This window comes from Pseudomonas sp. SIMBA_041, assembly GCF_046535095.1.
GTDB lineage: Bacteria > Pseudomonadota > Gammaproteobacteria > Pseudomonadales > Pseudomonadaceae > Aquipseudomonas > Aquipseudomonas mucoides.
Genome location: NZ_JAWRXJ010000019.1, coordinates 1 through 42385 on the forward strand (window position 1 = coordinate 1; position 42385 = coordinate 42385).

The 42385-nt window shown below is 58.2% G+C and carries 46 protein-coding genes and 1 pseudogene; 23 read left to right on the forward strand and 24 right to left on the reverse strand.

What is annotated here, in order from left to right:
• Window positions 1-221: 221 nt before the first annotated feature.
• The 4 genes from infA to trxB form a co-directional block, all read right to left on the reverse strand.
• Window positions 222-440, reverse strand: a complete 219-nt coding sequence (gene infA, locus SB725_RS29500) for a translation initiation factor IF-1 (protein WP_002553999.1) — start codon at window positions 438-440, stop codon at window positions 222-224.
• A gap of 100 nt (window positions 441-540) precedes the next feature.
• The gene (locus SB725_RS29505; protein WP_027925128.1) at window positions 541-1248 is read right to left on the reverse strand and encodes an arginyltransferase; all 708 of its coding nucleotides are present in this window, start codon (window positions 1246-1248) and stop codon (window positions 541-543) included.
• Between the two features lie 57 nt (window positions 1249-1305).
• Window positions 1306-1986: a leucyl/phenylalanyl-tRNA--protein transferase gene (gene aat, locus SB725_RS29510; protein WP_027925129.1), complete on the reverse strand. Its 681-nt coding sequence runs from the start codon at window positions 1984-1986 to the stop codon at window positions 1306-1308.
• A 64-nt stretch (window positions 1987-2050) separates the two neighbouring features.
• Window positions 2051-3010 (reverse strand): thioredoxin-disulfide reductase, encoded by a 960-nt coding sequence (trxB, locus tag SB725_RS29515; protein ID WP_027925130.1) that lies wholly within the window; start codon window positions 3008-3010, stop codon window positions 2051-2053.
• Between the two features lie 308 nt (window positions 3011-3318).
• On the opposite strand from trxB, the gene SB725_RS29520 reads away from it, so the two are divergent.
• The 6 genes from SB725_RS29520 (at window position 3319) to cysG (ending at window position 10865) form a co-directional block, all read left to right on the forward strand.
• The gene (locus SB725_RS29520) at window positions 3319-5724 is read left to right on the forward strand and encodes a DNA translocase FtsK (RefSeq protein WP_027925131.1); all 2406 of its coding nucleotides are present in this window, start codon (window positions 3319-3321) and stop codon (window positions 5722-5724) included.
• A gap of 68 nt (window positions 5725-5792) precedes the next feature.
• Window positions 5793-6416 (forward strand): outer membrane lipoprotein chaperone LolA, encoded by a 624-nt coding sequence (gene lolA, locus SB725_RS29525; RefSeq protein WP_027925132.1) that lies wholly within the window; start codon window positions 5793-5795, stop codon window positions 6414-6416.
• A gap of 60 nt (window positions 6417-6476) precedes the next feature.
• Complete coding sequence (locus SB725_RS29530) at window positions 6477-7799, forward strand: replication-associated recombination protein A (protein WP_027925133.1); 1323 nt, start codon at window positions 6477-6479, stop codon at window positions 7797-7799.
• Complete coding sequence (crcB, locus tag SB725_RS29535; protein ID WP_410922965.1) at window positions 7799-8173, forward strand: fluoride efflux transporter CrcB; 375 nt, start codon at window positions 7799-7801, stop codon at window positions 8171-8173. The genes SB725_RS29530 and crcB overlap by 1 nt, the downstream gene beginning before the upstream one ends.
• Window positions 8174-8189: 16 nt before the next feature.
• Window positions 8190-9470 (forward strand): serine--tRNA ligase, encoded by a 1281-nt coding sequence (gene serS, locus SB725_RS29540; protein WP_059182587.1) that lies wholly within the window; start codon window positions 8190-8192, stop codon window positions 9468-9470.
• On the forward strand, window positions 9471-10865 hold the full coding sequence (gene cysG / locus SB725_RS29545; RefSeq protein ID WP_410922966.1) for a siroheme synthase CysG: 1395 nt from the start codon (window positions 9471-9473) through the stop codon (window positions 10863-10865). It begins immediately after the preceding gene.
• 106 nt (window positions 10866-10971) lie between these two features.
• On the opposite strand, the gene SB725_RS29550 is transcribed toward cysG, so the two are convergent.
• From SB725_RS29550 to SB725_RS29590, 9 genes are all read right to left on the reverse strand, one after another.
• The gene (locus SB725_RS29550; RefSeq protein ID WP_410922967.1) at window positions 10972-11973 is read right to left on the reverse strand and encodes a glutathione S-transferase family protein; all 1002 of its coding nucleotides are present in this window, start codon (window positions 11971-11973) and stop codon (window positions 10972-10974) included.
• Between the two features lie 92 nt (window positions 11974-12065).
• The gene (locus tag SB725_RS29555; protein ID WP_410922968.1) at window positions 12066-13067 is read right to left on the reverse strand and encodes a glycosyl transferase family protein; all 1002 of its coding nucleotides are present in this window, start codon (window positions 13065-13067) and stop codon (window positions 12066-12068) included.
• Window positions 13064-13399 carry a TusE/DsrC/DsvC family sulfur relay protein gene (locus SB725_RS29560; RefSeq protein WP_027925139.1) on the reverse strand — a complete coding sequence of 112 codons (336 nt, stop codon included), beginning with the start codon at window positions 13397-13399 and terminating at the stop codon, window positions 13064-13066. The genes SB725_RS29555 and SB725_RS29560 overlap by 4 nt, the downstream gene beginning before the upstream one ends.
• Window positions 13396-13689, reverse strand: coding sequence for a sulfurtransferase complex subunit TusB (gene tusB, locus SB725_RS29565; protein WP_027925140.1), 294 nt, complete (start codon window positions 13687-13689; stop codon window positions 13396-13398). The genes SB725_RS29560 and tusB overlap by 4 nt, the downstream gene beginning before the upstream one ends.
• Window positions 13689-14051, reverse strand: coding sequence for a sulfurtransferase complex subunit TusC (gene tusC / locus SB725_RS29570; RefSeq protein ID WP_059182591.1), 363 nt, complete (start codon window positions 14049-14051; stop codon window positions 13689-13691). The genes tusB and tusC overlap by 1 nt, the downstream gene beginning before the upstream one ends.
• Window position 14052: 1 nt before the next feature.
• Window positions 14053-14445, reverse strand: coding sequence for a sulfurtransferase complex subunit TusD (gene tusD / locus SB725_RS29575; protein ID WP_027925142.1), 393 nt, complete (start codon window positions 14443-14445; stop codon window positions 14053-14055).
• Between the two features lie 197 nt (window positions 14446-14642).
• Window positions 14643-15347, reverse strand: a complete 705-nt coding sequence (locus tag SB725_RS29580) for a YoaK family protein (protein WP_059182592.1) — start codon at window positions 15345-15347, stop codon at window positions 14643-14645.
• A gap of 25 nt (window positions 15348-15372) precedes the next feature.
• On the reverse strand, window positions 15373-15702 hold the full coding sequence (locus tag SB725_RS29585; RefSeq protein WP_027925144.1) for a DUF6388 family protein: 330 nt from the start codon (window positions 15700-15702) through the stop codon (window positions 15373-15375).
• 20 nt (window positions 15703-15722) lie between these two features.
• Window positions 15723-15971 carry a hypothetical protein gene (locus SB725_RS29590; RefSeq protein ID WP_027925145.1) on the reverse strand — a complete coding sequence of 83 codons (249 nt, stop codon included), beginning with the start codon at window positions 15969-15971 and terminating at the stop codon, window positions 15723-15725.
• A 141-nt stretch (window positions 15972-16112) separates the two neighbouring features.
• On the opposite strand from SB725_RS29590, the gene SB725_RS29595 reads away from it, so the two are divergent.
• On the forward strand, window positions 16113-16463 hold the full coding sequence (locus tag SB725_RS29595; RefSeq protein ID WP_027925146.1) for a hypothetical protein: 351 nt from the start codon (window positions 16113-16115) through the stop codon (window positions 16461-16463).
• Window positions 16464-16507: 44 nt separating this feature from the next.
• On the opposite strand, the gene SB725_RS29600 is transcribed toward SB725_RS29595, so the two are convergent.
• On the reverse strand, window positions 16508-16933 hold the full coding sequence (locus SB725_RS29600) for a GNAT family N-acetyltransferase (protein ID WP_194940345.1): 426 nt from the start codon (window positions 16931-16933) through the stop codon (window positions 16508-16510).
• A 126-nt stretch (window positions 16934-17059) separates the two neighbouring features.
• Here SB725_RS29600 and SB725_RS29605 point away from each other — a divergent pair, with 126 nt between their 5' ends.
• Window positions 17060-17497 carry a hemerythrin domain-containing protein gene (locus tag SB725_RS29605; protein WP_410922969.1) on the forward strand — a complete coding sequence of 146 codons (438 nt, stop codon included), beginning with the start codon at window positions 17060-17062 and terminating at the stop codon, window positions 17495-17497.
• A 143-nt stretch (window positions 17498-17640) separates the two neighbouring features.
• Entirely contained in the window at window positions 17641-18228 is a 588-nt protein-coding gene (locus SB725_RS29610) for an NUDIX domain-containing protein (protein ID WP_027925149.1), read from the forward strand.
• A 176-nt stretch (window positions 18229-18404) separates the two neighbouring features.
• Here SB725_RS29610 and SB725_RS29615 read toward each other — a convergent pair whose 3' ends face one another.
• Window positions 18405-18920: a methylated-DNA--[protein]-cysteine S-methyltransferase gene (locus SB725_RS29615; protein WP_059182595.1), complete on the reverse strand. Its 516-nt coding sequence runs from the start codon at window positions 18918-18920 to the stop codon at window positions 18405-18407.
• 149 nt (window positions 18921-19069) lie between these two features.
• Here SB725_RS29615 and ggt point away from each other — a divergent pair, with 149 nt between their 5' ends.
• Both ggt and SB725_RS29625 read left to right on the forward strand, forming a co-directional pair.
• A complete protein-coding gene (gene ggt, locus SB725_RS29620; RefSeq protein ID WP_027925151.1) occupies window positions 19070-20797 on the forward strand; it encodes a gamma-glutamyltransferase in 1728 nt (575 codons plus the stop codon).
• Window positions 20798-20865: 68 nt separating this feature from the next.
• Window positions 20866-21399 carry a cysteine hydrolase family protein gene (locus SB725_RS29625; RefSeq protein WP_027925152.1) on the forward strand — a complete coding sequence of 178 codons (534 nt, stop codon included), beginning with the start codon at window positions 20866-20868 and terminating at the stop codon, window positions 21397-21399.
• A 39-nt stretch (window positions 21400-21438) separates the two neighbouring features.
• On the opposite strand, the gene SB725_RS29630 is transcribed toward SB725_RS29625, so the two are convergent.
• Complete coding sequence (locus tag SB725_RS29630) at window positions 21439-22080, reverse strand: TetR/AcrR family transcriptional regulator (protein WP_059182596.1); 642 nt, start codon at window positions 22078-22080, stop codon at window positions 21439-21441.
• A gap of 265 nt (window positions 22081-22345) precedes the next feature.
• On the opposite strand from SB725_RS29630, the gene SB725_RS29635 reads away from it, so the two are divergent.
• Complete coding sequence (locus tag SB725_RS29635) at window positions 22346-22528, forward strand: hypothetical protein (RefSeq protein WP_027925154.1); 183 nt, start codon at window positions 22346-22348, stop codon at window positions 22526-22528.
• A gap of 42 nt (window positions 22529-22570) precedes the next feature.
• Here SB725_RS29635 and SB725_RS29640 read toward each other — a convergent pair whose 3' ends face one another.
• On the reverse strand, window positions 22571-23473 hold the full coding sequence (locus SB725_RS29640; RefSeq protein ID WP_027925155.1) for a LysR family transcriptional regulator: 903 nt from the start codon (window positions 23471-23473) through the stop codon (window positions 22571-22573).
• Window positions 23474-23620: 147 nt separating this feature from the next.
• Here SB725_RS29640 and SB725_RS29645 point away from each other — a divergent pair, with 147 nt between their 5' ends.
• Both SB725_RS29645 and SB725_RS29650 read left to right on the forward strand, forming a co-directional pair.
• Entirely contained in the window at window positions 23621-25120 is a 1500-nt protein-coding gene (locus SB725_RS29645; RefSeq protein WP_027925156.1) for a purine-cytosine permease family protein, read from the forward strand.
• Window positions 25117-25956: a nitrilase family protein gene (locus SB725_RS29650; RefSeq protein WP_410922971.1), complete on the forward strand. Its 840-nt coding sequence runs from the start codon at window positions 25117-25119 to the stop codon at window positions 25954-25956. The genes SB725_RS29645 and SB725_RS29650 overlap by 4 nt, the downstream gene beginning before the upstream one ends.
• Window positions 25957-26267: 311 nt before the next feature.
• On the opposite strand, the gene SB725_RS29655 is transcribed toward SB725_RS29650, so the two are convergent.
• Entirely contained in the window at window positions 26268-26978 is a 711-nt protein-coding gene (locus SB725_RS29655) for a CerR family C-terminal domain-containing protein (protein WP_410922972.1), read from the reverse strand.
• A gap of 187 nt (window positions 26979-27165) precedes the next feature.
• On the opposite strand from SB725_RS29655, the gene SB725_RS29660 reads away from it, so the two are divergent.
• Both SB725_RS29660 and SB725_RS29665 read left to right on the forward strand, forming a co-directional pair.
• A complete protein-coding gene (locus SB725_RS29660) occupies window positions 27166-27930 on the forward strand; it encodes a pentapeptide repeat-containing protein (protein WP_059182601.1) in 765 nt (254 codons plus the stop codon).
• 99 nt (window positions 27931-28029) lie between these two features.
• Window positions 28030-28725 (forward strand): pentapeptide repeat-containing protein, encoded by a 696-nt coding sequence (locus SB725_RS29665; protein WP_410922973.1) that lies wholly within the window; start codon window positions 28030-28032, stop codon window positions 28723-28725.
• A gap of 682 nt (window positions 28726-29407) precedes the next feature.
• Here SB725_RS29665 and SB725_RS29670 read toward each other — a convergent pair.
• Window positions 29408-29768: pseudogene (locus SB725_RS29670) on the reverse strand (DUF6124 family protein).
• 636 nt (window positions 29769-30404) lie between these two features.
• Here SB725_RS29670 and SB725_RS29675 point away from each other — a divergent pair.
• Window positions 30405-31235: a type 1 glutamine amidotransferase domain-containing protein gene (locus SB725_RS29675; protein WP_059182603.1), complete on the forward strand. Its 831-nt coding sequence runs from the start codon at window positions 30405-30407 to the stop codon at window positions 31233-31235.
• A gap of 123 nt (window positions 31236-31358) precedes the next feature.
• Here the strand turns inward: SB725_RS29675 and SB725_RS29680 are convergent, their stop codons facing one another.
• From SB725_RS29680 to SB725_RS29690, 3 genes are all read right to left on the reverse strand, one after another.
• Window positions 31359-32390, reverse strand: coding sequence for an NAD(P)-dependent alcohol dehydrogenase (locus SB725_RS29680; protein WP_059182604.1), 1032 nt, complete (start codon window positions 32388-32390; stop codon window positions 31359-31361).
• A gap of 148 nt (window positions 32391-32538) precedes the next feature.
• Window positions 32539-32961, reverse strand: coding sequence for an organic hydroperoxide resistance protein (locus SB725_RS29685; protein ID WP_081743994.1), 423 nt, complete (start codon window positions 32959-32961; stop codon window positions 32539-32541).
• Between the two features lie 34 nt (window positions 32962-32995).
• Window positions 32996-33946: an enoyl-CoA hydratase/isomerase family protein gene (locus SB725_RS29690; protein ID WP_027925162.1), complete on the reverse strand. Its 951-nt coding sequence runs from the start codon at window positions 33944-33946 to the stop codon at window positions 32996-32998.
• A 510-nt stretch (window positions 33947-34456) separates the two neighbouring features.
• Here SB725_RS29690 and SB725_RS29695 point away from each other — a divergent pair.
• The 3 genes from SB725_RS29695 (at window position 34457) to SB725_RS29705 (ending at window position 37617) form a co-directional block, all read left to right on the forward strand.
• A complete protein-coding gene (locus tag SB725_RS29695; protein WP_027925163.1) occupies window positions 34457-35365 on the forward strand; it encodes a LysR family transcriptional regulator in 909 nt (302 codons plus the stop codon).
• A gap of 106 nt (window positions 35366-35471) precedes the next feature.
• Window positions 35472-36494, forward strand: a complete 1023-nt coding sequence (locus SB725_RS29700; RefSeq protein ID WP_194940340.1) for an LLM class oxidoreductase — start codon at window positions 35472-35474, stop codon at window positions 36492-36494.
• A gap of 28 nt (window positions 36495-36522) precedes the next feature.
• A complete protein-coding gene (locus SB725_RS29705) occupies window positions 36523-37617 on the forward strand; it encodes an alkene reductase (RefSeq protein WP_027925165.1) in 1095 nt (364 codons plus the stop codon).
• Between the two features lie 145 nt (window positions 37618-37762).
• Here the strand turns inward: SB725_RS29705 and SB725_RS29710 are convergent, their stop codons facing one another.
• The gene (locus SB725_RS29710) at window positions 37763-38497 is read right to left on the reverse strand and encodes a FadR/GntR family transcriptional regulator (RefSeq protein ID WP_027925166.1); all 735 of its coding nucleotides are present in this window, start codon (window positions 38495-38497) and stop codon (window positions 37763-37765) included.
• Window positions 38498-38758: 261 nt separating this feature from the next.
• On the opposite strand from SB725_RS29710, the gene SB725_RS29715 reads away from it, so the two are divergent.
• The 3 genes from SB725_RS29715 (at window position 38759) to SB725_RS29725 (ending at window position 41703) form a co-directional block, all read left to right on the forward strand.
• On the forward strand, window positions 38759-39865 hold the full coding sequence (locus SB725_RS29715) for a mandelate racemase/muconate lactonizing enzyme family protein (RefSeq protein WP_410922974.1): 1107 nt from the start codon (window positions 38759-38761) through the stop codon (window positions 39863-39865).
• Between the two features lie 117 nt (window positions 39866-39982).
• A complete protein-coding gene (locus SB725_RS29720; protein ID WP_410922975.1) occupies window positions 39983-40924 on the forward strand; it encodes an AEC family transporter in 942 nt (313 codons plus the stop codon).
• Between the two features lie 284 nt (window positions 40925-41208).
• The gene (locus tag SB725_RS29725; RefSeq protein WP_081743995.1) at window positions 41209-41703 is read left to right on the forward strand and encodes a cupin domain-containing protein; all 495 of its coding nucleotides are present in this window, start codon (window positions 41209-41211) and stop codon (window positions 41701-41703) included.
• A 421-nt stretch (window positions 41704-42124) separates the two neighbouring features.
• Here SB725_RS29725 and SB725_RS29730 read toward each other — a convergent pair.
• Window positions 42125-42385, reverse strand: a 261-nt coding sequence (locus SB725_RS29730; protein WP_410922976.1) for a DUF6124 family protein, incomplete at its 5' end; no start/stop codon positions are given.

The following is a 42385-nucleotide window of genomic DNA, read 5'->3' on the forward strand; positions in this document are numbered from 1 at the left end:
CCAGAACGCCCTGAAGTTAACGGCGCAATGGGTTAGCAGCAGAAGTACCAAGGCGACAGGTACCTTGACACGTACCGCGTTTGTCAAAAGTGACTCGCTGTAAGAGTGAAACCGCCAGCCGCCGTGACCGCAGCAACGGATATACACACAACCCCCAAACCCCACCAAATCGCAGACAAACAAAAACGCCCGGCAGAGCCGGGCGTTTTGTATTGACTTGATTAGCGAGCGCGGTAAGTGATGCGCCCTTTGCTCAAGTCATAGGGCGTCAGCTCGACGCGCACTTTGTCACCGGTAAGAATACGAATGTAGTTCTTGCGCATCTTGCCGGAGATATGCGCGGTTACGACGTGCCCATTTTCCAACTCCACACGAAACATGGTGTTGGGCAGGGTGTCGACGACAGTGCCTTCCATTTCGAAGCTGTCTTCTTTCGACATGCAGTAAAGCCCTCGGTGTCCAATGAATGGCCCGGTGCAACTGCGCCAGGCAAAAGCGGCGTGCATTGTGCCCGAAAAATGGGGTTTAAGCCAAGGGGTTCTAGTTCAGGATGACCCAGCGTTGATTAATCAGCAGTTCGATAGGCCGATATTGGGTCTTGTAGCTCATCTTTTTGCAGTTTTTGATCCAGTAGCCGAGATAGACGGCCTCCAGTCCAAGGCGCCGGGTCTCGCCGATCTGCCACAGGATCGCAAAACGCCCCAGGCTGCGACGTTCTTCGGACGGTTCGTAAAAGGTGTAAACCGCCGACAGACCGTTCGGCAGTAAGTCGGTGACGGCCACCGCCAGCAGCCGCCCTGCGAGACGAAATTCGTAGAAACGCGAGAACGGCAGATCCCTCACAAGGAACGTGGAGAATTGATCACGACTCGGCGGGTACATGTCGCCATCCGCGTGGCGCTGTTCGATGTAGCGCTGGTAGAGGTCGAAATACTCTTCGCTGAACTGCGCCCTGGCGGGGCGAACCTGCAGGTCGGCATTGCGTTTGAAAATGCGCTTCTGTTGGCGATTGGGGGTGAATTGCGCCACAGGGATGCGCGCCGGGACGCACGCGTTGCAGTTCTGGCAATGAGGCCGGTAGAGGTGGTCGCCGCTGCGCCGAAAACCCATTTCAGACAAATCTGCATAGACATGCACATCCATGGGCTGGCTAGGGTCGAGAAACAGGGTCGTGGCCTGTTCATCTGGCAGATAGCTGCAAGAGTGGGGCTGAGTGGCATAGAACTTCAAACGCGCCAACTCGGTCATGATCAACCCTCGGGAAAAAGCTTTGAATTAAGTGTAAGCCACCGGCGCGAAAGTCGCTCAGCAAACCCATGTGGCGCGGTTGGGTTGATCCAGGTGCTGCGCCAGGTAACCGGCGAATTCGCGGCGTGGGATCGCTCGTGCGCCAAGGCTATGCAGATGATCGGTCGGCATCTGGCAGTCAATCAGCACAAAACCCGAGTCTTTCAGATGTCGCACCAGTGTGGCAAAGCCAAATTTGGAGGCGTTGTCGGCGCGGCTGAACATGGACTCGCCGAAGAACAACTGCCCCATCGCCAGGCCGTACAGCCCGCCAACCAGCTCGCCCTGATCCCAGACTTCCACCGAATGCGCATGGCCGCGCCTGTGCAGTTCAATGTAGGCGTCCTGCATGGCCTGGGTGATCCAGGTGCCGTCGGCGTAATCACGCGGCGCGGCGCAGGCACGGATGACGGCGGCGAAATCCTGATCGAAGGTCACTTGATAGCGCTGTTGGCGCAGCAATTTACCCAGGCTGCGGGAAACATGCAGTTCGTCGGGAAACAACACGGTGCGCGGATCCGGCGACCACCAGAGAATCGGCTGGCCTTCGGAGAACCACGGAAAGCAGCCATGGCGATAGGCCTGAATCAGACGATCGGCAGACAGATCGCCCCCGGCAGCCAAGAGCCCGTTGGGGTCGCGCATGGCTTTTTCCAGCGGGGGGAAGGTCAGGGTATTGCGTTGTAACCAAGTCAGCATGGCATCCGGGCTTGCAGAAGGGGAGGGCGGTGGCGGGCTGGTGGGCCCGCCGTAAAGTGTGCCGTTAAACGGTGGGAATGTCGTCGAGGTATTTTTCGGCGTCCAGTGCGGCCATGCAACCGGCCCCGGCGGACGTGACGGCCTGGCGGTAAACGTGATCGGCGACATCGCCGGCGGCAAACACGCCGGGGATTGCGGTGGCGGTGGCGTCGCCTTCGTTGCCGCTTTTGACCCGCAGATAGCCGTCGCGCATCGGCAGTTGATCGATAAACAGATCGGTATTGGGTTTATGGCCGATGGCGATGAACACGCCGGCCAGCGCCAACTCACGGGTTTCGCCGGTCTGGCTGTCGCGCAGGCGGGCGCCGGTCACGCCGCTGGCATCGCCCAGCACTTCATCCAGATTCTGATTCCAGTGCAGGCGAATATTGCCGTTGGCGGCTTTCTCGAACAGTTTGTCCTGGAGGATTTTCTCCGAGCGCAGCTTATCGCGACGGTGAATCAGATGGACTTCCTTGGCGATGTTCGACAGATACAGGGCCTCTTCAACGGCGGTATTGCCGCCACCGATCACCGCCACCACCTGATTGCGGTAGAAAAAGCCGTCGCAGGTCGCGCAGGCGGAAACCCCTCGGCCGGCGAACGTCTCTTCCGAGGGCAGGCCCAGGTATTGCGCCGAAGCGCCGGTGGCGATGATCAGGGCGTCGCAGGTGTAGGTGCCGCCGTCGCCAATCAGTTCAAACGGGCGCTGTTGCAACTTGGCGGTGTGGATGTGGTCGTAAACGATCTCTGTGTCAAAGCGTTCGGCGTGTTTTTGCATGCGCTCCATCAGCACCGGGCCGGTGAGCCCTTCGACGTCGCCGGGCCAGTTGTCGACTTCGACAGTGGTGGTGAGCTGGCCACCTGCCTGTATGCCGGTAATGACAACGGGTTTGAGGTTGGCGCGGGCGGCATAAACGGCTGCGCTGTAACCGGCAGGGCCGGAACCCAGAATGATCAGGCGTGAATGCTTCGCTTCGCTCATAAAAACACCTCATAAGCCTTTGTCACGAAAGAGAATGCATGCTCAAATTGGCCGCATATACCGGCACTTTTTGGCTATGCTGTACCCAGTGCCTCACGCATGTTATCGGGCGAACAAACCCGTACAATGCCTGCGTGCAAAGGGGGTTGTAACAAAATAAGCAGTGCTCACCATGTTTATAAAAGACGGGGTGCAGTGTTAAAAGTAGTCCCGGTTGAGCCTGTTCACTTTTTTACCTGCCTGGATTGGGCAGTTTTTTATAGTCATTCAACAGATGGACGCGCCTCGGGCGCAGGAAAAGAAGCGTTTTGAAGAAATCCACCGCAGCACCCAAAACAGTCGTTCCGCTCTGGCGCCAGCATTTGCACTACCGGCTCAAGGAAGGTGCATTGATCGCCATTGGCGCCTTGTGCCTGTTCCTGATGATGGCCTTGCTGACTTACGGCAAGGACGATCCGGGATGGAGTCACAACAGCAAGATTGATGACGTGCAGAACTTCGGCGGTCCCGCCGGTTCCTACAGCGCTGACATCCTGTTCATGGTGCTGGGTTACTTCGCCTATATCTTCCCGTTGCTGCTCGCGGTCAAGGTCTATCAGATCTTCCGTCAGCGCCACGAGCCGTGGCAGTGGAGCGGCTGGCTGTTCTCCTGGCGCCTGATCGGCCTGGTGTTTCTGGTGCTGTCTGGCGCCGCCCTGGCGCACATCCATTTCCACGCCGCCACCGGCCTTCCGGCGGGTGCTGGCGGCGCTTTAGGCGAAAGCCTTGGCGACCTGGCGAAGAACGCGCTGAACATCCAGGGCAGCACGCTGCTGTTCATCGCGCTGTTCCTGTTTGGCCTGACGGTGTTCACCGACCTGTCATGGTTCAAGGTGATGGACGTCACCGGCAAGATCACCCTCGACCTGTTCGAACTGTTCCAGGGCGCGGCCAATCGCTGGTGGGCAGCCCGTACCGAACGCAAGCAACTGGTGGCGCAACTGCGTGAAGTCGATGATCGCGTGCATGACGTGGTCGCACCGACCGTCACCGACAAGCGCGAGCAGGCCAAGGTCAAGGAACGCCTGATCGAACGCGAACAGGCCCTGAGCAAGCACATGTCCGAGCGCGAGAAGCAGGTACCGCCGGTCATTGCGCCAGCGCCGCCGAAACCCGCTGCACCGAGCAAGCGTGTGGAGAAAGAGAAGCAGGCACCGTTGTTCGTCGACAGCGCCGTGGAAGGCACCTTGCCGCCGATCTCGATCCTCGACCCTGCGGAAAAGAAACAACTCAATTACTCGCCCGAATCCCTGGCTGCGGTTGGCCATTTGCTGGAAATCAAGCTCAAGGAATTCGGCGTCGAAGTCTCGGTGGATTCGATCCACCCGGGCCCGGTGATTACCCGTTACGAAATTCAACCGGCGGCAGGCGTGAAAGTCAGCCGTATCGCCAACCTGGCGAAAGACCTGGCACGTTCCCTGGCCGTGACCAGTGTGCGTGTGGTTGAAGTGATTCCCGGCAAGACTACCGTCGGTATCGAGATCCCCAACGAGGACCGCCAGATCGTGCGGTTCTCCGAAGTGCTGTCGACTCCTGAGTACGACAACTTCAAGTCGCCGGTCACCCTGGCCCTCGGTCACGACATCGGCGGCAAGCCGGTCATCACTGACCTGGCGAAAATGCCGCACTTGCTGGTGGCCGGTACGACCGGTTCCGGTAAGTCGGTGGGCGTGAACGCGATGATCCTGTCGATCCTGTTCAAGTCCGGCCCGGAAGACGCCAAACTGATCATGATCGACCCGAAAATGCTTGAGTTGTCGATCTACGAAGGCATCCCGCACTTGCTGTGTCCGGTCGTGACCGACATGAAGGACGCGGCCAACGCCCTGCGCTGGAGCGTGGCGGAAATGGAGCGGCGCTATAAACTAATGGCGAAGATGGGCGTACGGAACCTGTCCGGCTTCAACGCCAAGGTCAAGGAAGCCCAGGACGCCGGCACGCCGCTGACCGACCCGTTGTACAAGCGCGAAAGCATTCACGACGAAGCGCCGCTGCTGACCAAGCTGCCGACCATCGTCGTGGTCGTCGACGAATTTGCCGACATGATGATGATCGTCGGCAAGAAGGTTGAAGAACTGATCGCCCGTATCGCCCAGAAGGCCCGTGCTGCCGGTATTCACTTGATCCTGGCGACCCAGCGTCCGTCGGTGGACGTGATCACCGGTCTGATCAAGGCCAACATCCCGACGCGTATGGCGTTCCAGGTGTCGAGCAAGATCGACTCCCGGACCATCATCGACCAGGGCGGTGCCGAACAATTGCTGGGTCACGGTGACATGCTCTACATGCCACCGGGCACCAGTCTGCCGATTCGTGTGCACGGCGCGTTCGTGTCCGATGACGAGGTTCACCGCGTGGTGGAAGCCTGGAAACTGCGCGGCGCACCGGAATACAACGACGAAATTCTCGCCGGTGTCGAAGAAGCCGGCAGCGGCTTTGAGAATGGCGGCGGTGGTGGCGACGATGATGCTGAAACCGATGCGCTCTACGACGAAGCGGTGCAGTTCGTCCTGGAAAGCCGTCGCGCGTCCATCTCGGCCGTTCAGCGCAAACTGAAAATCGGCTACAACCGCGCCGCACGCATGATCGAAGCCATGGAAATGGCCGGGGTCGTGACGTCCATGAATACCAACGGTTCGCGTGAAGTCCTGGCGCCTGGCCCGGTACGCGACTGATTTGCTTTGAAGCAGGGTGGCGCAGTGACGCGCCACTCGCACCCCCCACGAATATCAAGAGGACTCCCATGCGTCTTATCCGCATGTTGTTGCTGCCGGTTCTAGCTTTGACCACGCTCTCGGCCCACGCCGATGACAAGGACGTGGCGCGCCTGACCCAATTGCTGGAAAAATCCCAGACATTGACCGCACGTTTCTCCCAGCTGACGCTTGATGGCAGCGGCACCCAGTTGCAGGAAACCGCTGGTGATATGTCGTTGCAGCGCCCGGGCCTGTTCTACTGGCACACCAATGCGCCGGCTGAACAAACCATGGTGTCCGACGGCAAGAAGGTCACCCTGTGGGACCCGGATCTGGAGCAGGTCACTATCAAGACCCTCGACATGCGTCTGACCCAGACCCCGGCGCTGCTGCTGTCTGGTGATGTGTCCAAGATCAGCCAGAGCTTCGACATCAGCGCCAAGGAAGCCGGCGGCGTGATCGACTTCACCCTGAAGCCGAAAACCAAAGACACCTTGTTCGACAGCCTGCGTCTGTCGTTCCGTAACGGTCTGGTCAACGACATGCAACTGATCGACAGCGTCGGTCAGCGCACCAATATCCTGTTCACCGGTGTGAAGGCCAACGAGCCGATCCCGGCGTCCAAGTTCAAGTTCGACATCCCTAAAGGGGCGGACGTGATCCAGGAATAAACCGCAATACCTGTAGGAGTGAGCCTGCAGTGTTCAAGTAGTGAGGTTTCGCAAGTCGTGATGGACCTGTTTCGCAGCGCCCCGATTGCTCAGCCCTTGGCCGCCCGCCTGCGTGCGGCCAATCTGGACGAGTACGTCGGTCAGGAACACCTGCTCGCTCGCGGCAAGCCTTTGCGTGAAGCGCTGGAGCAGGGCGCCCTGCATTCGATGATTTTCTGGGGCCCGCCGGGCGTGGGCAAAACCACCCTGGCGCGGTTGCTGGCGGAAGTCTCGGATGCGCACTTCGAAACGGTCTCGGCGGTGCTGGCCGGCGTGAAGGAAATCCGTCAGGCGGTGGAAATCGCCAAGCAACAGGCCGGGCAGTACGGCAAACGTACGATCTTGTTTGTCGATGAAGTTCACCGCTTCAACAAGTCCCAGCAGGACGCGTTCCTGCCGTACGTTGAAGACGGCACGCTGATTTTTATCGGCGCGACCACCGAAAACCCCTCGTTCGAACTCAACAACGCCTTGCTCTCGCGGGCCCGCGTCTATGTGCTCAAGAGCCTCGACGAAGCGGCACTGCGCAAACTGGTGCATCGCGCGCTGACCGAAGAGCGTGGGTTGGGCAAGCGCCAGCTGACACTCAGCGATGAAGGCTTCCAGATGCTGTTGTCCGCCGCCGATGGCGATGGCCGGCGGCTGCTCAATCTGCTGGAAAACGCCTCGGACCTGGCCGAAGACAACAGCGAGATCGGCGTCGATCTCCTGCAAAGTCTGCTCGGCGATACCCGTCGGCGTTTCGACAAGGGCGGCGAAGCGTTCTACGACCAGATTTCCGCGCTGCATAAATCGGTGCGCGGCTCCAATCCGGACGGCGCGTTGTATTGGTTCGCGCGGATGATCGACGGCGGTTGCGATCCGCTGTACCTGGCCCGGCGCGTGGTGCGCATGGCCAGCGAAGACATCGGCAATGCCGACCCGCGCGCCCTGAGCCTGTGCCTGGCGGCGTGGGAAGTGCAGGAGCGCCTCGGCAGCCCCGAAGGTGAATTGGCGGTGGCCCAGGCCATTACCTATCTGGCCTGCGCGCCGAAAAGCAACGCGGTGTACATGGGCTTCAAGGCCGCGATGCGCAGCGCCACCGAGCACGGTTCGCTGGAAGTGCCGCTGCACCTGCGCAATGCCCCGACCAAATTGATGAAGCAACTCGGCTACGGCGACGAATACCGTTACGCCCACGATGAGCCGGATGCCTACGCCGCGGGCGAAGACTACTTCCCGGAAGAACTCGAACCGCAGCCGTTCTACCAGCCAGTGCCGCGTGGCCTGGAATTGAAGATCGGTGAGAAACTCAATCACCTCGCCCAACTTGACCGTCTAAGCCCTCGGCAGCGGAGAAAATAGTGATTCCATTGGTCATCGCGGTGTCCATCGGCGGTGTCGCCGGCACACTGTTACGTTTTGCTACCGGAAACTGGATCAACGCTAATTGGCCGCGGCACTTCTATACCGCGACGCTGGCCGTTAATATCGTGGGCTGTTTGCTGATCGGTGCTCTATACGGTCTTTTTTTGATTCGTCCGGAGGTGCCGCTTGAGGTGCGTGCCGGGTTGATCGTCGGCTTCCTCGGAGGGCTGACGACTTATTCATCCTTTTCACTGGATACGGTGCGCCTGCTGGAAAGCGGGCAAGTGCCGCTGGCCTTGGGCTATGCGACGCTCAGCGTATTCGGCGGGCTGCTTGCCACCTGGGCCGGCCTGTCCTTGACCAAACTTTGATAAACGAGAAACCGACATGCTCGATTCCAAACTGTTACGTAGCAACCTTCAGGACGTAGCGGACCGCCTGGCATCCCGTGGCTACACGCTGGATGTTGCGCGCATCGAAGCGCTGGAAGAACAGCGCAAGACCGTCCAGACCCGCACCGAAGCACTGCAGGCTGAGCGTAATGCCCGTTCCAAATCCATCGGTCAGGCCAAGCAGCGCGGCGAAGACATCGCGCCACTGATGGCTGACGTCGAGCGCATGGCCAGCGAATTGAGCGCCGGTAAAGTCGAGCTGGACGCGATCCAGACCGATCTGGATTCGATCCTGCTGGGCATCCCCAACCTGCCGCACGAATCGGTGCCGATTGGCGAAGACGAAGACGGCAATGTCGAAGTCCGTCGCTGGGGCACCCCGACCGCGTTCGATTTCCCGGTTCAGGACCACGTGGCCCTGGGCGAGAAATTCGGCTGGCTGGACTTCGAAACCGCCGCCAAGCTGTCCGGCGCGCGTTTCGCCCTGCTGCGCGGCCCGATTGCCCGTCTGCACCGTGCGCTGGCGCAATTCATGATCAACCTGCACGTTACCGAGCACGGCTACGAAGAGGCCTACACGCCTTATCTGGTCCAGGCGCCGGCGCTGCAAGGCACCGGTCAACTGCCGAAGTTCGAAGAAGACCTGTTCAAGATCGCCCGCGAAGGCGAAGCCGATCTGTACCTGATCCCGACTGCCGAAGTGTCGCTGACCAACATCGTCGCTGGCGAAATCGTTGATTCGAAACTGCTGCCGATCAAGTTCGTGGCCCACACCCCGTGCTTCCGCAGCGAAGCCGGTGCGTCGGGTCGTGACACCCGCGGCATGATCCGTCAGCACCAGTTCGACAAAGTTGAAATGGTCCAGATCGTTGAGCCGTCGACCTCGATGGAAGCGCTGGAAAGCCTGACCGCCAACGCCGAGAAAGTCCTGCAACTGCTGGAGCTGCCTTACCGCACCCTGGCGCTGTGCACCGGCGACATGGGCTTCAGCGCGGTCAAGACGTACGACCTGGAAGTGTGGATTCCGAGCCAGGACAAGTACCGCGAGATTTCGTCGTGCTCCAACTGCGGCGATTTCCAGGCCCGTCGCATGCAAGCGCGTTTCCGCAACCCGGAAACCGGCAAGCCTGAACTGGTTCACACCCTGAACGGTTCCGGCCTGGCGGTCGGTCGTACCCTGGTGGCGGTGCTGGAGAACTATCAGCAGGCCGACGGTTCGATCCGCGTGCCTGACGTGCTGAAGCCGTACATGGGTGGCCTTGAGGTCATCGGCTAAATGAACTATCTGCCGCTGTTTCACAACCTGCGCGGCAGTCGTGTGTTGGTTGTCGGTGGGGGGGAGATTGCCTTGCGCAAATCCCGCCTGCTGGCCGATGCCGGTGCGCTGCTGCGGGTGGTTGCACCTGAAATCGAACCGCAACTGCGCGAACTGGTGGCCGGCAGCGGCGGCGAGTGCCTGTTACGGGGTTATGTCGAAACGGATCTGGACGGTTGCGGGCTGATCATTGCCGCCACCGACGACGAGCCATTGAACGCGCAAGTGTCCGCCGATGCCCATCGGCGGTGTGTGCCGGTCAACGTCGTTGACGCACCGGCCCTGTGCAGCGTGATCTTTCCGGCGATTGTCGATCGTTCCCCGCTGATTATTGCGGTGTCCAGCGGCGGCGATGCGCCGGTGCTGGCCCGGTTGATTCGCGCCAAGATTGAAACCTGGATTCCTTCTACCTACGGTCAACTGGCCGGTTTGGCGGCGCGTTTCCGCCATCAGGTCAAAGGTCTGTTTCCGGATGTGCAGCAGCGTCGCGGGTTCTGGGAAGACGTCTTCCAAGGCCCGATTGCTGACCGGCAACTGGCCGGGCAGGGCGCCGAAGCCGAACGTCTGTTGCAGGCGAAAATCGACGGCGAAGCGGATGTCACCACCGGTGAGGTGTACCTGGTCGGGGCGGGGCCGGGTGATCCCGATCTGCTGACGTTCCGTGCCTTGCGGCTGATGCAGCAAGCTGACGTGGTGTTATATGACCGCTTGGTGGCCCCGGCGATTCTGGAATTGTGCCGTCGTGATGCCGAGCGCGTTTACGTCGGCAAGCGCCGCGCCGATCACGCCGTGCCGCAGGATCAGATCAACCAGCAACTGGTCGATCTGGCCAAGGCTGGCAAGCGCGTGGTGCGGTTGAAGGGCGGTGATCCGTTTATCTTCGGTCGCGGCGGTGAAGAGATCGAAGAGCTGGCGGCCCATGGCATCCCGTTCCAGGTGGTGCCGGGTATCACGGCGGCCAGCGGTTGCGCGGCGTACGCCGGGATTCCGCTGACCCATCGCGATTACGCCCAGTCCGTACGGTTTGTCACCGGGCATTTGAAGGACGGTTCCACCGATCTGCCGTGGGCCGACCTCGTCGCGCCGGCGCAGACGCTGGTGTTCTACATGGGCCTGGTGGGCTTGCCGGTTATCTGCGAGCAGTTGATCAGGCACGGTCGCGGTGCGGATACCCCGGCGGCGTTGATTCAGCAGGGCACTACGGTCAATCAGCGGGTGTTTACCGGCACGTTGGCGGACCTGCCACGGTTGGTCGCGGAGCATGAAGTGCATGCGCCGACGTTGGTGATTGTTGGGGAAGTGGTGCAACTGCGCGAGAAACTGGCGTGGTTCGAAGGGGCTCAGGCGCAAGTCTAGAGACCGAGTCGCCTCCATCGCGGGCAAGCCCGGCTCCTACAGTGATTTGTGTCGTTGTAGGAACCGAGCTTGCTCGCGATGGGTCCTTCTAATCCTGCACAAAACCTCAGGCCTTGCGCCAAACCCCTTTCCCGCTCAACCGCGCCCGATCATGCGCCACGGTAAAGTCCTGTGCCGGCCCTTTCGGCACAATCCCGGTCGGGTTGATGGTCTTGTGGCTGCCGTAGTAGTGATGCTTGATGTGCTCAAAACTCACCGTCTCGGCAATCCCCGGCCACTGGTAAATCTCACGCAACCAGTTCGACAGGTTCGGATAATCGGCAATCCGCCGCAGGTTGCACTTGAAGTGCCCGTGGTACACCGCGTCAAAACGAATCAGCGTGGTGAACAGCCGAATATCCGCTTCGGTCAGGTATTCGCCGGTCAGGTAACGATTGGCGCCTAACAGCTGCTCCAGCCGATCCAGTTCTTCAAACAAACCATCAAACGCTTCTTCATAAGCGTGCTGCGAGGTCGCAAACCCGGCGCGGTACACGCCGTTGTTCACCGCCGGGTAAATCCGCTCATTCAACGCATCGATTTCACCGCGCAGTGGCTCAGGGTAGAAATCCAGGTCATTGCCGGTCAGGTCATCAAATGCGCTGTTGAACATGCGGATGATCTCCGCCGATTCATTGTTGACGATGCGGTTCTGTTGTTTGTCCCACAGCACCGGCACCGTGACGCGGCCGGTGTAGTTGGCGGTGTCGGCGATGTAACGCTGGTGCATGAAGTCGAGATGATCGAGTTTGTCGCCGGTAGAGCCCAGGCGCTGGTCGAAGGTCCAGCCGTTTTCCAGCATCAGCCAACTGACCACCGATACGTCGATCAGGTTTTCGAGACCTTTGAGTTTGCGCAGGATCAGCGTGCGGTGAGCCCACGGACAGGCGAGGGACACGTAGAGGTGATAGCGGCGGGCCTCGGCGGCAAAGCCACCGACACCGGTCAGGCCCGGCTTGCCGTCGGTGGTGACCCAGTTGCGGCGTTGCGCCTGTTCGCGCTGGAACGCGCCGTCCTTGCCGCTTTCGTACCACTGGTCTTGCCAGCGGCCTTCGACTAATAAACCCATGATCAAGACTCCTCAAACCGATAAATCGTTGGAGAGGAGTCTATGCCCATCAGTTCGAACAAATAGCGCAAAGGTTGGGCAGTTATGATCGGTTAAATCGATCTGTTTCGAGCATCCCAATACTGCTGGGCCGTTTCGAACGCCTGATCACGGGATTGACCGAGTCCGCGCAACGCCAAGGCCATGGTCGAAATCAGGGCCATTTGCGGGTAGCTGTCGACCACATCGCCGCGCCATACGGCCTTCATATGTTCAGGGTCGAGGGCGGCGGGTTTGACGTGACGCTGGGCCGACAGTTGCGGCCACTCTTCGTCCCAGCTTTCACCGCCGGTGGTGCCGTACAAGTGACTGTCGGCGTCCGGGTTGATCTCGATCTCGCCGCCGTCGCCCTTCACCACAATCGCTGTGTCGCCCAGCAAGCCGCTGGCATCGCGGTGCACCGCCTGATAGCCGGGGTGGAAAATACTTTGCAGGCCGCAACGGGCGCCCAACGGATTGAGGATGCGTGTCAGGGAATGGATCGGCGAGCGCAGGCCCAAGGTGTTGCGCAGGTCGATCATGCGTTGCAGTTGCGGCGCCCAATCCACCAGCGGCATGAACGCCAGGCCACCGTTATCCAGTGCCGCGCCCACCTGTTGCCAGTTGCGGCACAGCGCAATGCCGAGTCCTTCCAGCAGTTGTTCGCTGTACAGCCGCCCGGCCGTGTGCGCGCCGGCGCCGTGCATGAAAATACGCACGCCGTTCTGCGCCAGGCACTTGGCCGCGAGCAGGTACCACGGCAGATGACGTTTCTTGCCGGCATAGGTCGGCCAGTCGAGATCAACATTCAAGGCGGGCGCCTGCAAACGTTCCCGCAAGGCTTCGGTGAAACCGGCCATTTCCTCGGCGCTTTCTTCCTTGTGTCGCAGCAGCATCAGAAACGCGCCGAGCTGGGTGTCTTCGACCTTGTCGTCGAGCACCATGCCCATGGCTTCGCGGGCTTCTTCACGCGTCAGGTCGCGGGCGCCGCGTTTGCCTTTGCCGAGGATTCGCACGAACTGGGCGAACGGATGCTCGGCGGGTGTTTCGAGGGTCAACGCTGGGAAGTCGGTCATAAGCAATTCGTCGGTTTGGGCAGGCCCGCCAGCTTCGCGGCGAGTTTGGCAGGGGTGCCTTTGAACAGTCGGTTCAGGTGCAGGCTGTTGCCTTTTTCCGGGCCGAGCTTCAACGCGGTGTACTTGATCAACGGGCGGGTGGCCGGCGACAGCTGGAATTCGTCGTAGAAACGGCGCAGCAGTTCAAGGATTTCCCAATGCTCGGGGCTCAACTCGATGTCTTCGGCCGCAGCGAGGGCGCTGGCGACGTCAGCGGACCAGTCGCTCAGTTCGACCAGGAAACCGTCCTTGTCCAACTCGATGGCGCGAGCGCCGACTGTCAGGGAATTCATAGCCAACTGTTGACCTTGTCGTAGTGAATCGACAGATCGACGAAGGCCGGGTAATCGATGGCCTTGGCCCAGTCTGGCGTCTCAATGGACCGGGCTTGAACGTCTTCGGCCAGTACAAACAGTGTCAGGCCGCGAGTCTTCAGCGCGCTGAACGGGGCGGTGCCGGGTTGCAGGGCATACACCGCGTCACCGCTCAGCAGCAGCGCATCGTTGGCGCCGATCACGCGCAGGCAACTGCTCAGGCGATCGTCGCCGAACGGGGAATGAGACAACACATGCAAAGTCGACATCAGAGGGTGATCACCTGGTCGTAACGGTCAATAAGGGCGGTGATGTCGTGGGCGGTCAGCGCCTGGGCTTCTTCCAGCGAGAAACCGGATGGGTCCAGCCCTCGTTCTGCGGCACTGGCAGCGCAGACGAACAACTCCTCGACACCAAACATCGGCAAGGCTTGCAGGTTGGCGCTCAGGTCTTTTTGTTGCAGCGCCTTGGCGTCCTGTTTCGCGGCGAGCTGAAACACGCCGTCATCGAGAAACAGCAGGCCGATCGGCAGGTCGAAGGCGCCGCCAGCCAACACGATGTCCAGCGCTTCGCGCGCATTTGGCCCGGACCATGGCGCCTGACGGCTGATAATCAGCAAGGATTTAGGCATCTCACGCGCCTCCGAAACAGATCAAGCGGTCAGCGTCCTGCACCGCGTCGTGCAACTGGCCGAGGCCGGACAATTCCCACGGCGCGCCCACGGCAACCGCGTCGCGCTGATAACGCCCGGCTTCTTCCTCATTCAACACGCCACGGCGCAGGGCGGCGGCGATACACACCACGCCGTCCAGTTGATGCTCGTTGACAAACGCGCGCCATTGCTTGGGCAGGTCCAGCTCGTCTTGCGGGGTGACCACGCTGCCGGACGCGTTATAAACGCCGTCCTGATAGAAAAACAGCCGGACAATCTCATGCCCACCGGCCAGCGCAGCCTGGGCAAACAACAGGGCGCGGCGCGAGGAGGGCGCATGGGCGGCGGAAAACAGCGCGATGGCGAACTTCATGACGGACTCGATCAGCGAAACTGCGGCCATGATAAAGCTTTATCGCTGAGGGGGCTAAATCGATGTTGTCTGGGCGGGCCTCATCGCGAGCAAGCTCGCTCCCACAGGGGGTTGTGTAATGTTCGAGATTGCAGCTTCACCACGTAACCTGTGGGAGCGAGCTTGCTCGCGATGAGGCCCGCACGGTCATACAAAACTCAGCGCGGCATATACCCCAACTGCCACCGCCGCGGAACTTTCAACGACACCACCCCCAGCACCCCCGCCAGCAATCCGCTGGCGAACAAGGCCTGAAGCCCCAGATGATGTTCCAGCACCGCCCCAAGAACAGCCCCGACGAACATCCCGGTCCAGGGGATCAATTGCACGCGCCAGCCATTGCGCCGTTCGCCGAGCATCCAGCGCCCCAATCCGCGTCCGAAGCGCGACAGGGCGCCGGTGACATAGGTCAGGCCGACCGGCAGGCCGTTCACTTCCTCAACGGCGGCATTGAGCATGCCCATGGCGATGATCGCCGCCAGCAGCGCGGGCAATTGTTCGTCGTAGGGCCAGGTAGCGGCCGCGCAGAGCAGCACGGCGACGGTCAGCATCAAGGGCAGCGCCCGTCGTCTGCCGAGGCGGCTGACGACAATGCCCAAGGCGTTGCCGACGATGAACGTGGCCACGAGCAGTAGCAAACGCCCGGTCAGCCCCAGATCACCGTCGCTGATGGCCACGGCGAGCCGCGTGGTGTTGCCGCTCATGAACGAGACGAAATCGCCACTGGCCATAAAGCCGATGGCATCGGTCATGCCGGCGAGGACCGAGAGCATGGCCACCAGCGTCATGCCGATGCGCCCGCGCCACTTTTGCGTGTGCAGGTGGCCGGGGCTGGCGTGGGTTGAGGAGGCGGAAGGCAGCATCGGAGCGGGCATCCTTGTGCAGGGGTTACGGTTCTATCCCGTATAACTCGCAATAGTCCAGCCAATTCATGCCGGCCATCTCTGCGACTTCCTTGTGCACTTCCCGGCGATGGGCTTCGTAGTCCTGTGGTGTGGCGGCCGTCAACAGCAGCGTCAGCTCCCAGGCGAACAGTCCCTGACGCTCGGCCTCGGCTTCGAAGGCTTCGTGCAATCGCTCGTCGCGGTACTGCGCCGCGGTCTCACCCTTGGCCTGGGCCAGCAGCGGGTTGAGGTTGTCGAGTTCGTGGCGCAGTTGCGGGTGCTCATCGAGAAACTTCTTCAGCGCCTGCTCGTGTTGCTGTTCGGTTGCCGCCATGGTCTCTCCTTGATAACGGGTTACGAAGATTGTTTCTTGCTGGCCTTGGCCGCAGCGGCCAGGCATTCGAGGGCGAACTGCTCGGTGTAGGTCATCTTGATCGGCGTGGTCTCGCCTTTGACGGTGCGTTCGCCGTCGAGGATGTAACGGATGCGCTTGTCGGTGACGCCAATGCGCTTGGCAATCCAGGACGGTGTCTGGCCAATCTGGCTGATCAGCTTGTCGGCGTATTCAGGGGTTGGTTTGTAGAATTCGGCGTTGGGTGTCATGGGGGTTCCAGAAAAAGGCGGTGTTTATGGCGCGACAGGGTGCGCGAATCGTTACGCGGTGTCGCGGTATAAATGCAGTAAAGCAGAACGAAACGCCGCGCCACGGTGATACAGTCCGCTTTTTATTGATGAGCGAACGTAATGCGAATTCTGATGGTGGCGCTGGCCGTAACGTTGCTGGCGGGATGCGCGGGCTCGGTGATGGACGATGCTCGCACCAAGGCCCCGTACAAAACCCTGAACTCGAACAAGCCGGAAATGGTCGTGGCCCAGTGCGTGCAGTTTTCCTGGCAGGACGAGGCGGTGTTCGGCGTGGACGCCGGCGCGTATTTGCAGCCGGGTAAAAAGGGCGGTTCGACGGTTTACACGCGGTCGGCGGAATCCTTTATCGACGTGACCACCGATGCGTCCGGCACCGTGATCAGTTACTACGCGCAGCATGACGATTTTGTTGCCAAGCGCCGTTTGGCGGCGTTGGCGACTTGTCTCTGAATCAGAGCTGACGCAGTACCCCCTGTAGGAGGTTTGTGTTTTGATCAGTTGATCAGGCGTTTCTGGAAGAAGTGGCGTTTGTGGCCCGGCGGGTAGTCGGCAATCTGGCCTAGCTCGCTGTAACCGAGCCGTTTGTAAAACTCCGGCGCCTGAAAGTCGAAGGTGTCCAGCCAGATCCCCACGCATTCCTTTTCCCGCGCCAGGTCTTCGGCCATCTGCATCAGTTTCGAGCCCAAACCCTGTCCCCGAGCCTGTTCAGGCACCGACAGCAACTCGATAAACAACCACTGGTAAAAGAACCGGCCATACAACCCGCCGAGAATCTCGCCGTTGTCGTCGCGCACCAGCAACGCCAGCGGTTGCGGATTGCCGGGGCCAGCCTGCGCGGTGTTGTAGGCGCGCAGCGGTATGAGGATCGCCTCACGTTCGGCGTCCGTGGGGTTTTGCGACTGTTCGATTCGCAGGGTCATGAGCGACATCCTTTTGGCAATGATCCGCCAGCCTAGCGTGCTCGCGGTAATTGTGGAACCGTCGCCGTCGCGCGGAGGTCTAGCCTAAACAGCGTCACTTCAGAACGCGGCCAATGAGGACACCCCGTGAATATTTTCGAAGCCTTGCGTGAAAGTCACGAGCGCCAACGCGGTTATGCCGATGCGCTGATCAATACCAGTGGCGACACCCCTGAGCGGGTCGAGGCTTACAAACAACTCAAGTCCGAACTCCAGGCCCACGAAACCGCCGAGGAGCGGCATTTCTATATTCCGCTGATGGAGTTCGACAACGGCGTCGACCTGAGCCGCCACGCCATCGCCGAACACCACGAAATGGACGAAATGATGGAGGAACTGGACGCGACCGAGATGTCCAGCCCGGCCTGGCTGGCGACCGCGAAGAAGTTGGCCAAGAAGGTTCGTCACCACCTGAAAGAGGAAGAGCAGAAGTTCTTCCAGATGGCCGGCAAACTGCTCGATGACAAACAGAAAGAAACCCTCGCCGGCCAGTACGAAAAAGAATACAAAGCGCAGCTGTCCTGAACCTGAGAAACACCCCAACCCTGTAGCAGCTGGCGAAGCCTGCGTCCGGCTGCTACAAGGTCCCGTATTAGGTGTCAGGGAGATGCAGGGCTTTTGCGTTTTCGCCTACCATGGGCGCTTCTCACGAAAAAGGATGCGGTGCCATGGCGAACACAGCCGAACGGGTCAACATTATCGAATCCCAGGTGTTGTCCCACGACTGGTACCTGCTGAAAAAAATTACCTTCGACTATCAGCGCAACAGCGGCGACTGGCAACGTCAGACCCGCGAGGTCTACGACCGGGGCAACGGCGCGGCGATTCTGTTGTTCAACCGCGAGAAGCGTACTGTCGTGCTGACGCGCCAGTTCCGCTTGCCGGTGTTCGTCAACGGCCATGACGGCTTGCTGATTGAAGTGGCCGCCGGGTTGCTCGAAGGTGCTGCGCCGGAAGAACGCATCCGCGCCGAAGCCGAGGAAGAAACCGGTTACCGCGTGCACCACGTACAAAAGATCTTCGAGTCGTACATGAGCCCCGGCTCGGTCACTGAAAAGCTGCACTTCTTTATTGCCGAGTACGACGCCACGTCGAAAGTCAGCGAGGGCGGTGGGCTGGAGGAAGAGACCGAAGAGCTGGAGGTGCTGGAGTGGGCCTTCGACGAGGCGCTTGAAGCGTTTTATCGCGGGGAAATCTGCGACGCCAAGACCATCATGCTGCTGCAATACGCGGCGATGAAGAACATTTTCACCTGAGCGACGCTTTCCCTGTAGCCGCTGACGAGCTCTGCGAGGCTGTGTCTGATGCGGGCCGCAGCCGTGGATGTGGGAAGCGCGGTGCATCAGCTAGATCGAGTGCGCTCGGATTACGACGGCTTTGCCGCCGGACGCAGCCTCGCAGGCTCGGCAGCTGCTACAGGTGTTCCGGTCAGTCAGAACAGGTCGCCCGTTCTGCTGGCGCCTGACCACTCGCACCCTTCAAGCGTCAGCAACCGCTCTTTCGCCTCCAGCCCACCGGCAAATCCGGTGAGCTTGCCCGAGGCGCCGATCACCCGATGGCAGGGTGCAACAATCGAGATCGGGTTTTTGCCATTCGCCGCGCCCACCGCCCGAACCGCGCTCGGGTTGCCGATTTGCTCGGCGATCTGGCTGTAGCTGCGCGTCTCGCCGAACGGGATGGTCAGCAGGGCTTGCCACACCTTCTTCTGAAAATCCGTGCCGGCAAAATCCAGTTCCAGATCGAACGAGTTTCGGGTGCCGGCAAAGTATTCCTGCAACTGCTGAACGGCGCGCACCAGGATCGGGTTGTCCGGCGCTTCGTGCATCGGGCCCAGCCGCACCCGGTTCGGCTTGTCGTTTTCCCAGAGGATGGCCGCCAGTCTTGCCTCTTTCGCCACCAGCTTCAGTTCGCCGACCGGAGACGCCAGGGTGGTGAAGGTGTAAGTCATGCTGGCGGACTCCGCAGAAGGGCTGAACAGAGCCTCAGCATACTGCCTCGACGGGGAGGCGCAATGTGTAATCCGAGCCATACTGCCTTCTGCTCTTGAAACGTTTTCTCTGCTTTTTTCAGACCCTAAAAACAAAAAGAGACCGACTCATGAAGTACGAACCTTTTGCCAAATCGCTCATCGCGACCTCATTGGCGCTTAGCTGCCTGACTGCCCACGCCGCCTCTGTGGCCCCCGTCGCGGCCGAAAACGGCATGGTGGTCACGGCCCAGCATCTGGCCTCCCAGGTGGGCGTTGATGTGCTCAAGAACGGCGGCAATGCCGTGGATGCCGGCGTCGCGGTGGCGTATGCGCTGGCGGTGGTGTATCCCGCAGCGGGCAACCTCGGTGGCGGCGGTTTCATGACCATTCAGCTGGCGGACGGGCGCAAGACCTTCCTCGATTTCCGTGAAAAAGCCCCGCTGGCCGCCACCGCTAACATGTACCTCGACAAAGAAGGCAATGTCGTCCCCGACCTCAGTACCCGTGGCCACCTGGCTGTCGGTGTGCCGGGCACGGTGTCCGGTATGGAACTGGCCCTGAGCAAGTACGGCACCAAGCCGCGCAAGGAAGTGATCGCCCCGGCGATCAAACTGGCCGAAGACGGGTTTGCCCTGGAGCAGGGCGATGTCGATTTGCTTGACTACGCCACCGACGTGTTCAAGAAAGACATGAAGGACTCCGGCTCGATCTTCCTGAGCAACGGCGAGCCGATGCAAGTCGGGCAAAAACTGGTGCAGAAGGACCTGGCCAAAACCCTGCGGGAAATTTCCGAGAAGGGCGCCGACGGTTTCTATAAAGGCTGGGTCGCCGACGCCATCGTCACCTCCAGTCAGGCCAACAAAGGCATCATCACCCAGGCCGACCTCGACAAATATAAAACCCGCGAACTGGCGCCTATCGAGTGCGATTACCGTGGCTACCACGTGGTCTCGGCACCGCCACCAAGCTCCGGCGGGGTAGTGATTTGCGAGATCCTGAACATCCTCGACGGTTACCCGATGAAAGACCTGGGCTACCACTCGGCCCAAGGTATGCACTATCAGATCGAAGCGATGCGCCATGCGTATGTGGACCGCAACAGCTACCTCGGCGACCCGGATTTCGTGAAAAATCCAATCGCGCATTTGCTGGACAAAAACTACGCCACCAAACTGCGTGCCGCGATCCAGCCGCAGAAGGCCGGCGTGTCCCGCGAGATCAAACCCGGCGTAGCGCCGCATGAGGGCAGCAACACCACGCACTTCTCCATCGTCGACAAATGGGGCAACGCGGTGTCGATGACGTACACCCTCAACGACTGGTTCGGTGCCGGCGTCATGGCCAGCAAAACCGGGGTCATCCTCAACGACGAAATGGACGACTTCACCTCGAAAATCGGCGTGCCGAACATGTACGGCCTGGTGCAAGGGGAGGCCAACGCCATCGCCCCCGGCAAGGCGCCGCTGTCGTCCATGAGCCCGACCATCGTCACCAAGGACGGCAAGGTCGTGATGGTCGTCGGCACCCCCGGCGGCAGCCGCATCATCACCGCCACCTTGCTGACCATGCTCAACGTGATCGACTACGGCATGAACATCCAGGAAGCGGTGGACGCCCCGCGTTTCCACCAGCAATGGCTGCCGGAAGAGACCAACCTCGAGACCTTCACCACCAGCCCGGACACGGTGAAGATCCTCGAAAGCTGGGGGCATAAGTTTGCCGGGCCACAGGATGCCAACCACGTCGCGGCGATCCTCGTCGGCGCACCTTCGCTGGAAGGTAAACCGGTCGGCAAAAACCGCTTCTACGGCGCCAACGACCCACGTCGCAACACCGGGTTGTCACTCGGCTACTAGCGGTTGTGTTTGAAAGGGGACGGATCTATTTTCGTCCCCTGATCCATTGATTGTTCAAGGAATGAATCATGGCCACTGCACTGTTAATCATCGACGTCCAGAAGGCGCTGTGCTCTGGCGAGTACGAGTGCTTTGAGATCAATCGCGTTATCGAGAACATCAACCACTTGAGCATTCGGGCCCGGATCGCCGGGGTGCCGGTCGTGTTCATCCAGCACGAAGACGAGAGCGGGCCGCTCGTGCATGACGCGGCTGGCTGGCAACTGGCCGAAGGACTTGTGACTGACCCCGAGGATAAGTTCGTACGCAAGACAACCCCGGACTCCTTCTACCAGACTCACCTGGGAAAGCTGCTGCCGAGAGAGGAGTTCGAGCGCCTGATCATCTGCGGTTTGCAAACCGACTACTGCATCAACGCGACCGTGCGTCAGGCACTGAAACTGGGCTACGACGTGGAGCTGGCAGCGGACGCGCACTCCACCTTCGACAACGGTAACCTGACTGCCGAAGACATCATCGCCGAGTACAACAAGGACCTGGCGCACCTGACCGGTTCGGTGGCGCGCATCGACGTCAAGCCTGCGGCTGAAATCCGCATCTGAACCTACTGACAGCCCTGAGGCCCGGACGCTTCAGGCTGCTCACGTCGCAAACATCAACGCCCTCGGCGACTGCCCGACCTCCGGCACCACACCGCCCAACACCAGCCGGGTAATGGTCGCCGCTGCCCTTGCGTAATCCTCATCCTGCGGCGTTTGCTGCCCGGTGATGTGCGCCATTTGCCAACCCAGATTGGTGTAGCTCCGGGTCGCCGACCAGATGAACAGCATCAAATGTTCCGGGTCCACCGGCGCCAACAGGCCCCGATCAATCCAGCTGCGCAGACACTCCACATTGCGTTGCGCCTCGGCATACAGCAGGTCCCGGCACTCCTCGGGCAATTGCCGCGCCCCCAGCAGCAACTCACTACTGAACACCTTGGCAATGTGCGGATGCTCGCGGGCGATACGGATTCGCGCGGCAATGTAGGCCTGCAATCCCGCCACCGGGTCATCGCTTTCGCGCAGCGCGGCCGAGGCGTGCAGCAGCGGCTCGACAAACCCGAGCAGCACGCGCGAGTAGAGGTTTTCCTTGCTCTGAAAGTAGTAATACAGATTCGCCTTCGGCATCCCCGCACGCGCAGCGATGTCCCGGGTCTGGGTGGCATCGAAACCTTTGGCGGCGAACTCTTCGCTGGCGGCGGCCAGGATGAGGTGCTGATTATGCTGGCGAATGCGGCTCATGGAGAGGGTCTAGGCGATTTGAGCTACGCAATATACAAAAATATATAGCGTGGAGGCCAGCGATGACGTCGCCGTCGGCTGTTGATGACTGATGTGGAACTGCCGGATCAACGGAAACAAATTGTCATGAAATGAGAAAGCGCTGTCGCCAATTGAAAAATTAATGACGCTTAGGTGTATTAAATTCTTCTCACGAACGGCGCTACAAGCCCCGCCGTTCGGCGGCTTGACCGCACAGACCTTCAGTCGCAGAGAGAATAATAAAATGAGCGTAGAACAACTGATTGGCGATCTTCTCGCCGAGCTAACAGGCGTGAGCCCCGACGAACCCTTCAACCAGAACGAGCGCCTGCCGCAGTACAAAGCGCTGTTCCAGCTCGATCAGGATGTCTTCCATCCGGATTACGTGGCCAACAACCTGCGCTTCGGTGTGCTTGAAGAGCGGTGAGAGCCTCGCCTGAAAAGGGGCGGATCTATGTTCGTCCCTTGATTACCCGTCTGCAAAAATCCCGATCAACTCCGCCAGAAAGGCACTCACCACCTCCCGTTGCCGCGCTGAATGCCGCACCGCCGCATGGAAACCCACCTCATAACGCAGCAGCTCAGGGTTGAGCGGATGCAACTGCCCCAACTCTTCATGTTTGGCCGCGTAATGCTGGGGCAGAAAACCCAAGTGCTGGCCCGACAGAATCAGCAGCGCCGCACCGTCCATGCTGTCGGTGAGCACCGTCAAACGTTCGATGGACGTGGGCGCGGGCATTTCCGGCAAGGGGTGGCTGGGCCAGACCCAGTCGTAATCGCGTACGTCTTCGCGGCTCAGATCGCCGACGTGATCGAACAGCGGATGCGCTGGCGCGCAGTAGGCGATCTGGGTTTCCTGGAACAGCGGGAAATAATCGATGTTGGGCAAGCGATGCCAGAAATAACCGATGGCCAGATCGATATGGCCGTTGATGATTTTCTCTTCCAGCAGCGACGACGACAGCTCGGTGAAGTGGAAATACAGCCCCTCATGGCGCGAGCGCAAACGGGCAATTGCCAGGGCGATGTTCTTGTTGGCGGACGGATCGATTTGACCGAGCAAGCCAATGTTGATGATGCCCGACACCTTGCGATTGATGTGCTGCACCTCAACCCGAAAGCCCTCGGCCGCCGCCAATAACCGACGGGCCGCTTCGACAAACTGGCCACCCTTGGGCGTCACCGAAAATCCGCCGCGCCCACGCTCGCACAGACGAAACCCGACCCGCGCTTCCAGCGTCGCCAATTGCGCGCTGATGGTCGGTTGCGTGGTGTTGAGTGCCGTCTGCGCGGCCGAGATTCCACCGGCCTCGACGACGGTCAGAAAGACCCGGATCAAACGCAGATCCAGTTCCGATACAGTGCCCAGCATGTGTTGCCTCCGATGTTCACCACATAGACGCCGATCTATGTAAACAGTGCGCCTGCGATATTTTACCGCCCTGACCGACGCCCTACATTGCAATGAAACCGGCGCTTTGCCCATAAAAACAACAATCACCAGCATAGGAACATTCGTATGTCAGGGTCCCCACAAACTGCGCACGCCCTCGAAGCGAGCGGCGGGTTGGCCATCGAAGGCCACTCGATCGACTACATTCCGCAAAACGAACGTCACGCCAAACTCAGCAGCCAAGGACCTTTCTGGTTCCTGGGCAACTTCCACTTCTTCACCATCTCCATCGGTTTCGTCGGCCCAAGCCTCGGCTTGTCAGCGCTGTGGACCATGCTCGCCGGCGCGCTGGGCATCATGTTCGGCACCATCTTCATGGCCTTCCACGGCTCGCAAGGTCCGGAAATGGGCTTGCCGCAAATGATCCAGTCCCGCGCCCAGTTCGGTTATCGCGGCGTAATCCTGGCCCTGATGGCGACGATGTTTGTGTTCGTCGGCTTCAACGTGGTGAACATCTCGCTGATCATGAACGGCCTCGAACACGTGTTCGGCATCGACCCGACCATCGTCGCCGTGGCGGTGGTGCTGATCGGCGCGCTGCTGTCGATCTACGGCCACGACTTGATGCACAAAGCCTTCAAGTGGGCGTTGCTCGCCACCTTGCCGCTGTACGCACTGGTCACCATCGCCCTGATGTTCGGTGCCGGCCAGGAAGGCGTCACCCCGGCAACGGACCTCGGCTTTAGCTGGGTCGCGTTCGCCACACTGTTCGCCATCGGCGCCAGCTACAACATTTCCTATGCGCCCTATGTCTCCGACTATTCCCGTTACCTGCCGAAAAACACCAGCCGCCCCAAACTGATCGCCGCCGTGTTCATCGGCGCCTCGCTGTCCGGCAGCTGGATGATCGGCCTCGGCGCGTGGCTGGCGCAGCAGTTGAAAGCGGTGGATGCACTGGTCGCATTGAACCAGGTTGGCTCTTCGATGATTCCGGGGCTGGGCAACGTGCTGGTGATCGTCTCGGTCGCGGGCTTCCTGCCGATCATCGCGCTCAACACCTACAGCGCCATGCTGACGCTGCTGACCGGCGCTGACTCGATCAAGAAAATCACCCCGACACCCCGCGCCCGCATCCTGTCCATCACCGCGATCAGCGTGATCCTGCTGACCTGCGTGCTGTCGATCAAAGGCGACGGCATCGCGCTGCTGAACACCTTCCTCGTGTTGCTCCTGTACTTTCTCGTGCCCTGGACCGCCGTCAACCTGGTCGACTACTTCTTCGTTCGCAAAGGCCGCTATGCCATCCCGCACTTCTTCACCCCGAACGGCATCTACGGCGCCTGGCAATTCCGTGGCATCGTCTCCTACCTGATCGGCTTCGCCGCGATGGTGCCGTTCTTCTACATCTTCGATGCCGCCGCCAACAAAGAAGTCTTCGTCGGCCCGCTGGCGCGGATGCTCGAAGGCGTGGACATCGCCTGGCTGGTGGGATTGGTGGTGTCGGGCCTGACGTACTTCATCCTCAGCCGCTCGCTGGACCTCGCGTCCGAACGCCGGGTGATCGATGCCATTACCGAGAGCGACATCCTCGCCATGACTCAACCTGCGATGGAGGCGGTGCGTTGAACACTGCAAAAAACACCGTGGTCGCCTGCTGCCAAGTGGCGCCGAAGATTGGCGACCTGGCGTTCAACCGGACGCTGACCGAACGGGCGATTCGTTCGGCGGCGCATCAAGGGGCGCAGGTTGTGGTGCTGCCTGAGTTGGTGCAGAGCGGGTATGTGTTCAATGACCGCCGTGAAGCGTTGTCGTTGTCGGAAACGGTCGATGGACCGACCTTGAGCCTGTGGGCGGCACTCGCCCGCGAGTTGGACATTGTCGTGGTCGGCGGATTTTGCGAGCGACTGGACGGTGACGAACTGGCCAACAGCGCAGCGATGATCGATGCCCAAGGGTTACGCGCTGTGTATCGCAAGGCGCACCTGTGGGATGCGGAGAGTGAAGTTTTCACCGCAGGTGATGCTGCGCCGCCGGTGGTTGAAACGGTGCATGGGCGGATTGGGATGTTGATTTGCTACGACCTGGAGTTTCCGGAGTGGGTGCGGCTGCCGGCACTGGCGGGGGCGGATTTGCTGTGTGCGCCGGTTAACTGGCCGGATGGACCTCGGCCGCTGACGGAGCGTCCGGCGGAAGTGGTGCGGGTGCAGGCGAATGCTTCGGTGAATCGGATGTTTATTGCGGCGTGCGATCGGCATGGGTTTGAGCGTGGGGTGGGTTGGGTGCAGGGGTCGGTGATTGTGGATGCGGATGGGTATCCGGTGGCGGGGCCGGCGGAGCAGGGTGGGGAGCGGATTTTGTTGGCGACGGTGAATCTTGGGGAGGCGCGGAATAAGCGGATTAGTGCGCGCAATGATTTGCATGGGGATCGGCGGGAGGGGGTGTATGGGGTGGTTGGGGGATAGGACGGTCGTCCGTCCTTTTTCGGTTACCAAATGCGGTGGTAGTGAAGGGGAGCCGCTACCTGTTTCGCAAGCCCGTTTCGTAGGCATATCCAGTTGCCCGCTTAGGGCGGCCAACCCAGGGCCAGAGTGCTTCTGGTCGATTGTTGATTGTAACGACGGATAGCTATCGGCCCTGAGCTGCCTTCGTGGAAGGCAGCTCAGGGGGATCCATTTACACCGCAACCAGCGAAGCAGTTACACACCCTCAGGCTCGCAAAACGGTGGTCGCCATCGGAAATGTGCGCTGGTTGGACGCATTGGGTTATGTCGAATTAACTCTCAGCGATAATGGCGTGGAGTACAGCGCGGGTGTGCTTAATAACCACACACTTTATTAATTCAAGCCGCTGCGCATCAACCTCGCCCCAGTTCAATGAAGTGAGTGCAGTACGGCGCATCATTTGAAAGACGGCCAGTTGGCCATTAAGTGCCATCGAACGGATCCGCGCTTCATCATCGTTGGGTGCGCAACTCATCAAACGCTCAACAATTGCGGTAGTCACGGAATAAACCGGCTTGTTGAGGCGATTATTGATGATGTCAAAACCAGCCACAGGCCCTTGGCCGCCTTGCCCGTGGGCAATGAACAGCTGCCATTCCGAGGCCTGTTCCGACTCGAACATGCAGTCCACGACACGCCCCTGTATGGCACAGAAAGCATCGATTAGGGCTTCGTGACTCTCATTTTCCACAAGCGCGTGTTCAGCATGTGCGACCACCTGCGCCATGTACCCCCACACGTGCGAAGCGATGTGCTCAGCGCATGCCAGGTAAACACCCTCCTTGTTGTCGAAGTAGTACCTCAACGCAGGGGCATTTACGCCAGCGGCGGCTGCAATATCGCGGGTTGATGCAGCCTCGAAGCCCCGCTCGCCGAATAGCTTCAGCGCTGCATCCACAATTCGAGCACGAGTCTCTTCGCCACGTGCATACCCCGTCCCCTCTGGATGCCGATGCAGGGTACCTCTGATTATCGAGCTCATTTTTTCACTCAAAAAAGAAATTTATAGCAGTTGACTCCAATTTTGTCCATGTGGGATAGTTGTTCCAGTTGGAACATATTCGGGGTCGCGGCGGCCAGGCAAGGTTCGCCATCTGCATCCAGGCGAACGCATGACAATTACTCGGGTACACATTTTTTCTTTCTTTACACGTTGAGCAATGACACCTATGGAATCTGACAATGAAGCAATTTTCTTGGATCCCGCCATTACCAGCACCAGTGACCAAACCTTCACAAATCTCGATTTCCAGGGCCGAACAAAAAAGGACCTGACATTTACAAACTGCACACTACTAAACTGTAACTTCGGCGGAAGCGACCTGGGCGGACTGCATCTAAAAAACTGCAAAGTATTTAATTGCAATTTCGGAAGCGCCAACCTGCAAGATTCTTGGTTCTCGAGCTGTACATTTTACGATAAAGAACAACTCAGTGGCTGCCAGTTTAAATTAGCCGATCTCAGACGAGCTGAGTTTTATGAGTGCGATATTTCTTCAAGTACGTTTAATCGCGCACAAGCATTTCAATTGACACTCGACCATTGTCGTGCGGTGGAGGCGGATTTTAATATGGCCAATTTTCACATCGCAATTAGCCGAAAAATGGTAATCAGCGCCGCGCAGCTTACCAATACAGACTTCAGATACGCCGACTTCAGTTCGACCAATCTTTCCAAATGCAACCTTTCACACAGCAAGCTACTGTCCGTCATCTTGACGATGACCAACCTGGATGAAGCCGACTTAACCAATACCGAATTTTCACCACTTCATCACACCGGACTTTCTGTAACCAATACCGACTTTCGTAACGCAGATATAAACGGAGTAGATTTTCGAAAAATAGACGCTACAGGCATTAAGATTCTTGAATGGCAACAATCTGCTCTTTTGGAGAACTTCGGATTTGTCGTCTACCCAGATTACAGCTAATGCGCGCACATGACAGGTAGGTCTACAGTTCAAACGAGAAAACCCAAGCTCCGGTTGGTCCGGGCGGATTACGAACAGCAGATGCCACAGGAGTTTTTGATGATTGAGAAAGCTGATCACCTTATTATTGAATCCGCCAAGCTAGATCGTCCAGACGTCGAGGACTTAATTAACTCCCGCAAAAAGCCCTTATGGTTCTCTAATGCTGACTTATCAGGCGCCGACCTTAGTCGCCTAAATTTATCCGACTCATACTTTGAACGCTGCAACCTGGCAGGAACAGATTTTACTGCCGCAAAGCTTGAGGCTACTTCCTGGAAAGGATGCAAAGGGGCGGAAGTAAAATTCAAATCCGCCATACTCAATGAAGCAAAGTTCGAGAATTCAGACCTAAATAATAGCGACTGGCAGAATTGCCGGCTAGGTATGGCTTCTTTCGCAAGTTGCAAATTAACAGGGTCAAATTTCAGCGGAGCCAACTCACTAGGAGTCACCTTTAAGGAGACGCTGCTGATAGGGACATTTCTCCTTGGTTTTTCCTTCTATAAGTGTGAGCTTGACAATCTGGACTTCTCTGACGCGGACTTAAGGGATGTTGACTTCCGCAACACTGTATTTAAAGGCGGAAGCTTAAGCCATGCTCGAGTCAATGGCGCCCGCTTCAACAATGCTGATCTTCGTGAGGTCAGTTTGCACGGCCTAAAGCTTATGGAGGCCAAGCAGTTTAAAGGAGCAATTATCTCGAAAAATCAGGCAGCAGTGCTATTGTCAAGTCTTGGTCTTACCGTTGCATAATGCCGGGTATGTTCGCTGCTGCGTATTTTTGAAGCCGCGACCGGATTTTACCCGGTGCCAGTTACTTGTATTAAATGAGTGGAAAGACGGACGGCGAAATTTACAGAAGTGGCTAACAGCCCTGTGAGATTTATACCTCCAGTTGCGGCTACGTTCACTACGTTATGTGGCGCAATCAGCAGCAAGGACACGTATGTAAGTCAGCGGAATGACTTCCTGAGTGTCCGTTCCGGGTCGTTTTCTGCCTTTGGCGACCGGTTGAAAACGACCGAAGCAGACGTCACGTGCCAGAATTTATGCCGTTTAAAAATCGATTTCGCACTGTGCTTCTTCGGAAGGCACCCAAGTTCCAGTCCGTCGAGTAAAGATAAGTACAGCCGACCTATCCACGATGTCGTAATTGATGGTGCTGGCGTGGTAGACGTTATGCAGGTCGTACGCACGGTGTTGGATCTCAACCTCGATATGCCCGAATACGAAACCATGGGATTGCATGGGTTAGCCTGATGATCTACCGGTAGGCGTGTATCGTACTGCATCGTCGCAATGGCTGCTTTTGGCCGATAGCATTCTGTACAGATCCGACTCTTTTCCCGAAAGCTGAAAAGTTATGCATGGACATTGGGCCTACTAATTTTCCCTCTGTGGCGAGAACCCAGCTTCCCGCCACAGAGGCAAGCCCTTACTCCTTCAACTCAACCTTATCCAACGCCTGATTCACCGCCAACTCCCCCAACATCACCACCTGCGTAATCCCCAGCAGCGTCTTGCGGTGTGAATTCTCCAACAACGCCGCCAAATTACTCAGCATCGTGGTCGCCGAGCCCAGTGATTCGCTGGCGTTGACCAGCAGGGATTCGGTGCCACTTGGGATTGGCGAGGAACATCGGTTCGGGTTCGTGGTTGCTGGCCATGATCTGGGCAGCCGGGTTGAGGTAATGGTCGAGGGCGCGTTCGGCGGCTTCGTGGAGTTTTTTCGAATCGAGCGATTCGTAGGGCGATGCCGGATCGGTGTCCGGTGGGTTGGGTGTTGGTTTGATCATAGATGATGCTCCACTTAGAAAATTAAGGAGCCATCACCCTTGCTACCAAACGAGGGTGGTGGCCATACGCGGGTTGGTAGACCGGTCTAAGTGGGAAACCCGGCGCTCACGAAGGAGCCCCACGCATGACCACCATATAAAACAGAGCCCGAAAAAAGGCTGCATATGGTGTTGTCATGCGACCACTTAAAAGCGGGCTACCAAACCCGATCACTGTTTTGCAGTGACCGGAAAACGATATAGCCCACCCCGTAGCCGCACAAGCCGGCGGATTCTGTCTTACCCGTAGGCGATGGCGCAAGGCGTTGTAGCCGTTAGGACGTTTCACCGAGTGTCTTTAAACACGAGGCGCGGAAGGCAGCTAACGGCAGTGGATTCAACCCCGTCGATGCAACAGATTGGCTAAATCGTTCAGCGGGTGTTTCGTAGCTCAGTGTTTTTCGAGGACGGCCTGTGTCAGCTATTCCCCGGAGTTTGCACCGAGAAAATTCTAGCGGCTGACCAAGCACGTAGGCGACAGTAAGCCCCCAACAATTGATTACTCAATGTAATAAGTGAAATTCAATTCAGGGGCTCTATTGCCGTCTGCTCTAGTAATAAGATGGCTCCGTCAAACCATTCCTACTGGAGAAACGTGTGAAAAAAATCATTATTGCCGCCCTGCTAGCCGCTGCCGCTAACTATGCCAATGCCGGCACGGTATTGGTTGTACTGTCGGATCAGGATCAACTGGACCTGAAAGACGGGAAGGTCATGCAAACAGGTTTCTTCCTGAACGAATTAATGCAACCGGTGCAGACCTTCATCGCGGCGGGTCAAACCGTCGTATTTGCCACCCCTAGCGGCAAGGCGCCAACCGCGGACCAGAAGTCCAATGATGTGAGCTTCTGGGGCGGCGATGAAAAGTCCCGTCAGGAAAGTCTTGCGCTGCTGGACACGCTGAAGCTGACCTCGAAGAGCGGCTCGCCGACGATCAGCTTCGCGCAGGTTCAGAAAATCGGCTACGACAAGTTCGATGCTGTGTTCGTGCCTGGCGGCCATATCCCGATGCAGGATCTGCTGAAGGACAAACAACTGGGCCTGCTGCTGACCCACTTCCATGAAAAAGGCAAGATCACCGGCTTCACTTGCCATGGCACCATAGCCATGTTGTCGGCGATCCCGGACGCGCACGGTTTTGTCTCCGCGCTGGAATCGGGCAAACAGCCGGCAGCGCCAGCCAATTGGATTTACAAGGGCTACAAAGTCACCGCCTTCACCGACGCGGAAGAGGAGCAGGCCAAAGGCTTCCTCGGCGGCGGCCATATGAAACTGTTCCCGCAGGATGGCCTGACGGCAGCCGGCGCTAACTTCTCAGAAGCCAAGCCATGGAGCGAGAACGTGATCGAAGACCGCGAAGTTATTTCCGGCCAGAACCCACAATCGGCCAAGGCAGTCGCCGTGGCCATGCTGGCGAAACTCAAGTAATACTGGGCGGCCGTTCCGGGCAAACCAGGCCGTGGGTGCTGCGGGTCGATCTGGATCTGGAGCGGGGGAAGTAGAAGCACAGGTAGTGACGGCGCGTGGGGCTTTACCCTACGCGCCGATTTGTTACTTGCTGGCGTCCAGCACTACGCGATAGCGAGCTTTGCCGCTGCGTAGATGTTCGATGGCGTTGTTGACTTGGCTCATGGGAAACATTTCTACCTGTGGCAGGATCTGATGACGTGCACAGAATTCCAACATGGTCGCCGTGTTACCGGGCGAGCCAATTGGCGAGCCGGACAAGCTTTTTTGTTGTGGAATCAGGTTGAAGACGTGCACAGGGATAGCGCTGGGCGCGATGCCGACAAAGTGCAGGCGACCTTTGCCGCGCAGCGTTCCAAGCATGGCCGGCCAGTCGAGGTCTGCACTGGCGCTAATCAGCAGAAAATCCAGGGTGCCGGCAATGGCATTCAGCGCAGTACTGTCGGTCGAGGCAACTACGTTGTGTGCTCCCAATCGCTTGGCTTCGTCTTGCTTGGCCAGTGTCGATGTAAAAGCGGTGACTTCGCACCCCCAAGCGTTGAGGAAGCGTAGAGCAAGATGACCGAGCCCTCCGATGCCGACAACACCCACTCGATCAGTAGGTTTGACGTTGAACTGCAAGAGCGGATTGAACACCGTCGACCCTGCGCAGAACAACGGTCCGGCCATGGCCGGGTCGAGTTCTTTCGGTAGCGGCACTGCCCAAGACCAGTGAGAGCGCAGGCGATCGGCGAAGCCACCGTTGCTGCCGATGATGGTAGGTTTGACTGTGCCGCACAGGTGATGCGAGCCGCCCATACACGATGAACAATGCATGCAACTGCCCTTGTACCAACCAATCCCCACTCGTTGCCCTAATTCGAGACTGCGTACTTGCGAGCCCATCCGTACGATACTGCCGACCGCCTCATGACCGGGGATAAAAGGGTATTGGCTCAAGCCCCATTCATTATCGATCATCGACTGGTCGGAGTGACACACTCCACAATATTCAACTGAGACTTCCACCTCGTCATCCCCCAATGGGCCGGGGTCGTAGCTATAGCTCTCTAGTGGAGCGCCTGGCGCTGTTGCGGCCCAGCCAGTGAAGGATGTTATTTCGGTACTGTTACTCATTGGAGACCTCCAAATCAGGAGACAGGGTTTTTGCTCCGATGCCCAGAGCGAATCCTGCTGCCGAAACGCAAAGCCATGACTTTTCGGGGCTTTGCATTTCCAGCCGTTTGCATAGTCAGCAGCTACATCGCCAAGGCGCAGTTTTGACTTAAACCAGCTTGACCTGTACCTCCACATCCCCCCGCGTCATTCGTGAATACGGGCAAATCTGATGCGCGGCATCAACCAGTTGCTGCTTCACATCTTGATCTAGTCCCGGCACGCTGACGTTAAGCCTCACGGCTAACTGAAAATCGGCGCCTCCGTTGGTTTTACCCAAATCCACCTCCGCCTCTACCGAGGTGTCTTCCGGTAATTTGACCTTCAGCTTGCCGGCAGCCACCTGTATTGCGCCAATGAAACAGGCTGAATAACCGAGGGCGAATAGTTGTTCAGGATTGGTGCCCGGCTTGCCTGAACCAGGGGAGCTGAAGTTGACTTCAAGCTCACCGTCGCTCGACCTCCCACTGCCTGTACGACCGCCACTGGTGTGGGTTTTTGCTGTGTACAGAACGTTTTCCAGAGTACTCATGATGGTGACTCCTTTAGAAAAATGAGAGGCAGGATCATTTTGATTCCTCACCCAAGGTGCCGGTGTAGTGAGCCAGGCGTTTCTCCACGTCGGCTTTCTTCTGCAATCCAAGTTCCATCAGTTGTTTGATGCGGGCCTGCGCTGCTGGGCGTTTGACCGAGCCGATGAAACCATCCCATTCGGCAGCGATGGCGTCGTTCGGCGGCAGGCTGGCAGCATCGACCAGTCGTTTGATATCAGCAATCGACTGCTTGTCGAACCGCGCGATGCGCCGGGCCATGGTGTCGACGAACTTGTCGAGTTCTGCATCGGGCAGCGCGCGGTTGACGTAGCCGTAACGCTCGGCGAGCTCGCCATTGATATCGTTGCCGGTCAGCAGCACTTCCAGTGCCCTCCCGCGCCCCATCAGCCTTGGCAGTCGAGCCATGGGGCCACCTCCCGGCACGAGTGCGGCGCCAATCTCCCATTGCGACAGAATGGCCTTCTCGCGACTGGCGAAGCGCATGTCACTGGCCAGTGCCAGCTCACTGCCGACGCCCGTGGCGCGACCGCGAATCGACACAATCGAGACCACCGGAGCCTTGCTCAATCGCACCAGCATGTCCGGCAGGGGCGGCAGACCGGTCGGGCCGTTAGGAAGGCTGGTGGTGTCAGTCAGCGGGGGGACGAAGTCATAGTGGGTGAGGAAGAAATCCGGAACATCACTGTCGAACACCACGACCACCAGCTTCGGATCGGACTCGATGGCAGTGACCACCTCGTTCAGCTGCGGCATGGTTTCGGGACCATAGATGTTGTAAGGCGGGTTGTGGAACGTGACCCGCCAATACTCGGGTGTGACCCGTGTGAGTTTTATTTCCTGTTTGACCGCGCTGGTGGGCGATGCTTTATCGGTGGTTGAGGGGGAAGTCTCGCCAGCGAGGGCCGCGCCTGTCGTCGCCATACTGGCGAAAATCAGTGCGGCCGAAAGCAACTGAAGTCTCATAGGAGTGTCTCCAGAGAAATGCCTAAGGGCATGTGAATTCCCGATTGAGCCGTCGCTATGGCATTCAATTGATGAGCGCGTGAAAAGTCACGCTCGTTGCTCCGTTCCTTCGCGGGTCAACACATGTGCATGGGGTTCGTGCGCATGACCGTTAGGTGATCTGGCACGGTCGGCAGTACCGGTAGAAGAGGGCAAGTCTCGATAGATCCATAAACACCGGATCTGAGTGGGCGAAGCATGTCGCCTTGTGCCAGGAGGGCCGAACATAAAAGCGTAGCAGCGTGAGATTGACTCGCAAGTCACTTGATCAGATGAGACCCCCGACAGCAAAAAACCGCCGTTCACCGGGCCAGCCAGCAGGTGATAAAACTTGATTCGACACTGCTTTTGACTCTGTGACACTACCTCTTGGGTAGGGTAATAATCTGTGATTTCGGGTTAACAGAAAAACCAGTCTTTGGGACTTCATGGCCCACTACAACGTCCGTATTCACTGGAGTAAAGCTACCAATGGAAGCCAATCGATTCGGTGACATCGCGGCGTTTGTCAGCGCAGTGAAGGCTGGAAGCTTTACCTGCGCCGCAGCTTCACTCGGTCTGACCCGATCTGCTGTAGGTAAAAGCATTGTTCGTCTTGAAGGCCGGATGGGAGCACGGCTGCTCAATCGCACGACGCGCAAACTGAGCCTGACTGACGAGGGGCAGGTTGCCTATGAACGCTGGAAGCAGATTCTCGATGATCTTGATGAAGTGGATGCAACCATGGCCTTGCGTCGTGGGCGGCCGACCGGCACTTTTAAACTCACAGCCCCCCTGTCCTTCGGCCAGCGTCATATCCTGCCGATTCTGGATGCTTATCTGAAACAGTGGCCTGAACTTCGCGCGGACGTCTGGTTTACCGATCGCTTTGTCGACCTCGTCGAAGAGGGGGTCGACATAGCCATCCGTATTGGCACGCCAAAAGATGATTCACAACTATTAACCCGCACCGTGGGGTGGCAGCAGTTCGCAACGTGTGCCTCGCCGTCTTATCTGGCCCGTTACGGTGTACCGCAAACGCCTGCTGATCTCGTCGGGTATGACACCATCGCTTTCATCAGTGGCCAGGCTAGTGTCTGGCGTTACCAGACACCCACCGGACTTTATTTACATGAACAACCAGGGCGGCTGAACATTGACAGTTCTGAAGCCATGCGCGAAGCGGCGCTGACGGGCATTGGCCTGATTCATTTGCCGACCTATATCACCGGTAACGACTTGCGCGACGGAACATTGGTGGAAGTGCTCAAACCTTACCGTGCATCGCCCGACCCCATCCGGATTGTCTACCCGAGCAAGCGTCAGTTGTCCCCGCGTGTTCGCGCCTTTATTGATCTGCTGATCGAGCGTTGGGAGTCAGGAGTACCTTGGGAGATCTGAGATTATTGGGGACTCACTGGACCGTGTGATGGTCTATAGCTGCTGTTTATCCGAACCCGGGATTCAATAACCATGTCAGTCATCGTCACTCACCGAGACTGTCATCATGTCTATCGCTGCCCAACACTCGCCACACGTGCAACCTGCCGCCTTACCGACTGCCCATCCGGCGCTTGAGCGTCATCCTGGGTTTCAACGCCTGTTCCAGCCACAGGCGCTGACGGTGGGTCTGATTTTGCCCCTCGAGACCCACGCCGGCCGAGCGGCACCGACCATGCGTGGCCATCTGGAAATGGCTCAACGCGCCGAGGCGCTTGGTTTTGGCGCGCTGTGGATGCGTGATATTCCTTTCTATGATCCGGAGTACAACGATGTGGCGCATATCTTTGAGCCTCTGGTTTACATCGGCTTCCTGGCCGCAGCCACACGCAGCATCGTCCTGGGAACCACCGGTATCGTGTTGCCTACCCATGAGCCCATGTATTTGGCCAAGCAGGCAACGTCCCTGGATCAGTTAAGCGAAGGGCGCCTGGTGTTGGGGCTGTCTTCGGGCGATCGATACAGCGACTACCCGATGCTGGGTATCGATTTTGAAACCCGTGGTGACCGCTACCGTGATGCCTTTTCGGTGTTTCGCACACTGATTGAGCAGGACTTCCCGCGCTTTCGCTCCGAGCGATTCGGCGGCTCATCTGGCAATCTCGACCTGGTGCCGAAAGCGCCGTATGGACGCGTCCCTTCAATCGCTGTCGGCCAGGCGCAGCAGAGCATCGACTGGTTGGCTGAACACCTTGATGGCTACCTGGCTGGCGTGCAAAGCCCCGAGCGGTTGGCGTTGTTGGGCGAGACCTGGCACGCCAAAGTGCGTGAAATCGAAGGGCGAAACGCTTTCAAACCGTTAGGGCTCGGTGGCTACTTCGACCTCAGCGACAATCCGGACCAGCCATTCCAGCGCATCCAGGGAGGCTTCCGGGCCGGGCGCAACGGCCTGCGTAACTACCTGGAGCAAGCGCAAGCAGCCGGTGTTTCGCATATCGCGCTCAACCCCAAGGTCAGTCGCCAGCCCTATGGTGAGATTCTTGACGAACTGGGTGAGCACATCTTGCCGCATTTTCCGTCGCATGTTTGAGGCCCAGCCACTGTCGGAGGATAAGCACATGTCATCTCTTTTCGAGTCTTACGATCTGGCGGGTCAGCAATTGTCCAATCGCATCGTCATGGCGCCGATGACCCGCGCCCGCGTCAAGGACACCGTGCCGTCTGCGGATATGGCGATCTACTATGCCCAGCGCGCGGGAGCAGGTCTGATCATCACCGAAAGCACTCAGGTGTCTGACCAGGGGCGTGGCTACCTTTACACGCCGGGGATTCACACCCCGGCGCAGATTGAAGGCTGGAAACGCGTGACGAATGCGGTGCATCAGGCCGGGGGGCGCATTTTCATTCAACTCTGGCATGTGGGGCGGGTCTCGCACTCGTCCTTGCTGGAGGGCCGGGCACCGGTCGCACCTGTGGCCGTGCCTGCCGCGCAAACGTTGGTACATGCTTACGATAGTGATGGCCAGCCGGCGCAAGTGCCCGTCAGCGCGCCCGTTGCTTTGGATGCCAAGGGTATTCGGCAGGTCATCTCAGACTTTTGCCTGGCCGCGAAGAATGCCATGGCAGCCGGTTTTGACGGTGTCGAAATTCATGCCGGCAACGGCTATCTGTTTGAGCAATTCATTAATGGCGGCTTCAACACCCGTGAAGACGGTTACGGTGGCGCATCGATTGCCAATCGCCTGCGTTTTTTGCTTGAAACGGTCGACGCGGTGAGCGCCGAGATCGGCCGTTCGAAGGTGGCCGTGCGTGTTTCGCCTTTTGCGCGACTGGCTGATCTGCACGCATTCGATGAAGAAGAGGCGACATGGCTTGCACTGGCCGGAGCGCTGTCCCAACGCGAGATTGCTTATCTACACGCCAGCCACTTGGGCACGCCAGACTTTCAAAAAGCCATCCGGGCGGCTTACTGCGGCACCTTGATCCTGTCGGGCGGGTTCACCCTTGAAACAGCACAGCAGGCCATCGATGAGGGCGTGGCAGACCTGGCGGTTTTTGGCCGACCGTTCATAGCCAACCCCGATCTGGTCGATCGCTTGCGGCATGGCTGGCCGCTGGCCGAAGCGGGGCGTGAAGCGTTTTATGGCGGTGGCGCTCAAGGCTACATTGATTATCCTGCCTACTCGGTGCAAGACGCGCAGAGGGCACAGTAGCAATACTGCTGTACTCCCCGGGAGGGTGGGAAAGTACATGAGGGACGAGACCGGAGTAGCCGTACCTCGCATCCCGTCGTGTCGAAGGCCACATCCTGTGTCTTTCTTGTAGGACAAGAAAACAACTGCCATTGGGCAGTCGGTGCTAGAAGAATTTAATGTCGTAGCCGAATCGTGATGCTGCGCTAACGATATGCTGCCCCATAATCTGGCGCGCCGCCGTTGCATTGCGGTCGATGAACGCCTGTACGAGCTCTTCATGCTCCCCGCGTGCGGCATGCGGAATATTGCTGAACACAGGGCCTCGCCGTGCAAAGTTCATGGTGATCAGTGCCCGCATTGGCTCAAGCACCGTGCGAATCATCGTCTCGAGATAGTCGTTGCCTGACGCTGCGGCCACGGCCCGATGAAAGTCGAGGTCAGCGTTGACAGTGTCCAGCGTCGGTTCGCCTTCGTATTGCATCCGCAGCACCGCCGCCTGAATCGTCTTCAACTTGCGGGGCGTCATAGTCGACGCCGTAAGCGCGGCGGCCTGGCTTTCCAGTACGGCCCGCACCTCGAACATGTTGCGGATCGTGTCGTCACCGTCCAGAAAAGGCGCACTCTCATGCGCTACTAAAGGCTCCGGCGATTGGGGTGCGGCCGAGACGAATACGCCTACACCCTGGCGTGACTGGATCAGCCCTTGCGCTCGTAGGGTCGCGATTCCTTCCCGTACCACGTTTCTGCTGACGCCGAAGTTTTGCGAGAGAAACTGTTCGGTCGGCAAGCGGTCCCCCGGTCGTAGCCTGCCGGAGGCAATCTCATCGCTCAACGAGCGGGCAATGTGCTCGGCAAGATGAGGTCGCCGCTCCACGGGTTGTACGTTCATTTCGCTCATGCTCGTTCATCCTTCTCACTTGTCTTCTTAATCTACATCAGAAGACTTGTTCCAGTAAGTAACAACTGAAATTCCCCATTAGCATTAATTTAAAAGTAAATAAAAACAATGGCTTAAGACTGTCGTGACTCAAAGGCTGAAAAACATCAAGTTGTTCAGTTGAAGGACATCAGGACGTTATGTACGTTGTCCCCAACCCCTGACGTGAACGACATTGAAAATCGCCACGCCAGCTTTGCAACCTGCTTGAGGCGCAGTCTTATGAAAATTGCCAGCATTGAAACCATTCCGCTTCGGATTCCCTTTACCACGGGTGGCAAGTCGGCAGGGGGCGTCTGGGGGCCGAAAGACCTGCAGATGGTCGATTCCCTCGTGGTCAAAATCACCACGGATGACGGCATCGTCGGCTGGGGCGAAACCTTCGGCTTCACCGCGATACCTGCAGTAAAAGTCGTGATCGACACGATCCTGGCGCCAGAACTGATCGGCAGCGATGCCACCCGGCGCGAGAAACTGCAGGGCGACTTACAGAAGAAATTTCACGTCTTCGGTCGCAGCGGTTCGTTCATATATGGCTTGTCGGCAATTGATATCGCGCTGTGGGACATCGCTGGCAAAGCGGCCGGAAAACCGGTCTACCAGTTGCTTGGCGGCAGTGAGGCCACTTCGCTGGCGGCCTATGCCAGCCTGATCCGCTACGCCGATCCCGAACTCATTCGCATCAATGTGCGGCGCGCGGTCAACAGCGGCTTTAAGCATCTCAAGCTGCATGAGGTCGATCCCGATGTCATCCGTGCCGCGTGCGAAGCCGCAGGTCCCGGCGTGGAAATCACCCTCGACGTCAACGCCCCCTGGAGCGTGCGCGAAGCACTGGATATGACCGAGAAGCTTCGCCCGCTAAATCTGCGCTGGATCGAAGAGCCGGTGTGGCCGCCAGAAGACTATTCGGGGCTGGCGCGGGTGCGCAAACACGGCGGCATTCCTGTCGCTGCCGGTGAGAACGCGTCGACGCTCATGGACTTCCAGCACCTGCTTGAAGCCGGCGCGGTGGATTTTGTTCAGCCCAGCCCGGCAAAAATGGGCGGCATTACCGAACTGCAAAAAGTCTATGCGTTGGCCAACGCCCATGGCGTCACCGTGATGGTCCATGCCTTCTATGACGGTCCCGGCCTGCTGGCCGCTGTGCATGGCAGCGCGGCCTTGGGTGGCGCGAAGTCACTGGTCGAGTGGCGTTACTTTGATCTCGAAGCACAACTGTACGGCGACGCCATCATTCCGCGTAACGGCCGGATCGACGTGCCGCAAGGGCCGGGACTCGGCATCGAGCCGGACGAAGATGTCATTCGCGACTACCGCTTCAAACCCTGACCGCAAAGGCCACATGGTCATTACCGCGTTTGATCGACGCCGATGCGACAGTCACGGCGTCGGCCTTCAACAGCCACGACGACATTCTTGATAAAAATAAATACGAGGATTGAAGACATGTTAGACAGAATCGTAGGGCCAATTTTACCCGTCGCCTTTGTGATCGCGCTTGGCTATATCGCCGGCAAGCGCGGACGGCTTACCCATTCAGACAGCCTGCTGATCAGCCGACTGGTGCTCGGCTGGATATTCCCGGCGCTGCTTTTTGTCGGGATGGCAAGCACGCCTCGTGAGCAACTGTTCGACTTCAAGTTCGTCGTGGCCACGTTCATCGGCATCATGGGTATGTACACGATAGCGCTGGTGATCGGCTGGTACAGCACTCGCGATCTCAAGGTTGCAACGCTCAAGGGCTTCGTCAATGGTTATCCTGATGCTGCCTTCATGGGCATCCCTATACTCGCCGCGATGTACGGCGCGGGCAGTATCTATTCGGTGCTGGTGCTGAACCTGATCGCGAGCCTGGTGATGATCCCGCTGACCACCATGTTGCTCACCATTGCCGATGGAAAGGGCAGTGGCGCCCAGGCGTTCGTGTCGAGCTTGTCCGGCGCGGTGCGCCGCCCGCTGATGTGGGCTCCGGCGCTGGGCATCATTATTTCTCTGCTTCAGTTCAAACTGCCTCCCATTGCGGCGGAGTCACTCAATCTCCTTGGCAAGGCGACGCCCGGCGTATCGCTGCTTTGCCTTGGATTGATCATGTCGTCGGAGAAACTGAAAATGTCGGGTGAAGTATGGACCAATCTTGGGCTTAAGCTGTTCATTCACCCTGTATTGATGTTCGCGGCCACTGTTTTTCTGGGCACCCATGGGCTTTACGCACAACAGATGATTCTACTGTGCGCACTTCCGTCGGCGACGATCCCGGCGATGTTTGCGAACCAGACCGGTGCCTATCAGAGTGAAGCTGCGACAAGCATTCTGGTCAGTACCGTGCTGTCGATCGTGACGTTTTCTGCCGCGATCTACCTGATTGATGGCGGGCTCGCTGCAGCCTGATTATTTGTCCCTGCAATGAACTGTCGGTGTGAAATGAGGCGCTCGTTTCGAAATATCACGTTTGGTTTTGCTCCGCAGTCAAATCAGTCTAGAGCACACTTTTGCAGCTTGAATTGATTACATTGCGTATCAACTGAAGATCGCGTCAGCGATATCATCACAAGAGTGATCTATCAATAAGCTGGGCATGATGTTTCTGTTTTCAGCGGTAACTCGCCACGACTTGCTTATTAGGCTAAAAGTGTCGATGCCGATTTTATTAATGCATGGCTAAGGTGGTTTTTATGATTGAGATTATTATGAAGGCTACTTGCCTGACAACCCTGCTTGTCGTGGGTGCCGCAATGGCGCACGTTCAAGCGCAACCATTACCGCTCGGTAAAACCGGTGCGTTGTATAATGAAGACGTGGAGTGGCATAGCTTTCCTGCATTCCCGAAAGAAGTAAAGCTGGCTGTTCTGGTCGGTGATCCAGGTAAGCCAGCGCCATACGTTGTGCGTGTTAAGGTTCCGAGCGGCACTAAACTAATGCCCCATACACATCCGGAAGACCGCATATACACTGTGATATCTGGTGTGTTTTATATTGGTTTTGGCGCTGTATTTGACTCGAGCAAGTTAGTTGCTTATGGGCCCGGTAGCGTGGTGGTACTTCCGGCGAATACTCCGCACTTTCATTGGGCTAAGTCTGGAGAATATATATCTCAAGTTTATGGAGTGGGTCCGCTAGGTCTTGAATATATTGATAGTCATGACGATCCTCGTAATTCGTCAAAATAAAGAGGCGCTATTCGCCGGGCCAATGAAATCAATGAAGCTTGAATTGTGCTGCCGCTGCGGATTTATAATTTTATAAGCCCATCAATCCAACGTGGCGAGATGCTTTGGGCTATCCAGATTTTGTCGAAGGATCTGGCTCACTGATTTGAGCTCTGTATAGTCCTCGATAAAGGCACTGCCAAGTTCTCGTCTGATCCCCGAGGGTGTGCTTCCGCCGAATGGCGCCGCCGGATCAAGAAAGACCAAGAAAACACTCCTCGAGTGTCCGCTATTGGCTGTGGATTCAACCGGTTGAATCCACAGTCGTTAGCAGTCAGTAAAGATTCGATTTTGCCCGAAAGCCGATCAATCATGCATGCACATGCCTAGTCACATCCCCCTCTGTGGCGAGAACCCATTTTCCCGCCACAGAGGCAAGCCCTTATTCCTTCAACTCAACCTTATCCAACGCCTGATTCACCGCCAACTCCCCCAACATCACCACCTGCGTAATCCCCAGCAGCGTCTTGCGGTGTGAATTCTCCAACAACGCCGCCAAATTACTCAGCATCGTGGTCGCCGAGCCCAGTGATTCGCTGGCGTTGACCAGCAGGGATTCGGTGTTGCACTTGGGATTGGCGAGGAACATCGGTTCGGGTTCGTGGTTGCTGGCCATGATCTGGGCAGCCGGGTTGAGGTAATG

Bases quoted from the DNA above. Each gene is read 5' to 3' on its own strand.
- SB725_RS29625 (WP_027925152.1), top strand. From the start codon at position 20,866: ATGGCCACTGCACTGTTAATCATCGACGTCCAGAAGGCGCTGTGCTCT.
- SB725_RS29555 (WP_410922968.1), bottom strand. From the start codon at position 13,067: ATGACCGACTTCCCAGCGTTGACCCTCGAAACACCCGCCGAGCATCCG.
- SB725_RS29560 (WP_027925139.1), bottom strand. From the start codon at position 13,399: ATGAATTCCCTGACAGTCGGCGCTCGCGCCATCGAGTTGGACAAGGAC.
- SB725_RS29715 (WP_410922974.1), top strand. From the start codon at position 38,759: ATGAAAATTGCCAGCATTGAAACCATTCCGCTTCGGATTCCCTTTACC.
- SB725_RS29655 (WP_410922972.1), bottom strand. From the start codon at position 26,978: ATGAGCTCGATAATCAGAGGTACCCTGCATCGGCATCCAGAGGGGACG.
- SB725_RS29640 (WP_027925155.1), bottom strand. From the start codon at position 23,473: ATGCTGGGCACTGTATCGGAACTGGATCTGCGTTTGATCCGGGTCTTT.
- tusB (WP_027925140.1), bottom strand. From the start codon at position 13,689: ATGTCGACTTTGCATGTGTTGTCTCATTCCCCGTTCGGCGACGATCGC.
- tusC (WP_059182591.1), bottom strand. From the start codon at position 14,051: ATGCCTAAATCCTTGCTGATTATCAGCCGTCAGGCGCCATGGTCCGGG.
- SB725_RS29680 (WP_059182604.1), bottom strand. From the start codon at position 32,390: ATGAGTAACAGTACCGAAATAACATCCTTCACTGGCTGGGCCGCAACA.
- SB725_RS29530 (WP_027925133.1), top strand. From the start codon at position 6,477: ATGGACCTGTTTCGCAGCGCCCCGATTGCTCAGCCCTTGGCCGCCCGC.
- lolA (WP_027925132.1), top strand. From the start codon at position 5,793: ATGCGTCTTATCCGCATGTTGTTGCTGCCGGTTCTAGCTTTGACCACG.
- SB725_RS29505 (WP_027925128.1), bottom strand. From the start codon at position 1,248: ATGACCGAGTTGGCGCGTTTGAAGTTCTATGCCACTCAGCCCCACTCT.
- tusD (WP_027925142.1), bottom strand. From the start codon at position 14,445: ATGAAGTTCGCCATCGCGCTGTTTTCCGCCGCCCATGCGCCCTCCTCG.
- SB725_RS29665 (WP_410922973.1), top strand. From the start codon at position 28,030: ATGATTGAGAAAGCTGATCACCTTATTATTGAATCCGCCAAGCTAGAT.
- SB725_RS29720 (WP_410922975.1), top strand. From the start codon at position 39,983: ATGTTAGACAGAATCGTAGGGCCAATTTTACCCGTCGCCTTTGTGATC.
- SB725_RS29580 (WP_059182592.1), bottom strand. From the start codon at position 15,347: ATGCTGCCTTCCGCCTCCTCAACCCACGCCAGCCCCGGCCACCTGCAC.
- SB725_RS29695 (WP_027925163.1), top strand. From the start codon at position 34,457: ATGGAAGCCAATCGATTCGGTGACATCGCGGCGTTTGTCAGCGCAGTG.
- SB725_RS29615 (WP_059182595.1), bottom strand. From the start codon at position 18,920: ATGACTTACACCTTCACCACCCTGGCGTCTCCGGTCGGCGAACTGAAG.
- ggt (WP_027925151.1), top strand. From the start codon at position 19,070: ATGAAGTACGAACCTTTTGCCAAATCGCTCATCGCGACCTCATTGGCG.
- SB725_RS29635 (WP_027925154.1), top strand. From the start codon at position 22,346: ATGAGCGTAGAACAACTGATTGGCGATCTTCTCGCCGAGCTAACAGGC.
- SB725_RS29630 (WP_059182596.1), bottom strand. From the start codon at position 22,080: ATGAGCCGCATTCGCCAGCATAATCAGCACCTCATCCTGGCCGCCGCC.
- serS (WP_059182587.1), top strand. From the start codon at position 8,190: ATGCTCGATTCCAAACTGTTACGTAGCAACCTTCAGGACGTAGCGGAC.
- SB725_RS29725 (WP_081743995.1), top strand. From the start codon at position 41,209: ATGATTGAGATTATTATGAAGGCTACTTGCCTGACAACCCTGCTTGTC.
- SB725_RS29645 (WP_027925156.1), top strand. From the start codon at position 23,621: ATGTCAGGGTCCCCACAAACTGCGCACGCCCTCGAAGCGAGCGGCGGG.
- trxB (WP_027925130.1), bottom strand. From the start codon at position 3,010: ATGAGCGAAGCGAAGCATTCACGCCTGATCATTCTGGGTTCCGGCCCT.
- infA (WP_002553999.1), bottom strand. From the start codon at position 440: ATGTCGAAAGAAGACAGCTTCGAAATGGAAGGCACTGTCGTCGACACC.
- cysG (WP_410922966.1), top strand. From the start codon at position 9,471: ATGAACTATCTGCCGCTGTTTCACAACCTGCGCGGCAGTCGTGTGTTG.
- SB725_RS29595 (WP_027925146.1), top strand. From the start codon at position 16,113: ATGCGAATTCTGATGGTGGCGCTGGCCGTAACGTTGCTGGCGGGATGC.
- SB725_RS29690 (WP_027925162.1), bottom strand. From the start codon at position 33,946: ATGAGACTTCAGTTGCTTTCGGCCGCACTGATTTTCGCCAGTATGGCG.
- aat (WP_027925129.1), bottom strand. From the start codon at position 1,986: ATGCTGACTTGGTTACAACGCAATACCCTGACCTTCCCCCCGCTGGAA.
- SB725_RS29700 (WP_194940340.1), top strand. From the start codon at position 35,472: ATGTCTATCGCTGCCCAACACTCGCCACACGTGCAACCTGCCGCCTTA.
- SB725_RS29585 (WP_027925144.1), bottom strand. From the start codon at position 15,702: ATGGCGGCAACCGAACAGCAACACGAGCAGGCGCTGAAGAAGTTTCTC.
- SB725_RS29660 (WP_059182601.1), top strand. From the start codon at position 27,166: ATGGAATCTGACAATGAAGCAATTTTCTTGGATCCCGCCATTACCAGC.
- SB725_RS29600 (WP_194940345.1), bottom strand. From the start codon at position 16,933: ATGACCCTGCGAATCGAACAGTCGCAAAACCCCACGGACGCCGAACGT.
- SB725_RS29610 (WP_027925149.1), top strand. From the start codon at position 17,641: ATGGCGAACACAGCCGAACGGGTCAACATTATCGAATCCCAGGTGTTG.
- SB725_RS29590 (WP_027925145.1), bottom strand. From the start codon at position 15,971: ATGACACCCAACGCCGAATTCTACAAACCAACCCCTGAATACGCCGAC.
- SB725_RS29710 (WP_027925166.1), bottom strand. From the start codon at position 38,497: ATGAGCGAAATGAACGTACAACCCGTGGAGCGGCGACCTCATCTTGCC.
- SB725_RS29685 (WP_081743994.1), bottom strand. From the start codon at position 32,961: ATGAGTACTCTGGAAAACGTTCTGTACACAGCAAAAACCCACACCAGT.
- SB725_RS29705 (WP_027925165.1), top strand. From the start codon at position 36,523: ATGTCATCTCTTTTCGAGTCTTACGATCTGGCGGGTCAGCAATTGTCC.
- SB725_RS29550 (WP_410922967.1), bottom strand. From the start codon at position 11,973: ATGGGTTTATTAGTCGAAGGCCGCTGGCAAGACCAGTGGTACGAAAGC.